Below are 55,481 nucleotides of genomic sequence, written 5' to 3' on the forward strand. Positions count from 1 at the left end.
CGCGATCGCCAGATAGTTGCCGGTGAACGACCCGACCACCACCAGCACCAGCGCCCAGAACAGGATGTCGACGCCCGCCTTCTGGAACTTCGGGTCGCGCCCGCCGTTGATCAGGGGCGCCAGGAACAGGCCCGCCGCCAGGAACCCGGTGGCGATCCAGAACAAGGCGCTCTGGATATGCCACGTGCGCACCAGCGAATACGGGAACCACTGGGACACGTCGATGCCGTAGAACTTCTGGCCTTCGACCGTGTAGTGCGCCGTGAAGCCGCCCAGCAGCACCTGGAAGCCGAACAACGCCACTACCAGGAACAGGTACTTGCCCAAGGCGCGCTGCGATGGCGTCAACGCGAACGTGGTGAGCGGATCGCGTTCAGGCGCCTGCGGCTCGTCTTCTTCTTTGCCACGCAAGAACGCCCAGGCCCAGACCAGCAGGCCGATGCCCGCCAGCAGCACCACCACGCTGATGATGGACCACATGACATTTTCGGCGCTGGGCTGGTTGCCGATCAGCGGCTCATGCGGCCAGTTGTTGGTGTAGGTGACGGTTTTCCCTTCGCGCTCGGTCGCCGCCGCCCACGCGGTCCAGAAGAAGAACCGGGTCAGCTGGGTCCGGCGCGCGGCGTCGGGCAAGGTGTTTTCCTTCATCGCGAAGCTTTCGCGGCTACCGTGCAGCGCGGGCGCATCGGAAAACAGCTGGTCGTAGTAGGCGGCGGTCTGCGCGATGGCGCGCGCCCGGCGCGGGCTGACGGTCAGCGTGTCGGTCGCGGCATCACTGCGGTTGGCGCGGTATTCGGCCTTCAGCGCTTCGCGCAGGGCCGCCTGCTCGGGCAGGGCCAACTGCGCATAGGCTTGGCCGTGCTGATCGCGCGCGGCCAGATCCAGCCAGGCCGTCAGTTCGCGATGCAGCCAATCGGCGGTCCAGTCCGGCGCCTGGTACGCGCCATGCCCCCAGACGGAACCCAGCTGCATGCCCCCCACGGATTGCCAGGCGGTCTGGCCGTCCAGGATGTCATCGCGGCCGAACAGGCGCGCGCCGTCGGCCGTGGCGACCGTGCCGGGGATGGGCGGCGCCTGCCGGTAGACCTCGCCCCCGTAGAATCCAAGCAATGCGAACGTGATCGCCACCACGGCGATCAACGTGAACCATAATTTCCGATACGGACCCATGATGGGAACGCCCTCCAGTGTTGCGGTTAGTGGGGTACGTTCCCTTATGCGAATTCCGTGCCAGGAAAAAGCAGCGTCAAATCAAACGCTTGAATTCGGGACGGTCATTTTGACCCTGACCAAAACGGGTATAAATCACTGCCAGCAGGTACTTTCCACCCTGACACGTCGAGCCCTGCCTTCTACAATCGCGGGCTGCATCCCTGCATTTCAACCAAAAGGAACCGACCGCATGGCCACGGGCAAGCCCGACGCGTGGAGCCTCTTCCTGACCGCGCATGCGCTGGTGGTAGAGGAAATCGAAAAGCGGCTGTCGGCCGCCGACCTGCCGCCGCTGGCGTGGTACGACGCGTTGTGGGCGCTGGAACGCGCACCCGATGGCACGGCGCGCATGTTTGAAATGGCCGAACGCATGGTGATCGCGCGCTACAACCTCACGCGCCTGATGGACCGCATCGAAGCCGCGGGCCTAGTGGAGCGCTTCCGGTCCGACGAAGACCGGCGCGCCACCTACGCCCGGCTCACGCCCAAGGGCCGCGCGCTGCGGCTCCAGATGTGGAAGGTGTACGGGCCCGCCATCGACGAACTGTTCCTGTCGCAACTACCCGCCTCGCAGCAGGCGGCGATGGCCGAGAGCTTCCGCCAAATCGCCCGCCACGTGCGCGCCTTGAACAAGGAGTCCTCAGAATGAACGCCACACCGCTACACATCGGCATCGTCGCCTGCTCGGCCGAGGGCGCGGCGCTGTGCTATCGCACGCTGTGCGCGGAAGGCGCGCAACGCATGGGGCCGCACGCGCACCCGGAAATCTCGCTGCACACCCATTCGCTGGCTGACTACGTGGTCTGCCTGGATCGTGGTGACCTGCCCGGCGTGGGCGCGCTGATGCTGTCGTCGGCCGACAAGCTGGCGCGCGCGGGCGCAGATTTCCTGATCTGCCCTGACAACACCATCCACCAGGCGCTGGCCCATGTGCTGCCGCAGTCTCCGCGGCCCTGGCTGCACATCGCCGAGGAAGTCGCCACCGACGCCGCGGCGCGCGGCTATCGGCGCATCGGCATCCTGGGCACGCGTTGGCTGGTCGACAGCGATGTCTATCCCGACAAGCTTGGCGTGCAAGGCCTGGACTATGTGCGGCCCGGCCAGGAAGACCGCAGCGCGCTCGCCCGCATCATCATGGATGAACTGGTCTACGGCGTGTTCAAGCCCGAATCGGTGACGCGGCTTCAAGCCATCATCGGCAATTTGCGGGATGCCGGCTGCGACGCCGTGGTGCTGGGCTGCACCGAGCTTCCGCTGGTGCTGAACGACGGCAATTCCGCGTTGCCCACGCTGGACTCCACCCGTATTCTGGCGCGCGCCGCCTTGACGCGCGCCCTGCAGCCGCCCCGCGCCCAGCCTCCCCGCTAGGCGGCTCAGATCTGATCCAGGCCGTACTGCCGCAGGCGGTCCAGGCCCAGCACCTTGATCTGGTTGTACGCCAGCGCCAGGATGCCCTGGTCGGCCAGCGCCTGCAACGCCTGGTTGACCCGCTGGCGCGACAGGCCGGTCAGATACCCCAGTTCTTCCTGCGAAATCGCCAGGGTCAGATCGGTGGACGGATACAGCTGCGGATTGAACAGTTGCGCCAGCGACTGCGCCACGCGCGCATCGGCGTCCAGCAAACGGTGGTTCTGGATGGACGCGATGAATTCGCCCATCCGGTCATTCAACTGGCCGATGACAAAGTGCGAAAACGGCAGGCTGGCCGACAGCAGCGCGTGAAACGTCGCGGCCGGCACCAGCATCACCAGCGACGGCTGGATCGCCACCACATCGTATTTGCGCAGTTCGCGCTTGATGACGCTGCCTTCGCCGAACCAACCGCCCGGCGGCACGCCCGAGAACGTGCAACTGCGTCCGGACTCGTTGTAGATCGCCAGTTTCAGCAAGCCGGCGTGCACGCCCAACCAATAGTCCGACGGCGCATTGCGCCGCGCGATCCAGGCGCCGCTGGCCACGTGTTCGGCGCGCGCGGTCGCCAGCACCAGATCCTGGTGGCGGCCGTCCAGTGCGCCGAACCAGGCGCAGGCCCGGAACAGGCGGGACAGTTCCGGGGCGGAAACAATGTTTGAAACGTCGGTCATGGGCAGAACCGTGTAAAACTGGAGTTTGCAGGGTCGACCGGCGGTCTGTCATGCAGGCGACAGACAGTATTTTCCGGCGCGCCCTAAGCTCACGCAAGCGACGGGAATCAAGGTTCCCGAAAATAGACAAGGGGCGCCTGGGCGCCCCGCTCGGAGACAACGCATGAGCAGCATGTTCGACCACGGCCTGGCGCGCCGCGACGCCAACTATGAAGCCTTGACCCCGGTGGATTTCATCGCCCGGGCGGCGGACGTCTACGGGCACCGCCTGGCGGTGGTGCACGGCAAGGTGCGCCGCACCTGGGCCCAGACATACGAGCGCGCCCAGCGGCTGGCCAACGCGCTGGCGAATGCCGGCATCCGGCGCGGCGACACCGTCGCGGTGATGCTGCCCAACATCCCCGCCATGGTCGAAGCGCACTTCGGCGTGCCCATGCTGGGCGCGGTGCTGAACACCCTGAACACCCGGCTGGACACCCCCAGCGTGCTGTTCATGCTGGGCCACGGCGAGGCCCGCGCGCTGATCGTCGACACCGAATACGGCGACGTCGCCCAGCGCGCCCGCGCGGAATTCCCGCACCTGAAAATCGTGTCCGTGCACGATCTGGACAGCGCCCCGGCCACGCTGCCCGGCGCCACCGACTACGAAGCGTTCCTGGCCGACGCCCCCGCCCACTACGACTGGAAGCCGCCCGCCGACGAATGGGACGCCATTGCGCTGAACTACACGTCCGGCACCACCGGCGACCCCAAGGGCGTGGTCTACCACTACCGCGGCGCCTACATGAACGCGGTCAGCAACATCCTGGAATGGGACATGCCCAAGCATGCGGTCTATCTGTGGACCCTGCCGATGTTTCACTGCAACGGCTGGTGCTTCCCGTGGACGGTCGCCGCGCGCGCCGGGGTGAACGTGTGCCTGCGCAAGTTCGATCCCAAGACCGTGTTCGACCTGATCCGCGACGAGGGCGTCACGCACTACTGCGGCGCACCCATCGTGCAAAGCGCGCTGGCCAATGCGCCGGCCGAGATGCGCGCCGGCATCACGCACACGGTGCGCACCATGGTGGCGGGCGCCGCGCCCGCGCCGGCGGTCATCGCCAAGATGCGCGACATCGGCTTCGAGTTGACGCACGTGTACGGCCTGACGGAAGTCTACGGACCGGCCGCCGTCTGCGCCCGTCAGGAATCGTGGGACGTGCTGGACGACGAGCGCCGCGCCCTGCTCACCGCGCGCCAAGGCGTGCGCTACCACCTGCAGGCGGGCATCTCGGTACGCAACCCCGACACGATGGAAGAAGTGCCCGCTGATGAACAGACCGTGGGCGAGATCATGTTCCGCGGCAATATCTGCATGAAGGGCTACCTGAAGAACGAGCGCGCCACCGAGGAGGCCTTCGCAGGCGGCTGGTTCCATACCGGCGACCTGGGCGTGATGACGGCCGACGGGTATGTCCGCATCAAGGACCGCAGCAAGGACATCATCATCTCGGGCGGCGAGAACATCTCCAGCATCGAAGTCGAAGACGCGCTGTACCGCCACCCTGCCGTCGCCGCCGTGGCGGTGGTGGCCATGCCCGACCCCAAGTGGGGGGAAACGCCATGCGCCTTCGTCGAGCTGAAGGCCGGCTGCACCGCCACCGCCGAAGAGATCATCGCGCACTGCAAGCTGCTGCTGCCCGGCTTCAAGGTGCCCCGCGCCGTGCGTTTCGGCGAACTGCCCAAGACCTCCACCGGCAAGATCCAGAAATTCGAACTGCGCGCCGCCGTCGGCGCAACCCGGGCCATCGACGTGGCCGACCCCGATTCCAAATCCGATTCCAAACCCGATCAGGCCGGCTGAACGCCGTCCCCGCACAACCCTGAATCCAGGAGCTCCGACGCCATGACGTACCAAGCCCCCGTGAAAGACATGCTGTTCGTGTTGAACCATCTGGCCGGATTGCAGCAAGTCGCTGCCCTGCCCGGTTTCGAGGAGGCCACGCCCGACACCGCCCAGGCGGTGCTGGAAGAATCCGCCCATTTCGCCGCCGAGGTGCTGGCGCCGCTGAATCACCCCGCCGACCGCGAGCCCAGCGCCTGGCGCGACGGCGCCGTAACCACGGCGGCCGGTTTCAAGCAGGCCTTCCGCCAATACACGGAGGCCGGCTGGCAGGGCATGTCGCATCCTGTCGAATACGGCGGCCAGGGACTGCCCGGCCTGATCGGTTCGCCTTGCTCTGAAATGCTGAACGCCGCCAATCTGTCGTTCGCGCTGTGTCCGCTGCTGACCAACGGCGCCATCGAAGCGTTGCTGACCGCCGGTTCCCCCGAGCTGAAAAAGCGCTTCATCGGCCCCATGATTTCGGGTCAATGGACCGGCACGATGAACCTGACCGAGCCGCAGGCCGGTTCCGACCTGGCGATGATCCGCACGCGCGCACAGCCGGTGGGCGACGGCACCTACCGGCTGTCAGGCACCAAGATCTTCATCACCTACGGCGACCACGACCTGACCGAGAACATCCTCCACCTGGTGTTGGCGCGGCTGCCGGACGCGCCCGAAGGCGTCAAAGGCATTTCGCTCTTCCTGGTGCCCAAGTTCCTGGTGAACGAAGACGGCTCGCTGGGCGCGCGCAATGACGTCACCTGCGTGTCCATCGAACACAAGCTGGGCATCAAGGCCAGCCCCACCGCCACCTTGCAGTTCGGCGACGCGGGCGGCGCGCTGGGGTATCTGGTCGGCCAGGAAAACCGCGGGCTGGACGCCATGTTCATCATGATGAATGCCGCCCGCTATGCCGTAGGCGTGCAGGGCATCGCCATCGCCGACCGCGCCTACCAGCATGCGCTGGCCTATGCCGCGGACCGCGTGCAGAGCCGTCCGGTGGACGGGTCCTCGCGCGAGGCCGTGGCCATCATCCAGCACCCCGATGTGCGCCGCATGCTGGGCACCATGCGCGCCCTGACCGAAGCTGGCCGCGCGCTTGCCTACGTCACCGCCGGCCATGCCGACCAGGCGCACGCCCACCCCGACGCCGACGTGCGCCGCCGCCATCTGGCCGTCCAGGAGTTTCTGGTGCCCATCGTCAAGGGCTGGTGCACCGAGATGTCCATCGACGTGGCCAGCCTGGGCGTGCAGGTGCACGGCGGCATGGGCTTCATCGAGGAAACCGGCGCCGCCCAGTACTACCGCGACGCCCGCATCCTGACCATCTATGAAGGCACGACCGCCATCCAGGCCAATGACCTCGTCGGCCGCAAGACGCTACGCGACGGCGGCGCCGTGGCCCAGGCCTTGCTGGAAGCCATCCGCCAGACCGAATCGGAGCTGGAATCGCGCAGCGAACCTGCCGCCAATCTGGTGCTGAAGCCGCTGCGGCAAGCTCGGCTGGCCCTGGCGAACGTGGTGGACTTCGTGCTGGCCAACGCCGCCAGCGCGCCGAACGCCGTGTTCGGGTCGGCCGTGCCCTACCTGCTGCTGGCGGGCACCACGCTGGCCGGCTGGCAGATGGCGCGCGCGCTGCTCGTCAGCCTGGACCATCAGCAGGAAGATCCCGAGTTCCATCAGGCCAAGATCGCCACGGTGCAGTGCTATGCGCTGCACAAGCTGACCCAGGCCCCGGGCCTGGCGGCCGTGGTCCTCGGTTCCAAGGACTACGAGATCCAGCCGTAACCGCCAGGCAGCCGCATGACTACAAGACCGCGATTTCGCGGTCTTTTTCATTGGGTTTTGATAGGTGAGTCTGCCGCTATTCCCCGTTCCCCGGCACCATTAAACATATAACCATAATGAATAAAGAATAAGAATAAACATATTTAAAATCATTAGGCGGACACCGGAAAACCCTTTGCCCGTAGGCAAAGCGCCAGCCGCATCAAGGCGCGACTCACAGGATTTCCCATGCTCCGCAAGCTCTTGGCTGTCACCGTGCTCTCTGCCGCCGCGTCCTCCCCTGTCTTGGCCGCGCCGCCCGCACTGGAAATCGGCTATCTGCCCATCCTGCCCGATGCCCAGCTGTTCATCGGCCTGGAAGAAGGCAACTTGCAGGCCAAGGGCGCCCCGGCGCCCAAGCTGGTGCAATTCCAGAGCGGCCCGGCGTTGACCCAGGCGTTGATCGCCGGCCAGTTGGACGCCGCCTACGTCGGCATCGGGCCCGCGCTGGTCGCACGTGCCAAGGGCGCGGACATCAAGGTCGTCGCCTCGAACATCGTCGAACAGGTCAATGTGGTGGCGCTGGGCCCGCTGGCCCCGTACTTCGCCTCCGGCGACCCGGCCACGGCATTCGCCCGTTTCGCCAAGGACCATGGCCGCAAGCCCGTGCTTGCCAGCTACCCGAAGGGCGCCGTGCCCGAAGCCGCGCTGCAGTATTGGCTGCGCAACCAGATCAAGGCCGATCCCGCCAGCGTGGAACTGATCTACCAGGGCGAAGCCCAGATCCAGCAATCGCTGCTGACGGGCGCCATCGACGGCGCGGCCATCCTGGAGCCCACCGTCACCACCGTCCTGACCCGCGCCCCGGAATCCCGCGTGGTGGCGCGCGGTTCGCAGCTGTTCCCGAAACAGCCTGGCGCCGTGCTGCTGGTGCGCGAGAAGCTGATCGCCGACCACCCCGATACCGTGCAGCAACTGGTGAACGCGCATCTGTCGGCCACCGCGCTGTTGAAGAACGATCCAGCCAAAGCCGCAGGCTACGTGCAGAAGTACGTGGGCGGCGGCCGGCTGGACCGCGGCCTGGTGGAAAAAGCCATCCGCAGCTCGCATGACCAGTTCGTAGCCGACCCGCACGCCATCGTCGACGCCACGGCCGAACTGCAGACGTTCCAGGCAACGCTCGGCACCGTCGAAGCGCCCCCGGTCGACGTGAAGCAGTTGTTCGACACCCGCTATTACGACAAGGCCGCCAAGCCATGAATCAGGCAATTGACCCGGGAATCAACCCGGCAATGAGCCCGGCCACGCCGCCGCTCGCCGCACCTGCTGCCGGGCGCAGCGGCCCGCCGCCGTGGATGGCCGCCGCGCGCCGGGCCGCCTACGGCATCGCCGGGCTGATCCTGTTCATCGGCATCTGGAAAGCCGCGCTGCTCTGGGAATGGGCGCCGCGCGGCACCCTGCCCGACCCCTTCGCGTTGCCCGGCACGCTGGCGCAGGAATGGCAATCGGGGCGCCTGCTGCCTGCCATCGGCTCCAGCCTGATCCACTATTTCTGGGGGCTGGCGCTGGGCACGGCGCTGGGCTTCGGCGTGGGCCTGGCCGCGGCCACGCTGCCGCGCTTCGACCTGACCCAAGCCTATCTGGCCCGCATCCTGCGCCCGATCCCGCCGCTGGCGTGGGTCGTGTTCGCCATCGCCTGGTTCAAAGTCAGCCATGCGGGCGCGGCCTTCGTCATCGCGATCGGCGTGTTCTGGGTGAACTACTTCGCCACCTACAGCGCCGTACGCAACGTGGACCCGCGCTACTACGAACTGGCCCGCGCGTTCGGCCATGGCGGTTATCTGGCCCGTGCGTTCTCGGTGACGCTGCCAGCCATCGCCCCCGGCGCCCTGTCGGGCGTGCGCACCGGCATCGGGCAAGCCTGGATGACGCTGATCGCCGCCGAACTGCTTGGCGTGCCCGGCATGGGCCAGGAGATGAACGCCGCCGCCGGCGTGGGCGCCTACGACGCCGTGGTCGTCTACATGCTGATCATCTCGCTGGTCTACACAATCTGCGACCTGGCGTTCTCCACCGTTGAAGGGAAGGTGCTGCAATGGCGTCCGTGATCGAATTCACCCAGCTGTCCTATCAGCATCCGGGGGCCGCCGCGCCGGTCATCCAGGGGCTGTCCCTGAACATCGAGGCGGGCAGCTTCGTCGCGGTGGTCGGCGGGTCGGGCGTGGGCAAGTCCACCCTGCTGCGCGCCGCCGCGGGCCTGACGGAACCCACGGCCGGTGCGGTCCGTTTCCAGGCGCAGCCGCGCCCGGGACGCCGCACGCGCGCCGTCGTGTTCCAGGACAGCCGCCTGATGCCCTGGCGCACGGTCGGCGGCAACGTCGGCTACGGCCTGGAAGGCCTGGGGCTGGATCGCGTGGAAAAGACGCAACGCATCGATGCCGCGCTGCAGCTGACAGGCATGGGGGACTACGGCCGCCGCTGGCCCCACCAGTTGTCCGGTGGGCAGGCGCAGCGGGTAGGCATTGCCCGCGCCCTGGCCGTCAAGCCGGACCTTCTGCTGATGGACGAACCCTTCAGCGCGGTCGACGCCATTACCCGCCGCAACCTGCAGCAGGAACTGATCCGCGTCTGGCAGGCGTCCGGCGCCGCCGTGCTGTTCGTCACGCACGATATCGAAGAAGCGGTGTTCCTGGCCGACAAGGTCGTCGTGCTGGGCGGGCATCCCGCCAACGTCGTGGGCAGCTACGACATCGCCCTGCCCCGCCCGCGCGACCGAGGCGCTGCGGCGTTCGCTTCTCAGGTCGCGGCCATCGCCCACACGCTGGAACACCACTGATCGGCATGCCGGCACCAACGGGTGCCGGACTCAGCACCGGGTTCAGCACCGGGCCGCGTGCGCAGCCGCCTTCCTCGGCAGCGTCGCCGCCCAGAACAGCAACGCCGCCAGGCTGATGCCGGCGCCCAGCACACAGACGCCAGACCATCCCCAGCGCGCGTACACGGCCGTTGACGCGATAGCCCCCAACCCGCTGCCCACCGCGTAGAACATCATGTACGCGCCCACCAGGCGGCTGTGCGCCTGCGCGCTGATGCTGAAGATCATCGTCTGATTGGTCACGTGCAGCGCCTGCAACGCCACATCCAGGATCAATACACCCAGTGCCAGCGCCCACAGGCCGTGCTCCAGCAAGGCGATGGGCGCCCAGGCCAGGCACAGCAGCAGCAGGCCCGCTGCGGTGGTGCGCTGCCCCAGCCCGCTGTCCGCCCACCGGCCGGCGCGCGCCGCCATCAACACGCCCAGCACGCCCACCAGCCCGAACGCGCCAATCGCCGTGTGCGACAAGGAATACGGCGGCGCCGACAGCGGCAACACCAGCGCCGTCCAGAAGGCGCTGATCGCCGCGAACATCAGCAACGCGATCATGCCGCGCACCCGCAGCACGGGTTCGCGCGCCATCAAGGCGTACAGGGAACGCAGCAATGCCCAGTACGACAGGTCGGCCACCGGCAGACGCCGGTGCGGCAAGCGGCGCGCCAGCACCCAGGCCAGCAAGGCGGCCAGCGCCGCCGACACCACATACACCGCGCGCCAGCCCCATGCATCCGCAACCAGGCCCGCCACCGTACGCGCCAGCAACAGGCCGATCACCACGCCGCCCTGCGCCGCGCCCACGACTCGGCCGCGCTCGGCCGGCGCCGCCAAGGCGGCGGACAAGGCCAGCAAGCCCTGCGTCATCGCCGTGCCCAGCAGCCCCAGCGCCACCATGCCGGCCAGCAGCCACGGCGTGTTGCCCGCCAGCGCCACAGAGCCCAAGGCCAGCACCAGCAGCCCCAGTTGCCCAATCATCAGCCGGCGCCGGTCCAGCAGATCCCCCAGGGGCACGACGAACAGCAAGGCCAGGGCGCACCCCAGCTGCGTGGCGGTGATGACAATGCCCACAGCGCTGTCGTCCAGGCCGAACTCCCGGCCGATGGCGTCCAGCAAAGGTTGGGCGTAATACACGTTGGCCACGCTCAGCGCACAGGCCACCGCCAGCAGCATGACCAGCCAGGTCGGCATGGGGCTGCCGACATCGTGGGGGGAATCGTCGGATCGGGCACGCATCGGATTTCCAATATGGTTTTATTACGAAACCAGAATGCTAGGGCTTTAGGTTTTATAATGCAACCATAAAGTCCGATCCGCTGTCCCCGTCATCCTCTTGTTAAAGGGCCCGACATGGTCAAACGCACCAGCCTTGAAGGCGCCGCCTGTCCCGTGGCGCGCTCGCTAGACGCGATCGGCGACTGGTGGTCGCTGCTGATCGTGCGCGACGCCTTCGATGGCTTGCGACGCTTCGGCGAATTCCAGAAAAGCCTGGGGGTCGCCAAGAACATCCTGAGCGACCGGCTGCGCACGCTGGTCGCGCACGGCATCCTTACTGCCGTCCCGGCGTCCGACGGCAGCGCCTATCAGGAATACGTGCTGACGGAAAAGGGCCGCGCCCTGTTCCCGGTCATCGTCGGCTTGCGGCAATGGGGCGAAGACCACTACTACGCCCCCGCCGAAGCCCATTCCACACTGATCGACCGCAAGCGCGGCCAGACGGTGCGCCGGCTGGAGATCCGCGCCCAGGACGGGCGCCTGCTGGATCCGGAAGATACCGTGGTGCAAAAGACCACGCCGGGCGCCTAGGCGGCCGCCGGCCACTGCCCCGTCGCCAGCGCCGTCGGCGAATACGCATCGAACTTCCAGCGCAGCGCCAGCGCGCCTGGCCGCCACACGGCGCGGCGAACGTCCACGCGCCACAGGCGCTCAGCGCCGGCAAACGTATCGATCTCGGGGCTGTCCAGAATCACTTCCGCCCGCCCCGACAACTGCAGGACGTCGCCCCGCGCGAAATCGATGAAGACGAGGCCCGCGCGCGGGTTCGCCATCAGATTGCCCAGCGTATTGAAGAAGCGGTTGCCCGAAAAATCGGGGATGGTGAGGACATTGCCGTCCACCCGCACGAACCCCGGCTTGCCGCCGCGATGTGACACGTCCACGGCACGGCCCGCGCCGCCCTCAACGTCCACGTAGCTGGCGACAAAGAACGTATCAGAGGCCGCGATCAAGGCGCGTGCCGCATCGTCCAGCCCATCGCGTTCGCGCGGCGTACCGGGAAAGCGCAGCGACGGCGCACGCGAAAAGTGGAAATCGCGCGACTGGATGTACTGCGGGCAGTTGCCGAAGGATTGCGCGACGGCAACGTCGAATCGCTTGCCGTCCCAGGCCGCAACCCGGCCGTTCATGCGGTTGCGGCGCCGGGTATGCAGCTCGATACCCAGCAGGCCCACCGCCCGGTCCGGGCCCAGGCCGGCCAGCAACGGATCGTCGGCATCCGGCACGGCCGCCACGCGCAGGGTGTGCGGGTCTGGCGACACGGCAAATCCCGGCAGCCCTTCCAGCACGCCCGCCCACGGGTCGCCCCGGTCGTCCACCGTGCCCATCACCAGGAAGGGCAATTGCGCGAAAAACTCCCGGTGCTGGTCCGGCATGTAGTCGCGCACGACCTTGGGGCCGATCTGCGCCATGCGCTCGGCCACGCCCGCGCGGGTTTGCAGCAGCCGTTCGCCGACGTGCCAGGGCGGCGCGACACGGATAGGATCGGAAGCGTTCATGATGCGTTCCTTGGCCGGCACGAGGCCGGCATTCAAGCCGCCAACAGGCCGGCGGCCGTGCTGGCCATCGGCACGAAGCGCGGCAGGTTTTCGATGCGAGCCAACCACGCTCGGACATGCGGATAGTCCGCCAACGACACGTTGCCCTCCGGCGCGTGCGCCACGTAGGCATAGCAAGCCACGTCTGCGATGGTCGGGGCCGCGCCCGCTAGGAAGTCGCGCTGCGCAAGCTCGCGATCCATGACGGACAGCAAGGCATGCGCGCGCGCCAACGTAGCGTCCACGTCGAACGACGCACCGAATACGGTCACCAGGCGGGCCGCCGCCGGGCCACCGGCCAAGGGGCCTGCGGCCACCGACAGCCAGCGCTGCACCTGCGCCGCCCCGGCCGCATCCTCGGGCAGCCACGCGCCGCCGCCGTAGCGCTTGGCCAGGTAGACGAGGATGGCGTTGGAATCCGCGACCACCACGCCGTTGTCGTCGATCACCGGCACTTGGCCGAACGCGTTCATTGCCAGGAATTCAGGACGCTTTTGTTCCGCCTGGCGCAGGTCCACGTCGACGCGGTGATGCGGCACCTCCAGCAGGGACAGCATCAACGCGACGCGATGCGCGTGGCCGGACAAGGGGAAGCTGTAGAAGGTCAACGGAGCGGTAGCCATGCGAAGTTCTCAAGTGGGTGGATCGTGCCTCCATCTTGGCCCCGTATGCGCCAAACGAGAACAGCCAGCGGCCGCAAGACACTCTTGCAGTCCGTGAAAGAAAGTGCGGGAAAACTCGCGTGTCAGGCGGGCAGCGTGGCCAGGTCCCGGCGCAGCGCATCCACGCAGAAATCGACGAAACTGCGCACTTTCGCCGAGCTTTTTCGGCCCTCGGGATACACCACGTGCACCGGCATGGGAGGCAGTTCGAAGTCGCGCAGCACCACCTGCAAGGCGCCGCTGGCCAAATGCCGGGCCACCTGATACGACACCACTTGCGTCAGGCCCCACCCTTCGCAAGCCGCCAGGACTGCGGCCTGGAATGACGTGACCGTCAATTGCGAATCCACGCTCAGCCGCCGGGCTTGGCCGTCCTGCTGGAAGCGCCACTGCGTGCCCCGCCCCTCCATGGCCGCGGTGATCGTGCAAAAGCGCGGCAACGCGTCCAGGTCCTTGGGTTCGCCGTGTTCCTGCAGGAAACCCGGCGCGGCGCACACCACACGGCGCACGTGCCCCACCGGCACCGCGGTCAAGGTCGAATCCGGCAAGGCGCCGATGCGTACCGCCACATCCACGCCTTCATCCAGCAGGTTCACGACGCGATCCACCAGCAAAGTGCGCACGGACACTTCACGGTGCGCGCGCAGATAGCCCAGTACCGCCGGCATCACATGCAGTTCGCCGAAGAAGGCGGGCGCCGTGATGCTGAGCGCGCCGCGCGGGGCCCCCATCACGCCCGCCGCGGCGTCGTCGGCCTGCTCCACGTCGTCCAGGATGCGGCGGCAATCGGCCGCGTAGCGTTCGCCGGCTTCGGTCAGGCGCAAGCTTCGCGTAGTGCGCACCAGCAGCAAGACGCCCAGGCGATGCTCCAGCGCCGCGACGCTGCGCGTCACCGTGGGCGCGGACATTTCCAGCCGCCGGGCGGCGGCGGCAAAGCTCCTGGCCTCGGCCACGGCCAGGAACACGGTCATTTCATGGAAGCGGTTCACGGCGGGTCTCTCCGGCCAAGGCGCGCGGGGCGCTGTCATGGATGCATTGCCGCACAATATCGCCCAACGCGGCGGCCACGGGGTCAGGCTGCGCCTGCGCCTGGTACAGCGACAGCGAAATCGACGGCAGGGCCGGCAAGCCCTGCTCGCCCGGCGCCAGCGTGCGGACCGTGGCGGGCAGGCCCAAAGGCGTGCGCACCGCCACCCCCAGACCCGCGGTAGCGGCTGCCCACAAGCCGGCCAGGCTGGGGCTGGTGAACGCGGCGCGCCAGGACAGGTTCGCCCGGTCCAGCGCCTCGGTCGCGCAATCGCGGAACAGGCACGGCGCCTCGAACGCCACCAGGGGCACATCGCCATCGTCCGTAAACACGGACGCGGCGGGCGCCGCCGGCCCGATCCAGCACATTGGAAGCTCCAGCAAACGCTCTGCATGCGGCAGGCGCGCATCATGGTCCCAGGCCAGCGCCAGATCCAGCTGCGCAAGCGCGATGCGCTCCAGCAGGTCGGCATTGCGCGCGACGCGGGCTTCGATCCTGACCTTGGGATGCGCCCGGGCGAACTGGCCCAACACCTGGGGCAGCAGCGTTTCGCCAAAGTCCTCCTGCAAGCCCAGCCGTACCCGGCCTTCCAGTTCCGCCCCGCGCACGGCACGCGACGCCTGATCGTTCAGCGCCAGCAGCCGGCGCGCGTAGGCCAGCATCGTCTCGCCCGCCTCAGTCAGCGCCAGGCCGCGGCCTTCCTTGCGAAGCAGCGGCACGCCGGCCTGCTCTTCCAGCTTCTTCAGTTGCGCACTGACGGCGGACGTGGACCGGCCAAGACGATCCGCCGCACGCCCGAAGCTGCCCAGGTCGACCCCGGCCACAAAGCTGCGCAACACATCAAGATCGAACGTGACCTGCCGCATTAATAGTCCCGATATTCAAAACTATAAAACCAAAATTTCCTGATTTTCAGAACGATAGCAGAAGCGCAGACTGACCGGGTCCTTTTCTTTTGCCCGTCGGAGCCCCGCATGTCCCCACCCTCTTGCCCCGCATTGACGATGCCTTCGGAAGCGGCACGGCCGGCCCATCGTTGGAAAGTGCTGGCGGTCGGCGTCGCCGCCAACGCCGCCTTTTCGGCCGCGGCGGCCGGCCTGCCCACGACGGCGGTGTTCATGCGTTCGGGCTACCGGCTGGACAACGACCAGTTGGGCCTGGCCTTGGGGCTGCTGGGGTTGGGCGTGGCGCTGTTCGAGTTGCCCTGGGGCTTGCTGACCGACCGCTGGGGCGACCGCCCGGTGCTCTTGAGCGGCCTGGGCGCCACGGCTGCGGCGTTGGCCTGGATGGGCATTTTTGCCGCGCCCACGGCGGCCGGGGTGCCCAGCCTGTGGCTGCTGGCGCTGGGGCTAGTGCTGGTCGGCAGCCTGGGCGGCAGCGTCAACGGCGCCAGCGGGCGGGCCGTGATGGCCTGGTTCGACGAAGGCGAGCGCGGCCTGGCGATGAGCATCCGCCAAACCGCGGTGCCGTTGGGCGGCGGCCTGGGCGCGCTCCTGCTGCCGTGGCTGGCGGCGCACGCGGGCTTTGGCGCGGTGTTCGGCGCGCTGAGCCTGATGTGCGGCGTGGCCGCCGCGCTTGCCGCAGGCTGGTTGCGGGAACCGGGACGCGCCGGCCCTGCCTCGACCCGCTCGACCGCCCCGGCGCGCCCGGCCGCCTCGCCGCTGCGCGATGGCCGCGTCTGGCGGGCCGCCGTCGCGATCGGCGTCATGTGCAGCCCGCAATTCGCGGTGTTGACGTTCGCCACCGTGTTCCTGCACGACTTCAGCCAGGCGGGCATCGGCACGGTGACGGGCGTGATGGTCGCCGTGCAACTGGGCGCCATGGTGGCGCGTATCGCGGCCGGGCGCTGGACGGATCGCCATGGCGACCGGCGCGCCTTCCTGCGCCGCTGCACCTGGCTGAGCTGCCTGCTGTTCGCGGCGCTGGGCGCCGTGGCCTGGGCAGTCGACGGCGCCCCGGGCCGCCCGGGCGCCATGTTGACGACCGCCAGCCTGCTGGCGGCGGCAGGCATCTGCGCGTCGGCCTGGCACGGCGTGGCCTATACGGAATTGGCCACCTTGGCAGGCGCCTCGCGCGCTGGCACCGCGCTGGGCATGGCCAACAGCTGCGTCTACCTGGGCCTGTTCCTGACGCCGCTGGCCATTCCGCACGTGGTCGCGGCCAGCTCGTGGCCGGTGACCTGGGTGATCGCCGGGCTTTGCATGTTGGCGGCACTGCCGCTGCTTCCCCGGCCCGTGCCTCGGTCCGCGCTCACCCCCAAGGCGCTGGAACCGGCGCCGCGCGCTACCCCAGAAACTCCTGGCTCAACCAACCCAGGAACGCCTTGACCGGGGGGTGCCGTTCGCGGCCCGGCGCGCACAGCGCGGTGTAGGCGGACCCAGCCACGCGCACGTCAGGCCGATACGCCGCCAGCGTGCCGGCGGCCACGCTGTCCGACACCATGACGGAACTGGCCAGCACCAGGCCCTGCCCGGCAATCGCCGCCTGCAGGGCGTAATGCTCTTCCGTGTACGCATGCACCGCCGCCGGCTTGCGCCACGACGGCAAGCGCGCCGCGTCGCACCACGCCTGCCAGCCCAGGTCATACAGCTGGGAATCGCGCCAGTGCACCGTTACTAGCGCTGGCGCGCGTTTTCCTGCCTGCGCCACCATCGAAGGCGCGCCGTATACGCCAAACGACTCCGGCAGCCGGCACGCGGCGTGCAAGGCCGGATAGGCATGCGGGCTGTAGCGGATCGCGACATCCACGCTGGCGTCCTGCAGCAAGTCCACGGGATCAGCGTTGGCGTTCAGGCGCAACTGGTATTGCGGATAGGCGTCGTAGAAGCGCCCCAGCCTGGGCACCAGCCACAGCGCCGCGAAGGAATGCGTAGTGGACACCGTCAACGCGCCCGAGGCCGGCGCCGGCCGCAAGGCGTCCAGCGTTTGCGCCACATCCAGCAAGGCGCCGTGCACGCTGACGAAAAGGCGCGCGCCCTTGTCGGTCAGCCGCACGCCGCGCGGCACGCGGTCGAACAGCGCGAACCCCGCCTGCCGTTCCAACACCTTGATCTGGTGCGACACCGCGGTGGGCGTCACCGCAAGTTCGGCAGCAGCCAGCTTGAAACTGCGCAGCCTGGCCGCCGCTTCAAACGTACGCAGCGCCGTGACCGGAAGGTTGGCAAACATGAAGGGGCCCTATACATGAAATGAATTCATCATAACCAAGGAATCGTCATTTGTCGCGGCGTCTTGTCCTCCCTACATTGACGGTCAAGCATGAACCACGCATGCCGAATCCAAGGATCCCAACATGAATTCAAATCATCAAGAAAAAAAGCTGCTCATTCTGGTGGGCAGCCCCCGGCGCGACGGCAACAGCGCAGCCCTGGCCGCGGCCGCGCAACGCGGCGCCGACGCGGCCGGCACCGCCACTACCCTGCTATTCCTGGACGATTACATCCAGGGCTTCCTGCCCGACCTGCGCCACGGTTCCGCCCCGGCCGACCGCTACGGCGAACTGTTCGGCGAGTATTTCCTGCCTGCCGACGGCGTCCTGATCTGCACGCCTGTGTATTGGTACGGGATGTCCGCGCAGGCCAAGGCGTTCTTCGACCGTTCCTTCACCCATTACGCGGGTTCGGGCCCGGAGCCGGAACGGGTCAAAGCCGCCATGACCGGCAAGCGCCTGGGCCTGACGGTCGTGTCCGAGGAAACCTATGCCGGCGCGGCGCTGGGCATCGTGCATCAGGTGCAGGAATACGCGCGCTACACGCATTCGGACTTTGTCGGCTATGTGCACGGCGCAGGCAACAAGCGCGGAGAAGTCGCTGCGGACCCGCGCCAACCGCTGCTGGCAGCCGAACAACTGGGCGCCGCCTTTTTCACGCGCAAATACTCCGACTACCGGATGGAGACGCCCCGCGCTCACAACGTGTGGGACGCGCCAGCCCGTTGCAGCACGCCGGGGGTGCTGCCGTAGACCTGCTTGAAGACACGGGTCAGGTGCGCTTGATCCGCAAACCCCACCGCATGGGCCGCCTGCGCCAGCGGCAAGCCATCGCGCAACAGCACCCGCGCCCGCGCCACCCGCCAATTGCGCAGCCAGGCCTGCGGCGGCAGGCCATAGCGGCGGGCAAACTGCTTGACGAGCGTCGTGCGATGGCGGTCCTGCGCCTGCGCCAGCGCTTCCAGATCCGGCGCGCAGGACGGATCGGCGGCCATGCGTTCGCGCAGCAAGGCGCAGACGTCGGGTGCATCGGTCAAGGCCGGGTCGCCGGCGCCGGCGTGCGCAGCCAGCAGCCCGAATAAGGCGGCGGACAGGCGTTCGCGGCGCGCCGGGTCGGGAATCGGGTCCGGCGTCAGCGCGGCCAGCCATTGCGTGCACAGGCCTGGCGCCGTGATGACGGGCCCCGGCAAACGCGCGCCGTCGGCGAACAAGGCGCGCGCGTGGTCGTCGAACCACTGGGCGTCGATGTACGCCATGCGATACGTCAACGGCGCGGCCGAGGTGCCGCCGGTATGGACCTGGCCAGGCGCGATCACCACCAGGTCGCCCTCGCTGGCGGCATGAGCCTGGCCATGTACCGTGAAGGTGCAACGGCCGTGCTCGATGGCGCCGATGGACCAGGCGTCGTGGAAATGTGGCGCATAGCGATAGGCGCGCAAATCCGCGATCAGCACGTCGCCGGGCAGGCCGGCGCCGCAATGCCAGATGTGTCGAGAAACCGCCATGATGCCTTCAGGCTGTGGCTAGCTGAAATAGTGCCCGTCCGAGGTCAGGGAACGGGCCAGCAGCCACGCGTTACGAGGATTCTCCCCCACCCGGCGGATGGCGTACGGCCACCAGTCGCCGCCGAACGGAAGATAGACCCTGACGTTATAGCCCAAGCCGCGCAGCGCCAGTTGCCAGTCGGGGCGCACGCCATAGAGCATTTCGAATTCGAAGCCATCGGGCGGCCACCCGCGCTCGCGCGCCAGCGTCATGATCGCGCCGGCCAGGCGGTCGTCATGCGTGCCGAAGACGGGATGGAAACCCGCGTCGCGCGCCTCGCGCGACAGCATGATGGACGCCGCGTCCAGATACGCCTGATCGATGCCCGCGCGACCCGCGTGATCCAGCGCGCGCTCAGGAAACGCGCCTTTCACCAGGCGCAGCGAAGTCCGTTGCCGGATCGCCCACGTCAGGTCTTCCGGCGTGCGCCGGCGCCGCGCCTGCAAGGTCAGGCCGACAGGCAGGCCAGTTTCCTGCAAGCTGCGGTGCAGTGCGCAGGTGCGGTCGCGGATGGCGGCGTCTTCCATGTCCAGCACCATCCAGTCCTGCCCGCCGCGCGCGGCCCGCGACACCGCCGCGGCGATGCGCCGGGCGTTGTCTTCGCCGCGCGCATCGCTGTCCATATAGCCGATGGCGGTGGGATCCACGGAAACGTGCACGTCCAGGCCCGCCCTGCCCAGCGCGTCGCAGGCGTCGATGGCCTGCGCCACGTTGTGTTCGATGGCGGCCGGGTCCGCCACGTATTCGCCCAGATAGAAGAGCGACGCCCGGATGCCGTGCGCGTCGCGCAAGCGCAAGGCGGTCTGGACGGCGGCCTCCACATCCGCGCCGCCGACGAAACGGCGCGCCAGTGACGACCGGGCGGCCATCGCCCGCATCGCGCGGCCCATCATGGGGCTGCGCGCCAGCGCGATGGTGGTTCTTTGGAAAAGGCTCATGGGCGCTCCCGCTAAAGCACCGCACTATCGCGCGACGGGAAGCGCCTGTATTGAACGCCCGTGAATCAGCGGTCGGGGGCCGGTTGACCCTGCAAGCAGCCCCGCACTGACCCTAGACCTTGCCAGCCGCCAAGGCCCGGGTGGGCGCCCGGCCGAACAGTGGACGCTGCACCGTCTGCGCCAGGAGCACGCCCGCCAGCGTCACCGCCCCGCCCAGCAGGTGGTATCCGTGCAACTGCTCGCGCAGCATCACAAATGCCGCCAGCGCCGTGAACAAGGGCAGCAGGTTGATGAAAATGCTGCAGCGGGTGGGGCCCAGCCGGTGCACGCCCTCGATCCACAGGTACGACAGCAACACCGACGAAAAGATGCCGGCATAAAGGATCAGCGGAATGGTGTTCACGTCCAACGCAGCCTGCGCCGCCGGCACGCGCAGATAGAGCGGCAGCATGTAGAGCAGCGCGAAGATCGACTGCACGAACGTGGATTGCCAGGCGGGAACCGGCACCTTCCAGTGGCGCAGCAGCACCCCGTACAGCGCATAGGACATGGCGGCCAGCAGCATCAGCCCGTCGCCCACATGGATGCCGTGCTGGAACACGCTGAGCATGTCGCCCTGCCCCACCAGGTACAGCAGCCCCAGAAACGACAGCACCCCGCCCGCGGCCATGCCCAGCGTCAGGGGATCGCGCAGGATGACGACGCTAAGCAGCATGCTCAGCAACGGAATCAGCGCCGTCAGGATGGCCATGTTGGTGGCGGTGGTGGTTTCAGCCGCGCGGTAGGACAGGGCCTGGAACACCGCCGACGACAAGGCGCCGTACAACGCCAGCTTGGGCCAATGCCGCAGGATGACCTTGCGGTTGCGCCAGGCCGGACGGGCCGTGAACAGGCCCATCAGTACCAAGGCCAGCACCAGGCGGTAGAACGTGATTGCCGTGGGCGAGATGGCGCTGGCGGCCATCTTGGACACGATGACATTGCCCGCCCAGAACAGGATGGCGAACAAGGGGAACAAATAGGACATGATGAATGCGCTCGCAGGAGGGGGATCGGATCCCGCTGGAACCTGCCGGCAAGCCGGCGGGCGCTGCGGGATGACCGCTATCCTATTGAGCGTGCGCGGGTCCGTCTGCCGATGAAAAGGCAGCTGCTATCGCGAAATGGACATGCCGACCTCGCCGGCCGACGCATTCACGGCCGGAACGGCGCGGGGTCCAGCGGCAGTTCCAATCCCGCCATCTGGGCCGTCAGCAAGGCCGCGCTGCCGCAGGCCAAGGTAAAGCCCAGCGCCCCTTGGCCGATGTTCAGCCACAGATTGTCGGCAGCTGCAGCGCGCCCGATCAGCGGCTTGCCGGTAGGCGTGGCGGGGCGCAGGCCTGCCCAGGGAATGGCCTGGCGCAAGTCGAGGGAAGGAAAGGCCTCATGCACCTGGCGCTTCAACAAGTCCACGCGCGCCGAATCGATGTCCGCATTGGCGCTGCCGATATCGACCATGGCTGCGATCCGCAGCACGCCACCCACGCGGGCATAGACGATGCGCCGCTCATAGTCCGTCACGCTGATGCGCGGCGCGACGGCGTCGTCATCCGACAGCGGCACGCTCAGGCTGTATCCCTTAAGCGGATACAAAGGCACATCCTGCCCCAGCGGCTTGAGCAGGGCGCGCGTGCCGATGCCGGTGGCAAGCACCACGGCGTCGGCGCCGATGTCGCCCTCGCGGGTGTTCACCGCCACGATGCGACGGCCTTCGCGCTGCAGGCCGGCCACCGGATTGGACATGACGCATTCCACATTGCCCAGCGCCTGCAGGCGGTCGAACAAGGCTTCGGTGAACTGGCGGCAATCGCCCGCCTCTTCGCTGGGGGTGTAGATGGCGCCGGCCAGCTTGTCGCCCATGGCGGCCAGCGCGGGTTCCATCGCCAGCGTCTGCGCGGCGTCCAGCACCTGCTGCTCCGCGCCATGCCCGGCCTGATACGCCACCAGCGCGCGCGCCTTGTCCAGCAGGGCCGCGCTGCGGTAGGCAATCAGCTTGCCGTTTTTCAAATGGCCAAAATCCAGGTCCTCCTGCGCCAGCAAGGTATGCATGACGTCGCGGCTCAGGTAGGACAGCCCCAGCAGCTGCGCGGTCGAGGCCTTCGCGACCGACGCCCGGCAGGCCAGGGCGAACTGCAGGCACCACCGCCATTGATGGGGGTCCAGCCGGGGCCGGAAACGCAGCGGGGAATCCTCGCGCAGCAACCAGCCGGGCACGCTGGGCAGCACGCCCGGCCCTGCCAGCGGCGCGACATAGCTATAGCTGAGCTGGCCGCCGTTGGCGTAGCTGGACACCTCGGCCGGCCGCGCCTGGCTGTCGACCAGCACCACATCGTGACCCTGGCGCGCCAGGAAATAGGCGGACGTCACACCGACAACGCCCGCACCGATTACGCAAACGCGCATACCTGAATCCTGAAAGAAGTCTGCCTACTACCCCTACCCGGGGCACTTTTGCATTGGGAAGCCCCAAGACAAAAGACGGGGAACAGCCTCTATTCTGGAACGCCTGCCGGGAACGCGGCAAATGCCAAAGCCGGCAGCATCCATAACAAAACGTCATGGCCCGCCTAGGCGGCGCGGTGCAGCTTGATGATGGCCGCCGCCGTGGGGTCGCGCACCAGGTCGGCCAGCGTATAGCCGTTCAGCGCGTCGTAGAAGGCATTGAGCGTTTGCGCCAGCACGCCTGCCAGGCGGCAGGAACCGTCCAGCGCACAGGGCGGCTCGCGGCAATCGATCAGCGGGCCCTGCTGTTCCAATTCGCGGATCAGGTCGCCCACGCGGTACGCCGACGCAGGGCGCGCCAGGCTCAGGCCGCCGCCCTTGCCGCGCGACGTGCTGACCCATTCCCGCTGCGCCATGAAGTGCACCACCTTCACCAAGTGATTGCGGGACACGTCGAAACGCCCCGCGATCTCCGGGATGGTGACGGCGGCAGGCCGGTCGCGGCATTGCGTCAGATACATCAGCACGCGCAAGCCGAAGTCGGTGAATCGGGTCAGTTGCATAGGATGGAAGACAGGTTGCCTGGCGGCCCAGGCAGATCAGGCCGCCAGGATACACCGGTCAGGCCGGCGCGCCGCCACTGCCGAAGGCCTCGGCGTGGATGCGGTCAGGACCCACGCCCAGCGCCAGCAACGCTTCGCGCTGCGCCAGCATGAACGGGGCCGGACCACACAGGTAGTAGTCCGCGCCGGGCACGATGACCTCGTCGCGGATGGCCCGCAAGTCCAGCCGGCCGGCGTGGTCGTAATCGCGTCCCGGCTCGTCGTCGTGGCCGACCTCTTCGTAGAACACGGCCTTGCGCACATTGCCCCGTTCGGCGGCGATGCGGTTGACGTGGTCCTTCATGGCATGCACCGACCGGTTGCGGCAGCCGTGCACGAAGCGGATCTGGCGCTCATCGTTGTTGCGCACCAGATGATTCAGGATCGACACCATCGGCGTCAGCCCCACCCCGCCGCTCAGCAGCACGACGGGCGCATCGCTGTCCGCTTTCAGATGGAAATCCCCCTGCGGCGGCGCCACGTCCAGCACGCCGCCCTCTTCCAGGCGATCGTGCAAAGCATTGGACACGCGTCCCGCGGGCGTCTGCGCACCGGCCGGTTCGCGCTTGACCGAAATGCGCAGGCGATCCTGCCCGGGCGCATCCGACAAGCTGTATTGGCGGGGCTGCATCAAGCCCAGTTCAGGCACGTAGATGCGCACCGACACGTATTGCCCCGGCTGATAGGCAGGCACCGCGCCGCCGTCGGAAGGCGCCAGGTAGAAAGAGGTGATTTCAGCGCTTTCGACCTGCTTGCCCACCACGCGGAACGCCCGCCAGCCCGTCCAGCCGCCGGGCTTACCGGCCGATTCGGCGTACAGGCGCGCCTCTTCGGCGATCAGCAGATCCGCCAATTGGCCATAGGCGGCGCCCCAGGCGTCGACCAGTTCGTCGGTCGCGGCCTCGCCCAGCACCTCGCGGATGGACGCCAGCAGGTGCTTGCCGACGATGGCGTAGTGCTCGGGCCGGATGCCCAGGCTGACGTGCTTGTGCACGATGCGGGTCACCACCGGCATCAGTACGGAGGGGTCGTCGATGTGTTCGGCGTAGGCCGTCACCGCGCCCGCCAGCGCGTGCTGCTGCTGGCCGCCGGCCTGGTGGGCCTGGTTGAAGACGTGCTTCAACTCGGGATTGTGGTCGAACATGCGTGCATAGAAATGGCGCGTCAGCGCCACGCCATGCGTCTTGAGGACGGGGGCCGTGGCTTTGACCAGTGCACGGATTTGGGGGCTCAACATCAGGTGCTCCTTGGGTTGCGAGCGAACTCGCTTTTAAACATGCATTTATAATACATCTTTAAAAGCGGGCGGCAAAACGCTACCCATCCCGCGCCGGCCTGCCCGGTTTACACTGGCGGATTGCCGCAACACCACACAAAAGGTTCACCCATGAGCACTGCTACGCTCAAAGCCCGCCTCTCTGATTCCGTCAAGGACGCGATGCGCGCCAAGGCCGCCGAGCGCCTGACGACGCTGCGTTTCCTGCTGGCAGCCGTCAAGCAGAAGGAAGTGGACGAACGCCGCGACCTGACCGACGCCGAGATCACCGCCATCATCGAAAAGCAGGTCAAGCAGCGCCGCGAGTCGATCGCCGCGTTCGAACAGGCCGGCCGCACGGAAACGGCGGATCAGGAAAAGGCCGAAATGGCCGTGCTGCAGGAATTCCTGCCGCAGGCCGCATCGCCTGAAGAAGTGGCTGCCGCCATCGACGCCGCCCTCGCCGGAGTGGCCGCGCAAGGCGTGACCGGTGCGCCCGCGATGGGCAAGGTCATGGCGCTGCTCAAGCAAGCCCTGGCCGGCCGTGCCGACATGACCGCCCTGTCCCAGCAAGTGAAGGCCCGCCTGGCCTGATCCGAAGCGGGCAGTTAGAACGCGCCGCCGAACAGATCCGGCTGGCGCGCCTGCTCGGCGGGATCGGCAAAATTGCTCATCCCCACTCCTGCCAGCCGGTACAGGGTTTCCGGCGGCAATTCCACGCGTTCGCACAGCAGCTTGGCCACGGCGGCAAGTTCCGCCGCCGATCCCGGCGGATTCGGGCTGGTCTGGCTGCGCGTCAGGATGCGGAAACGGTCGGTCTTCAACTTGAGCACCACCGTCCGCCCCAGCGCGCCCTTCTTCAGCGCCTGGTCCCACACCCGGTCGGCCATGCGGTCGATGGCGTCGCCCAGCGCGTCCAGCCGGATGTCTTCCGAAAACGTCGTCTCCGCGGACACCTGCTGCAACGGCTGGTCGGTCTGCACCTCGCGCTCGTCGATGCCGCGCGCCAATTCGTACAGGCGCCTGCCGTAACGGCCGAAGTAGTGTTCAAGCTCTTCCGCGCTGTGCGTGGCCAGGTCGCCCACGGTGTGGATGCCCAGTTGCTCCAGACGGGCCTGCGTCACCTTGCCCACGCCGGGCACCTTGCGCACCGGCAAGGGCTGCAAGAAGTCCAGCACCTTGCCCGGCCGGACCACGAACTGGCCATCGGGCTTGTTCCAATCAGACGCGATCTTGGCCAGGAACTTGTTGGGCGCAATGCCCGCTGAGGCGGTCAGCCCGGTCTCTTCCCGGATCTGGTGGCGGATGACCTGCGCCACTTCCGTGGCCGACGGCAGCCCGCATTTGTTGATCGTCACGTCCAGGTAGGCCTCGTCCAGCGACAGCGGTTCGATCAGGTCGGTATGGCGGGCGAATATCTGGCGGATCTGGCGCGACACCTCGCGATAGCGGTTGAAATCCGGCGGTACATAGATAGCCTGCGGGCAAAGCCGTTCCGCGCGGACCGCGGACATGGCCGAATGGATGCCGAAGCGCCGGGCTTCGTACGACGCGGCGCACACGACCGAACGCGGGCCGGTCCAGGCCACGACCACCGGCTTGCCACGCAGTTCAGGGTTGTCGCGCTGCTCCACGGACGCGTAGAACGCATCCATGTCCACATGCACGATCTTGCGCATAAGTTCAGACATTCCGCTTGGGGACAAGAGGCCGGCCCGGCGATGCGCTGGCGGCCACTGCAAAAAAATATATTATGACCGGCTGATCCCGCTTTCCCATTCCGCCCACAACCGATCCATGACCGCAACTGCCCAAACCGATTACTTTGGCCTGACGATACCCTTCATGACCTTTATCGGCCTGGTGCCCGAGAGCATCGCGCCGGCTTACGCCCGCACCTCGCTGCCCTGGCGCGAAGACCTGACCAACAGCCGCGGCGACGTGCATGGCGGCACGCTGATGAGCGTGCTGGACTTCACGCTCAGCGCCGCCGCCCGCGGCTCGGCCGACGCCACCGAAGGCATGGCCACCATCGACATGAACACCACGTTCCTGTCGCCCGGCACGGGCAACCTGGTCATCGAGGCGCGCTGCCTGCGCCGCGGCGCGTCCATCGCCTTCTGTGAAGGCGACATCCGCCGCGCCGATGGCGAACTGGTCGCGCGCGCGACCGCCACCTTCAAGATCATCCGCCGCCGTCCGGGCGGCGATTGATCCGGGCGCCTCGCTGCGGCCCGCCTACTTCGGCAAGTCGCGCGACGGCTTGACCGGCGGCCGCGGATCCAGCGGCATATAGGTGCTGCACGAGGTGATGCTGTAGTAGATGGCGTCCTGCATCGCGCGCATCGCCGCCGCGTCCCAGGTGCCCTTGCCCCACATCACGATGCGCACGTCGGTGCTTTTCTCACCGGCGGCCTTCAGGTCGACGCGCGTCATTTCATTGTCGGTATACGGCGCCAGCACGCGCACGATGGCCGACTGCGCGCCTTCATTCAGGTCAGAGACCACGCGGTAGGCGTTGTCCGTGCTGCGCAGGCAGTTGTTCGACTGCCGGATCACTGCGGCGTAGGCATCATTGAAGGCGACCGGCGCCTTGAACTCGCTGTGCGGCGACGTGCCGTCCTGCGAAATGCCCAGCGAGCACCCCGCCAGGCCCAGCGCCAGCGCCGATGCCGCGACCAGATTCCTGTACATGTAATTCTCCAGATGAATTGCCGCGATTATCCCGCAAACCGCCAGGCGGCATAAGTGGGGCCGGTTCGACACTGCCCGCGCGACTATGGCATTATCGACGAGCCGTCGGCGCCCGGCGCCGGCAGGCACCGTAGTCCGCCAATGCCCAAGACGTAAGGCATTGAAATCACGGAGGTCTCCCCTTGTTTTCATTCATGACGCGCACCGTTCTCGCCGCCAGCATCGTCGGCACCACACTGGGCGGCTGCGCCACCCCGCCGCCCCCTCGCGCCTATCCCCTGAAAGATTTCTTCCGCAATCCGGAACGCGGCTTCTTCCGCCTGGCCGAAGACGGCCAGACCCTGGCCTTCATGCAGCCCACCAGCGTGGATGGCAACCCGGCCCGCATGAACATCTATGTGCAGCCTCTGGAAGGCAGCAAGCTGGTGGGCGAGCCCCGCCAACTGACCAGCGAAACCGCCCGCGACATCAGCAATTATTTCTGGAAGGGCGGCGACGTCGTCCTCTACCAGAAGGACTTCGGCGGCGACGAGAACTACCACGTGCTCGCCGTCAACGCCAAGACCGGCAAGATCACCGACCTGACCCCGTATGAAGGCGCCCGCGCCAGCATCGAAGACGACCTGGAAGACGATCCCGACCACGTCCTGATCAGCCACAACCAGCGCAACCCCGAAGTCTTCGACGTCTACCGCGTCAACGTGCACACCGGCGCCGCCGTGCTGGTCGCGCAGAACCCGGGCAACATCGTCGGCTGGCAGACGGACCACGCAGGCAAGGTGCGCGCCGCCGTCACCAGCGACGGCCTGAACACCACCCTGCTCTACCGCGACGACGAAGCATCGGAATTCCGCCCGCTGATCACGACCGACTACCGCACCAGCGTCAGCCCGTCGTTCTTCACCTTCGACGACAAGAAGCTTTACGCACTGAGCAACCGCGGCCGCGACAAGTTGTCGCTGGTGGTCATCGATCCCGCCAAGCCCGACGCTGAAGAAGAAGTCTTCACCCCCGACACCGTCGACCTGGACGGCGCGGGCTACTCGCGCAAGAGGCGCGTGCTGACCTTGGCCGCCTACCAGACCGACAAGCCGCAATTCAAGTTCTTCGACGCCCAGTCCGAAGCGCTGTTCAAGACGCTGTCGGCAAAGCTCTCGGGCTACGAGATCGCGCTGCAAGGCTCCAACCGCGACGAAAACAAGTTCATCGTCGCCGCCTACAACGACCGCACGCCGGGCTCGCGCTACATCTATGACGCCACCACCGACACGCTGACCAAGCTGGCCGACATCAACCCGGCCATCCCGGAAGCGGACATGGCGCACGTGCGCCCGATCAGCTATCAAAGCCGCGACGGCCTGACCATCCACGGCTACCTGACGCTGCCCGCCGGGCGCGATCCCAAGAACCTGCCTTGCATCGTGAACCCGCACGGCGGCCCGTGGGCACGCGACGGCTGGGGCTACAACCCCGAAACGCAGTTCCTGGCCAACCGCGGCTTCTGCGTGCTGCAGATGAACTTCCGCGGTTCGACCGGCTACGGCCGCGCCTTTTGGGAAGCCAGCTTCGGGCAATGGGGCCTGAAAATGCAGGACGACATCACTGACGGCGTCCAATGGCTGATCAAGGAAGGCATCGCCGACCCCAAGCGCATCGGCATCTACGGCGCCAGCTACGGCGGCTACGCCACCCTGGCCGGCGTGACCTACACGCCAGACCTCTATGCCGCCGCAGTGGACTACGTGGGCGTGTCGAACCTGTTCACGTTCATGAAGTCCATTCCGCCGTACTGGAAGCCCATGCTGGACAAGATGCAGGACATGGTGGGCCATCCGGAGCGCGACCACGACCGTCTGGCGGCCACCTCGCCGGCGCTGCATGCGGACAAGATCAAGACGCCGCTGTTCATCGCGCAGGGCGCCAAAGACCCCCGCGTGAACAAGGATGAAAGCGACCAGATGGTCAAGGCGCTGAAGGCCCGCGGCATCGAAGTGGAATACATGGTCAAGGACAACGAAGGCCACGGATTCCACAATGACGAGAACAAGTTCGAGTTCTACGAAGCGATGGAGAAGTTCCTGACGGAACACCTCAAGCCCTAGCCTGCTGTTGAAAGGAACCTCGGACCGGCCCTAGTCGCCCGAGGCTTCCTGAGCGGCCAACGGCGCGTTGGCCGCCACACCCCCCACCTGCACCCGGCCCGTGCCGCGCCCGGAAAATGCCATTTCCACGCGGTCGCGGCCTTGCTCCTTGGCGCGGTACAACGCCACATCGGCGCGCGCCAGGATCCCGTCGGCGCTGTCGCCCGGCTGGTAGGACGCCAGGCCGCCGCTGGTGGTCATCTGCACTTCGCCTCCCTGCAAATACAGCGGCGTATCCCGCAAGGCATCGCACACCCGCTGCGCGTGGATCAATGCCCGCGCCGGATCACAGTCGTACATCAGCAGCACGAACTCTTCGCCCCCCAGCCGGCCAAAGCGGTCAGAGCTGCGCACCGCGTTTTGCACGACCTGCGCATAATGCCGCAGCGCCGTGTCCCCGGCCGCGTGGCCGTAGCGGTCGTTGATGGACTTGAAATGGTCGATGTCCAGCACCAGCACCGCCAACTGGCCGCCCATGCGGCTGCACCGCTGCAATTCGTGGTCCAGTTCATCCAGGATGCTGCGCCGGGAATACGCGCGGGTCAGGCTGTCGAACGTCAGCGCGGCCTGCATCTGTTCCGACAGGCGGGTCTGGATCAGCAGCAGCAAGGCCAGGAACAACGCGGGCACGGTGACCGATCCGCAGACAATGAAGAACAGCCCCCAGGATGACGGTTGCAGCAGCGAGACAGGCGGCGCCAGGCCAGCGCCGTAGAGCACCGCGCGCACTGCATGCAGGCCGGCCAGGCCGAAGGTCGCCAACATCAGGTAAAGCGTCACGCCGCGCGTCTGGATCTCGGTGCGCTGCTGGTAAATCACCCAGCCCGCCATTGCCATGTACGCGCACGTGTAGACCGAAAACAGCACCATGCGTCCGACCAGGTTGTCCTCGCCGTACAGCATTACGGCAAACGCCAGCAGACACATCGCACTGATACCCAGGGTGCGCACGATGTGCGGGGGCAGGCCGAAGAACTGGCGCAGGCCCACATAGACCAGGCCCACCGCGCACACCCACGCCGCGTTCGACGCCATCACATAGACGCCTGCGGCAACGAACTCGGCCGACGCATACGACAGCAGGGACACCACGGCCAGCGCGTTGGCTGCGATGAACGCCTGGACGCCGCCCACGCCGCGCGCCTGGAACGGCAGCAGCAGCGGCAAGGCCAACGCCGTGGCCAGCCCCCACATCAGGAAGAACAAGGAAGTCGTCATGGTTTTTGCCGGGTCGCGCCTTCAGGCGTTTGCCGTCGCTTGGAATTGCCGTTGCACTGGGTTCGTAAGTGGAGACGCGTTACACGTCAGCATTTTTGATGCTTTTTGTTACCAGAAGGACAAATAGACGCACAGCACGCAAGACGGCCAAGAGCCGTCGCGAGACGAATGCGATTTATCCAGAACCTTTACCAGCCGCGCCAGGACGATTGCACGGTATGCGACGAAGAATACGCCAAGGGCAACGCGTCAGGATCATCCTTTGCAGTAATTGACAGTTGAATTTGCGGAAAACCCCTACAGTCCCATCTGTCGCAGGAGCCGCAAGAAGCCCCTCGACCACGCCCTACGGGCGTGGCGCGTACTAGCCATGCACCGCCTCAGCGCGCGTGCGAAGGTCCCCGTAGCGGGCGCCGCGCAGTCCAAACCACATGTTCGCTTCCCTTCCCGAGGGCGCCCCGCGCGCCGCTCGAGTCGCTGCCGGTTCTGCCGCCAGCGCGCCCCCAGGGCGGCGGAGCCATGAACATCCCTAGTCGCAACTGCGGAAGTACAACAGATGCAAGATAGAGGACCCAAGCAACCCCGGGTTGCCCGAACGACATTGCGCCGACTGGCCGCCTGCGCCGCCCTGGCGCCCGCCCTGGCTCTGGCAGGACCGGCGGAGGACTACGACGCCCTGATCATCCGCGCCCGTGCCGGCGACTACGAGCCCGCGCTGGCCATGCTGCGACAGCAAGGGCCGGCCGCTGGCGCCCGCGCCGTCCACGATCACATCATCATCGCCAGCTGGGCGGGCAAGCCGGCCGAGGCCATCGCGTCCTACGAATCTCTGCCCTCCGGCACGGCGCTGCCCGGCGACGTCCAGTTGGCGGTGGGCCGCGCCTATCGCGATGAACGGCGCTGGCCCGAAGCCCTGGCCGCCTTCCGCGAAGGATTGCGCCGCTACCCCGGACAACCTGCTTTCACCGCCGGCGAAATCATGACCCTGGCTGACGCCGGCCAATTCGACCCGGCCCTGACCGCGGGCCGCAAATGGGTGGCGCGCCAATCCAAGAGCCCTGATGCGCGCCTGGCGCTGGCCTATGTCCACGCCCGCCAGGGCCAGCCCTTTGAAGCGCTGCATCAGACGGATCTGGCGCAAGGCCTTGCCCCCGATTCCCCTGCGGTGCAACGCGAGTACATCTACGCGCTGCAGCGCGCCCGCATGGCAGACACCGCGCTGGAACGCGCGCGCCAGCATGCGGACCTGTTCAATGCCGCCCAGATGCGCGGCTTCGAGGCCGATGCGCTGGCCCAGCAGGTGCGCCTGGCGGCGATGCCGACGCGCAGCGAGGCCGAACGCTTCGTGATCGCCGACCGCGCGCTGGCCCGCTACGACGTGCTGATTCCCGCCTGGCGGCAATTGGGCGACGCGGCGCGCGACGATTTGACGCGTGCCCGCATCGACCGCCTGCACGCCCTGCATGCGCGCGTGCGCATGGCCGACCTGACGCACGAGTACGAAGCCCTGGTCTCCGAAGGCGTCCGCGTGCCGCGCTATGCCTTGAACGATGTGGCGTCGGCTTATCTGTACCTGCGCCAGCCTGAACGTGCCCGCGACCTCTACCAGCAAGTCGCCGTCGACGACGCCTTCAACAATGACGATCCCGAGCAGCGGCTGGCCAACCAGACGGGGCGCTACTACGCGCTGGCCGAAGGCGAGCAATACGACGAGACGGGTGCGGTGACCGAAGCCGTGCAGTCGGGCTATGCCCCCTGGCTTTACTACAAGGGCCAGGCCACCCGCATGCCGAATGATCTGAACCTGGAAAGCAGCCAGACGCTTGCCGCCGCGCGCCTGCAAGCCGACGACACCGTTGCCGCGCAAACGAGCCTGCAAGACATGGTCGCCAACGCGCCCAACAACTCCGGCCTGCGCAGCGACCTGGCCGGCCTGTACCGCGCACGGTCGTTGCCGCGCGCCGCAGAGGCCGAACTGAAAATGGCCGAGACCCTGGCGCCTCGCAGCCTGGGCGTGGAAAACGGCCAGGGTTTCACCGCGCTGGACCTGCAGGAATGGAGGCAGGCGGAAGCGCTGTCCGCCGATACGCTGGCGCGCGCTCCCGAGAACCTGACCAGCCGCCGTCTGGCGCGCGAATGGGAAGTCCACAACAAGGCCGAATTGCGTATCAGCGGCTATCGCGGGCTGGCCTCGGACAGCCCCGTCAACGGCAACGGTGACTTCGGCATCGACGCCGTGCTCTATTCCTCGCCCATCAATTACAACTGGCGCGTGTTCGGCGGCGGCGGGTATGCGGCCGGCGACTTCGAGGAAGGCCGCGGCAACTACCGCTGGCTGCGCACCGGCGTGGAATGGCGCGGCCGCGACCTGACCGTCGAAGGCGAAGTCTCCACCAATGATTACGGCCATGGCGTGAGACCGGGCGTGCGCCTGTCGGCCGCCTACGACCTGGACGACCACTGGCAGATCGGCGGCTCGGGCGAAATCATGTCGCGCGAGACGCCGCTGCGCGCCTTGACCAACGACATCTCGTCCAACCGCCTGACGGGATTTGTGCGCTGGCGCGCCAACGAACGGCGCGAATGGACGCTGGCGGTCGCCCCGTCGCGCTTCAGCGACGGCAACCGCCGCTGGGAACTGGGCGTGAACGGCCGCGAACGCGTCTACACCGCCCCGCACCTGAAGGCGGACCTGGAACTGGACCTGTCGTCCCAGCACAACACGCGCGACGACGCGCCTTACTTCAACCCGAACGCCGACTTCATGGCGGTACCGGGCGTACGCCTGACGCATACGCTTTATCGCCGCTACGAAACCGCTTGGGAACAGATCGGCACGCTGGGCGCCGGCACCTACAGCCAGCAGGGCTACGGCACCGGCGGCGTCCTGGCGCTGGGCTACGGCCAGCGCTACCGCGCCAACGACGTGCTGGACATGGGTGCGATGGTCACTGGCATCAGCCGCCCTTACGACGGCGTGCGTGAACGCGAACTGCGCATCGTGTTCGACCTTGCCTATCGCTTCTGAACCTCCATCCGAACCTGGACCCAGAACCCGTCATGCCGCTTAACACCCCTACCCGCTTGATCCTGGCAGGCTTGCTGCTGCTGGTCATCCTGGCCCTGACCGCCTGCGCCAAGGACATCCCCGTCTTCACGCCGCCGGCCGAGCGCCCCGTGGCTCCTGCCGAGCAGGCCTGGAAGCCGGATCAATTCCTGGCGCTGGCCTATCACGACGTCGAAGACGATGATCCTGACCAGGGCTTCCTCAGCGTGCGCACCGACCGGCTGGTCGACCAGCTGGCCTGGCTGCGCGCCAACGGCTACCAGGCCGTGTCCGTCGACCAGATCCTGGCGGCGCGCCAGGGCGGCCAGCCACTGCCCGAACGCGCCGTGCTGCTGTCGTTCGACGACGGCTACCGCAGCTTCTATACCCGGGTGCTGCCTATCCTGAAAGCCTATGGCTGGCCCGCGCTGCTGGCTCCCGTTGGCGTCTGGATGGATACGCCGGCCGACAAGCCGGTGGACTTCGGCGGCAGCCCAGAGGCGCGCGATCGCTTTTTGACCTGGGACCAGATCCGCGAAATCTCGCGGTCCGGCCTGGTGGAAATCGCTGCGCACACCGACGCGTCCCACTACGGCGCCCTGGCCAATCCTCAGGGCAACACCGAACCGGCTGCGGCCATTCGCGCCTACAACGCACAGACCCACCAATACGAAACCGAAGCCCAGTTCAATGCCCGCATGGGCCGCGACGTAGCCGCCATCACCGAGAAGATCCGCCGCGTCACCGGCCACGCGCCCCGCGTCTGGGTCTGGCCATATGGCGCGGAAGGCGGCTCCACGTTGCGCATCGCGGGCGAGCACGGCTATCAGTTGGCCCTGACGCTGGAAGACGGCGCCGGGCGGTTGGGCCGCCTGATGTCCACGCCCCGGCTGCTGCTGTCCAGCGACCCGGCGTTGAAACCCTTCGCCAACAGCGTCGTCGGCATGGAAGCGAACCCCTTCATGCGGGTGGCGCACGTCGATCTGGACTACGTCTACGACCCCGATCCCGCGCAGACCGACCGCAACCTGGGTGAACTGGTGCAGCGCATCCTGGACATGCAGATCAACACCGTGTTCCTGCAGGCGTATGCGGATCCCGAAGGCGACGGCCTGGTGAAGTCGGTGTACTTCCCCAACCGCTGGCTGCCCATGCGCGCCGACCTGTTCAACCGCGCAGCCTGGCAATTGCACAACCGCGCCAACGTGATGGTTTATGCCTGGATGCCAGTGCTGGCCTTTGACCTGGACCCGTCGCTGCCACGCGTCACCCGGTGGGACCCCGAGGCGGCAGGCGCGCCGCAAGCCGACCCCGACCAATACCGCCGCCTGTCGCCCTTCGACGCCACCGTGCGCGCCCGCATCGGCGACTTGTACGAAGACCTGGCGCGCTACGCGATCTTCGACGGCCTGCTGTTCCACGACGACGCCCTGTTGTCCGATTTCGAAGACGCCAGCCCCGCAGCACTGGCCGCCTACCGCGCGGCCGGCCTGCCCGGCAGCATCGCCGAACTGCGTGCGGATCCGGACACCCTGCAACGCTGGACCCGCTTCAAAAGCCGCGCCCTGATCGATTTCACCGCCAGCCTCACGCAGCGCGTGCGGGCCGTGCGCGGGCCGCAGATCAAGACCGCGCGCAACATCTATGCGCAGCCCGTCCTGAATCCCGAATCCGAAACCTGGTTCGCGCAGAACCTGGACGACTTCCTGGGCGCTTACGACTGGACGGCCCCCATGGCGATGCCCCTGATGGAAAACGTGCCGAAGGGCAAGGAGAACGCCTGGCTGGATGCAATGGTCGACGCCGTCGCCCGCCGTCCGGGCGCGCTCGGCAAGACCGTGTTCGAACTGCAAAGCCGCGATTGGCGCGCGGGCCCCGGCCAGCCCGAAGGCGCGCCCGTGGACACCGCCGTATTGGCCGGGTGGATGCAGCGCCTGCAACGGCGCGGCGCGCCCAGTTTCGGCTACTACCCCGATGACTTCTCGCAGGACCAGCCCCGGTTGCAAGGCATCCGGCCCGCCCTCTCCGAAGCGTGGTATCCCATCCGATGATCGACCGTCTGCTCGCCCTGATAATCCTTTGCGCGGTGCTCGGCGCGCCGTTCGGCTTCACCTTGATGCTGACCGGCGAAGCGCTGCTGGGCTTCGTCTTCTTCTACCCCCTCTTCATGTCCGGCATGTGGATGGCCGGCGGCATCTATTTCTGGTGGCATTGGGAACGGCACTGGGCCTGGGGCAAGGACCGCCAGCCGCCCTCGCTTGCCGGCGATCCGCTGGTGTCCATCCTGGTGCCCTGCTTCAACGAAGCCGGCAATGGCGAAGAAACGTTGTTGGCCGCGCTGAACCAGAACTATCCGCACATCGAAGTCATCGCCATCAATGACGGCTCCAGCGACGGCACCGCCGCCATGCTGGACCGGCTGGCGGCATCGCAGCCGAAACTGCGAGTGGTGCACTTGGCTCAGAACCAGGGCAAGGCGATGGCGCTGCGCATGGGCGCCCTGGCCGCGCGCAGCGAATACCTGGTCTGCATCGACGGCGACGCGGTGCTGGACCCAGACGCGGCCGCGTATCTGGTGGCGCCGCTGATCGACAATCCGCGCGTCGGCGCCGTCACCGGCAACCCGCGCATCCGCACGCGCTCGACGCTGATCGGCCGCATCCAGGTGGGCGAGTTCTCGTCGATCATCGGCCTGATCAAGCGCACGCAGCGCGTCTACGGACAGGTGTTCACCGTCTCCGGCGTGGTGGCCGCGTTCCGTCGCGCGGCGCTGGATCGCGTGGGCTACTGGAGCCTGGACATGATTACCGAAGACATCGACATCAGCTGGAAGCTGCAACGCGACCACTGGTCGATTTTCTACGAGCCGCGCGGACTGTGCTGGATCCTGATGCCCGAGACCCTGCGCGGATTGTGGAAGCAGCGCCTGCGCTGGGCTCAGGGCGGCGCCGAGGTTTTCTTGAAGAACCTGCGCTCGATCTGGAGCTGGCGCCATCGCCGGCTGTGGCCGCTGGTGGCGGAATTCTGCCTGTCCACCGCCTGGGCGTTCGCGTTCGCGATTTCGGTGCTGCTGTGGGTCATCAGCCAGTTCGTCGCCCTGCCCAACCAGATGCAGATCGCCAGCCTGATGCCGCCCGCCTTCACCGGCATGATGCTGGCGATGGTGTGCCTGCTGCAATTCGCGGTCAGCATCCTGATCGACCGCCGCTATGAACCCGGCCTGACCCGCGCGCTGTACTGGGTCATCTGGTATCCGCTGGCCTATTGGATGGTCAGCCTGTTCACCACGCTGGTCAGCTTTCCCAAAGTCATGCTTCGCAAGCAGGCCCGGCGCGCGCGCTGGACCAGCCCGGACCGGGGCATCAAATCACCGGACGCATCATGATCATCACCACGCAACGCTCGCGCGCGGGCTATCTGTTCGACCTTCTGCTGACTGCCGTCGGCTGGTTCGACTTCGTCTATCTGTTCGGTTCCGGCATCGTGGCCATCCTGCGCGCTGCGGCCGGCGGGCCCGACGTAGCCCTGTGGCCCGTCTTCCTGCCCACCGTGCGCACGCTCTGGGGATATGGGCTGCTGGCGCTGGCGAATGCCGCCTTGCTGGTGGGCTGGGCGATCTACAACCACCGGCGCTTCGGCGGCAAAGACCGCCGCAAGCCTATCAAGCCGCTCTCGGACCATCGGCTGGCCAAGAGCTTCGCCGTCACGCCCGCCCAGCTTGCGCAACTGCGCGCGGCCCGGGTGTCGGTCATCCATCACGGCGCCGAAGGCGAGATCCTGGACATCGAAAAAAGCCAGCCCCGCCTGCGCTCGGTCCAGGCGGGCTGAAGGCAAGCGGGCCCCGCGCCTTACCCCCGGGCCGTGCCCGCCCGGGGCTTCTCCACATTCGGCAGCAGGATCGCCACCACGCCCAGCAGCGGCAAGTACGCGCACACCTGGTACACGTATTCCAGGCTGGTCGCGTCCGCCAGCTTGCCCAGCGCCGCGGCGCCCACACCGCCCATACCGAACGCGAAACCGAAGAACAGGCCGGCGATCATCCCCACCTTGCCCGGCACCAGTTCCTGCGCGTAGACCACGATGGCGGAAAACGCCGACGCCAGCACCATGCCGATCACCACCACCAGCGCGCCGGTCCAGAACAGGTTCGCGTAGGGCAACATCAGCGTGAACGGCGCCACGCCCAGGATGGACACCCAGATCACGATCTTGCGGCCGACGCGGTCGCCAATGGGCCCGCCCACCACCGTCCCCACCGCGACCGCGGCCAGGAACAGGAACAAGTACAACTGCGCCTCGCGCACCGACAAGCCGAACTTGCCGATCAGGTAGAAGGTGAAATAGCTGTTCAGGCTGGCCAGGTAGAAGTACTTGGAAAACACCAGCACGCCCAGTACCGTCAAGGCACCCAGCACCTGGTTGCGCGACAGCCCGTTGCCCGCCCCGTCGCGCCGCGCACGCGGCTTGAGCCGTACGCGGTTGGCGCTGTACCAGCGTCCGATCCCCGTCAGCACGACGATGCCGAACAACGCCGCCAGCGAAAACCACGCCACGCTGCCCTGCCCGTGCGGAATGATGAAGAGCGCCGCCAGCAGCGGCCCCAGCGCCGAGCCCACGTTGCCACCCACCTGGAAGAGCGACTGTGCCAGACCGTGGCGGCCGCCCGAGGCCATGCGCGCCACCCGCGACGATTCCGGATGAAACACCGAGGACCCCGTTCCCACCAGCACGGCCGCCACCAACAGCCAGCCGAACGACGGCGCCACCGACAGCAGCAGCAAGCCCACCAGCGTGAAGCCCATGCCCACCGGCAAGGAATACGGCTTCGGATGGCGGTCGGTGTAGAAGCCAATGAACGGTTGCAGCAGCGATGCAGCCAGCTGATAGACCAGCGTGATCATCCCGATCTGCGCGAACGACAGACTGAACGACTCTTTGAGCATGGGATAGATGGCCAACAGGATCGACTGGATCATGTCATTCATCAGATGCGCCACGCTGATGGCGCCCAGCACCTTGAAGGCGGTGGACGGGTCGGACGCCGCCGGGGTGGCGGCCTGCGCGGAAGCGGGAGCGGGGATGGAAGCGTCCGTGACGCCGGCAACGGGGTTCTGGGCGGAATTCATGGTGCGCATGCAAAGGGGCAGGACCACCCGGCGCCATGCCGGGACCAGAGGACAGTGTAGGAATCCGGCGCGGCTAAGATCTGCCAATTTTCGTCGCTTAAGTGACAAAATACGGCTACGGCGCTTTCACGGACCGCCTTATCCTTTTGTCGGAAGTGACACTCATGCCCGCTCGCCTGCCCTTGCCCGACCCCGCCCGCAGCATCAACGCCCAGGACTATCAGCACCTGCCCCGCACGGTGACGGCCATGGCCAAGGAATTCCCGGCCGGCGCGCAGACCGGCGCCCACTCCCACCCCCGCGCCCAACTGATCTACGCGGTCGAAGGCGTGATGCGCGTCACCACGCCCAGCGGCTTCTGGGCGCTGCCGCCGCTGCGCGCGCTATGGGTGCCGGCGGGCGTGCCGCACGGCGTGGACATGGTGGGCGCGGTATCCATGCGATCGCTCTACATCCAGGCCGAGGCCGCGGCGGGGTATTGGCAGCAATGCCAGGTGATCGAGGTCAGCGGGCTGCTGCGCGAACTGATCCTGGCGCTGACGGCGGCGCCCGTCGATTACCCGCTGGGCGGCCGCGAAGAACAGGTCGCCGCGCTGATCCTGTCCGAACTGGCCGCCGCCCGCGTGGTGCCGATCCAGATCCCGTGGCCCCGCGACCGCCGGCTGCAGACCATCTGCATGGCCATCCTGGACCAGCCGGGGCTGCAGCGCGGCATCGAAGACTGGGGCAGCGAAGTCGGCGCCAGCGCCCGCACCCTGATCCGGCTGTTTCAGGCCGAACTGGGCCTGAATTACCGGCAGTGGGTGCAGCAGGTGCGCCTGGCGGACGCGGTGTGCCGCCTGTCCCTGGGGGTGCCCGTCGCGCGCATCGCGGCCGACCTGGGCTACCGCAGCCCCAGCGCGTTCAGTGCCATGTTCCATCGGGCGCTGGGCGCGCCCCCGCAGCGCTACCTGCAGGACGCCGACGCGCTGAACCGACGCTGAATTTCGACAAAAGCGTGCAACCGGCCTTGCTGTTTGTCACGGCGCGCAATACATTTCACAGCGCATTCCTGTGCGCACGCGCGCGAAAGCCGCGCCCCGCGTATGCTAGACCCCGTCCCTATATTTACGTGGCACACGCCCCCCACCTCGCCCCGGCAAGTTTGGTTACTGAAACCTTATTGCGCCATGGCCGGTCTATAGCGTTCTGCCCTAGAATCGCCTGCAATGAGCACCCCCCAGCAATCCTCCGCCACCCCGGGCGGCAAATCGGGCCTTCCCTGGAAACGACTCCTGGTCAAAGCGGGCATCGCCGTGGCCGGCGCCGGCGTGTGCGGAGCCGTCCTGTTGGGGCTGGCCCTGGCGCTGGCCTGGCCCAGCCTGCCCGACCTGCATGCCATGACGGACTACCGTCCGCGGGTGCCACTGCGCATCTATACGGCCGACAAGGTGCTGATCGGCGAATACGGCGAAGAGCACCGCAACGTGCTGCGCTTTGACGAGATCCCGCCCGTGATGCGCCAGGCGGTGCTGGCGGCCGAGGACGACCGCTTCTACAGCCACGGCGGCGTCGACTGGATGGGCGTGGCGCGCGCCGTGCTGACCAACGTCGTCAAGGGCTCGAAGTCGCAGGGCGGCAGCACGATCACCATGCAGGTGGCGCGCAACTTCTACCTGTCGTCGGAAAAGACCTACTCGCGCAAGTTCTACGAACTGCTGCTGACCTTCAAGATCGAGAACGAGCTCACCAAGGACCAGATCCTTGAGCTCTACATGAACCAGATCTACCTGGGCCACCGCGCCTACGGTTTCGCCGCTGCGTCGCGCACCTACCTGGGCAAGCCGCTGTCGGAAGTGACGCCGGCCGAAGCCGCCATGCTGGCCGGCATCCCCAAGGCCCCGTCGCGCTTCAACCCCATCACCAATTTCCCGCGCGCGGAAATCCGCCAGCACTACGTGCTGGGCCGCATGAAGACGCTGGGCTACCTGACGCCCGAGCAGGCCGATGAAGCCTTGAAGCAGCACCTGACGATCCGCGGCGCGGACGGCACCAGCGCGCGCGGCTTCGCCGTGCATGGCGACTACCCGGCCGAACTGGCGCGCCAGCTGATGTACGGCGTGTTCCAGGAAGAGACCTACTCCAAGGGCATCGACGTCTACACGACGATCGATTCCAAGGCCCAGGAAGCCGCCTATCGCGCCGTGCGCGACGGCGTGCTGGACTACACGCGCCGCGCCGTCTATCCCGGCCCGGAAGACCAGCTCGACCTGCCCGACGGCGTCGAGAACGATCCGCAAGCGTTGGACGAAGTCCTGGATGGCGTGCAGGACAAGGCGCCCGACAGCGAAGACCTGCTGGCCGCCGTCGTGCTGTCGGCCAGCCCCACGGAAGTGAAGCTGGCGCGCAGCGGACGCGACCTCATCACCATTTCGGACAAGAAGGCGCTGGCCGTCGTCGCCCGCGCCCTGAACCCGAAGGCGAGCGATAGCCAGCGCATCCGCCGCGGTTCCGTTGTCTACATCCACAAGACTGGCGACAAGGACACGGACAGCTGGGAAATCATCAACATGCCGGCGCTGCAAGCCGCGCTGGTGTCCATGACGCCCGAAGACGGCGCCATCCGCGCCATGATCGGCGGCTTCGACTACAACCGCGGCACCTTCAACCGCGTGACCCAGGCCTGGCGCCAGCCCGGCTCCAACATCAAGCCGTTCGTCTACGCCGCAGCGCTTGAGCGCGGCTTCACGCCCGCCACCCAGATCTCGGACCAGCCCTTCATGCTGACGGCGGCGCAGACGGGCTCGAAAGATTGGCAGCCCAAGAACGACGGCAACAAGTACGAGCCCATGCTGACCCTGCGCCAGGGCCTGTACCGCTCCAAGAACATGGTGTCGATCCGCATCCTGCAGGCCATCTCGCCGCAGTATGCGCAGGACTACCTGACCCGCTTCGGCTTCGACAAGTCCCGCTGGCCGGCGGTGCTGCCGCTGGCACTCGGCGCGGGCGGCGCCACCCCCTTGCAGGTGGTCAACGGCTACAGCGTCTTCGCCAATGGCGGCTATCGCGTCACGCCCTATCTAGTCGACCACGTGACCGACCGTTCCGGCAAAGTGCTGATGCAGGCGCAACCCGTCAAGGCCGGCGACGAAGCGGCGCGCGCGATCGACCCGCGCACCGCCTGGGTCATGGACGACATCCTGCGCGGCGTCGCCACCAGCGGCACCGCGGCGCGCGCGCACCAGGTGCTCAAGCGCAACGATGTCGGCGGCAAGACCGGCACTACCAACGAAGCCGTGGACGTCTGGTTCTCGGGCTTCACGCCCGCGCTGGCGACCACGGTGTGGATGGGTTTTGACCAGCCCAAGTCGCTAGGCACGAACGAGTTCGGCAGCGGCCTGGCCCTGTCGACCTGGCTGGACTACATGCAACCCGTGCTCAAGGGCGTGCCGGACGCCAAGCAGGCGCCGCGTCCGGACGGCCTGCTGGTGGAAAACGGCGAATACTACTTCTCGGAATTCCCGCCGGGTCAGGCCGTGGCCTCGCTGGACCTGTCCTCGGGCGATGCCCTGACCGACTTCCTGAACAACAACCGCTCCACCGACGGGGTCGATACCTCGGTCAAGCCGCTGCCGACCCCCGGCGCGGCCTTGGCGCCGTCGAACCCGACGAGCGCCGTCCAGGCCCCCTTGATGCCGATCCCGGCGCCCCGCGCGGACAATGCGCCTGCCACGGGTTCGCCCGTCGGGGGGGCACCTACCGCAGGTTCGCCTGCCTCCAATCTGGACAGCAACGGTGTCAGTGCCAGCGCGGTCACCACCTCCGCCCCCGTGATGGCCCGGCCCCTCTGATCCCGGCTGTCCACAGACACGAAGGGCGCCTGCAAGGCGCCCTTTGCTATTTCCGCGTACCGACTTTGCGGCCCGGCGGACCTATTCCTCGGTCGCCAGCTCAGTCACCACCTCGCGTGGCCAGGCCAGCAGCGACTCCAGGTCCAGGAACGTGAAATAGCCCTCCCGCCAGCCCTCGGTGTCGATGTGATAGACGTTGCCCAGCAACAGCGGCGCCGCCACCGGCGTATGCCCCGCCACCACCGCCCGCACGCCCTTGATGACCGTCCTGTCCATTTGGCGCAGCCGTTCCCGCGACCACTGGCAAGCCGCGCTGGTGCGCTTGTAGCGGTCTTGCAGCGCGGATTCCAGCCGCGGCCAGAACAGCACCGGGCAATCCGCATGCAGCAAGCCGACCGCGCCGTCGGCCGTCTCAACCTCAATGGCGATGGGCAGTTGCGCGAAGGCTTCGGCAAAGACTTTTTGCCGGTCGGGCGGCAAGTCGAGGAACCAGCCGCCGCCGTAGCCGCGCCAGTTCATGACGTCTACCTCCCCGGTGCGTACGTGGCGGATCGCGTAGTCCTCGTGGTTGCCCTGGACCGCATGGAACCAGGGCTGGGCCAGCCACTCCAGGGCGGCCTCGTTTTCCGGCCCCCGGTCGACAAGATCGCCCACGGAAAACAGCCGGTCGCGCGCCGGGTCGAAACCCAGGCGGTCCAGGCTTTCCTGTAGACGGGAAAAATGCCCATGCACGTCGCCCACCGCAAAATCGCGGCCGCGTTCATTGCGCGGGACTTTCAGAAATCGCTGCTCCATGATGATCCGGCAGCCACGGGTTGCGGGCGGATGGATCCGTCCCCATCACCCGACTGTGGCTGTTCTTGCCTGTTGAAACCTGACCCCTCTTTTTAACCCGGTTTCCGGCCGGACACGGTTGCGCCCCCCATGGCTACGGGGTCAAAATATTGCGTTACGAGAATCGCTATTGTTCGTGATAATGTTCCGACTTTCCCAACTGATACCTTAAAGGGGGCCGCGCAGGCCGCCTCCTGCCGTCGCCATGACAGCCGCCTCCACCATCAAGACCTGGTACTGGATCCACAAGTGGACCAGCCTCGTCTGCACCATCTTCCTGCTCATCATCTGTCTTACCGGTTTGCCGTTGGTGTTCCACCACGAAATCGAACACTGGCTCGATGATGCCAAGCCCCTGTCGGATGTACCGGCCAACACGCCCCCCGCCAACCTGGACAAGCTCGTGGCGAGCGCCAAATCCATGTACCCGGGCGAAGTCATCGACTATCTGTTCTTCGACCCCGACGAACCCCAGGTCTACGTGGGCATGGCCAAGAAGCCGGGCGACGGCCAGGTCTCCGGGCACGCGGTGCGCATGGACGGCCGCACGGGCGACGTGCTGCTGGACGGCCCGCCCTATACCGAAGACAAGTTTTCTTTCATGGGCATCATGCTGGCGCTGCACGTGGACCTGTTCGCGGGGCTGCCCGGCGAACTGTTCCTGGGCTTCATGGGCCTGCTGTTCTGCGTGGCCATCGTGTCCGGCGTCGTGCTCTACGGCCCCTTCATGAAGAAGCTGGAATTCGGCACGGTGCGCGCCGCGCGCTCCACCCGCCTGAAATGGCTGGACCTTCACAACCTGCTGGGCATCGTCACGCTGGTCTGGGCGTTCGTGGTGGGCGTGACGGGCGTCATCAACGAGTTGTCGACGCCGCTGTTCCGCCTGTGGCAATCGACCGAACTGGTCCGCATCCTGGAACCCTACAAGGGCCAGACGGTCCCCACCGAACTGGCGTCGGCCCAACTGGCCGCCGACACCGCGAAAAAAGCGCTGCCGGGCAATGAAGTGTCGTTCATCGCCTTCCCCGGCAACGCCTTCGGCAGCCCGCACCATTACATCGCCTGGATGCGCGGTGATACGCCGCTGACCTCGAAGCTGAACACCCCGGTGCTGGTGGACGGCAAGACCGGCGCGCTGACGACCGTGGCCAAGATGCCCTGGTACCTGACCGCGCTGGAAGTGTCCCGCCCGCTGCATTTCGGCGATTACGCCGGCCTGCCCCTGAAGATCATCTGGGCGCTGCTGGACCTGATCACCATCGTGGTCCTGGTCAGCGGCCTCTACCTGTGGCTGGCGCGCCGCCGCGCCACCGAAGCACGCATCAACGAACTCGTGAAAAAGCATCAGGCCGCCGCCGCCCCGCAAAGGACTCCCGCATGACCGCCCGTAAAAGCAGCAAAGGGGGCCGCGGTTTCATGTTCGTGTGGGGCGTGCCGATCCTGCTGGGCGCGCTGAGCGTGTTCGGCCTGCTGGCCGCCCTGCTCGGCACCGGCGCCTGGCACTGGGCGTCCTGGATCACGCTGACCATCCTGCTCGTGGTCATCGTGCGCTACTGGTGCTTCCCGCTGAAGCACTAGGCCCGCAAAAAGTACCGCCACGGGGGATTGGGGTCCCGCCTCCCCATCGGGGGCCCGCTACCCCCTGCCCCGCCGACGGCCGCGCTGGCCGGCCTTACTTGCCGAAGCGCTCGGGGTCCGGCCCCAGGCGGGCGCCTTCCTTGATGCCGTCGATCGCCGCCATCTCGTCGCCCGACAGTTCAAAATCGAAAACGTCGATGTTCTCGCGGATGCGGGCGGGCGTGACCGATTTCGGGATCACGATCAGGTCACTCTGCAAATGCCACCGCAGCGTCACCTGCGCGGGTGATTTGCCGTGCTTCTTCGCCAGCTCCAGGATGACCTTTTCCTTGGTGATGCCGCCTTGGGCCAAGGGGCTCCAGGACTCGGTCGCGATCCCGTGCTTGGCATGGAACGCGCGCAGTTCACGCTGGGCGAACCCGGGATGCAGCTCGATCTGGTTCACCGCCGGCACCACGTTGGACAACTCCATCAGCCGCTCAAGATTGGCCTGCGTGAAATTGGACACGCCGATCGAACGGGCGCGACCGTCTTCCTTCATCTCGACCATGGCGCGCCAGGCGTCCAGGAACTTCGCGCTGCCCGCCACGGGCCAATGGATCAGATAGAGGTCCACATACGCCAGGCCCAGCTTTTCCAGGCTTTCGTCCATCGCCTTGTGCGCGTCGTCGTAGCCGTGCCGGTCATTCCAGAGCTTGGTGGTCACGAACAGGTCCTTGCGCGCCACGCCGGCCGCGCGCAGCCCGGCGCCCACGCCCGCCTCGTTGCCATAGATGGCCGCGGTGTCCACCGAGCGGTAACCGGCCGCCAGCGCCTCCTTCACGCTGGAGGAGGCTTGCTCGTCCGGCACCTGCCAGACGCCCAACCCCAGTTGCGGGATCTTGTTGCCGTCGTTCAATTTCACTGCGGGTACTTTCGCCATAAGACCCTCCGAAGCTTGCACCGCGACACCCGCGCGGCGAATACGCGCCAGGTCGCGCAATCCTGGGCACAGCCCGGCTTACCCCAGGATTGAAGAGACAAAAGAGCGGGCTTGCCGAGCTGCGCCCGCATCGCGATACCGGATCAACATCCCCCAGCAATGGTCCGTAGATACCAGGGGTTATCAGCCAAATAATAGCGCCCGTGTCCGATAATGGCCGTTACACGCCCCTGCGCCCCCGTGGCCGCCCCCCGCATCCGCCCCCTTGCCCAGCCATGAATCCCTCTGACGCGCCCCCCAAGAATCGGGGCGGTTTTTCCACCCTGCGCACCCTTTTCCCCTACCTGTGGCCCCCCGGGATGACGGGGTTGAAAGTGCGCGTCGTCGCCGCCCTGCTCTGTCTGTTCGCCGCCAAGGCGGCGACCGTCTATGTGCCGCTGATCTACAAGCACGCCATCGACGAACTGGGCAAAGGCGCACCCGGCGCCGTGACGGTGCCGCTAGGGCTGATCCTGGCTTACGGCACGGCCCGCGTGCTATCGCTGCTGTTCTCGGAATTGCGCGACGCCATCTTCGCCCGGGTCGGCCAGCACGCCATCCGCGCCGTCGGCCTGCAGATCTTCCGTCACCTGCACGCCCTGGCGTTGCGCTTTCACCTGTCGCGCCAGACCGGCGGGCTGACCCGCGCCATCGAACGCGGCACCAAGGGCATCCAGACGCTACTGTCGTTCCTGCTGTTCAACATCCTGCCGACATTCTTTGAAATCGGCCTGGTCTGCATCGTGCTGTGGAAGATGTTCGACGTCTGGCTGGCGCTGGCCACCGGCGCGACGGTGATCCTGTACATGGCCTATACGCTTGTCGTCACCGAGTGGCGCGCCAAGTTCCGGCGCCAGATGAACGAGACCGACTCCGAGGCCAACACCAAAGCCATCGAAAGCCTGCTGAACTACGAAACCGTCAAATACTTCGGCAACGAAGAGCACGAGGCACGCCGCTACGACGCCTCGCTGACCCGCTACGAACGCGCCGCGGTGCGCAGCCAGGTCAGCCTGTCGATCCTGAACGTGGGCCAGGCCGCCATCATCTCGGTCGGCCTCACTCTGGTCATGTGGATGGCCGCCACCGGCATCGCCGAAGGCCGCTACACGCTGGGCGACTTCGTCCTAGTCAACACCTACCTGCTGCAGCTGTACCAGCCGCTCAGTTTCTTCGGCTTCATCTACCGCGAAATCAAGCAGGCGATCATCGACATGGAGCGCATGTTCGAACTGCTGGGCCAGGACCGCGAGGTGGCCGACCGCCCGGATGCCCACCCCCTGCAGATCGCGGGCGGCCAGGTCGAATTCCGCGACGTACATTTCGGCTATGACGCACGCCGCCCCATCCTGAAAGGCGTCAGCTTCACCATTCCCGCCGGCAAGACTGTGGCGGTAGTGGGTACGTCGGGCGCCGGCAAATCCACCATCGCCCGCCTGCTATTCCGCTTCTACGACACCGATAGCGGCGCGATCGTCGTCGACGGCCAGGACGTGCGCGATGTCACCCAAGCCAGCCTGCGGGCGGCGATCGGCGTGGTGCCGCAAGACACGGTGCTGTTCAACGACACCATCCACTACAACATCGGCTACGGCCGGCCCGGCGCCACCGACGCCGACATCGAGGCTGCCGCACGGCTGGCGCACATCCATGACCTGATCATGACCATGCCCGACGGCTACCAGACCATGGTGGGCGAACGGGGCCTGAAGCTGTCGGGCGGGGAAAAGCAGCGCGTGGCCATTGCGCGCACGATCCTGAAGAACCCGGCCATCTTCCTGTTCGACGAGGCCACCAGCGCGCTGGACACCCACACCGAACGCGAAATCCAGGCGAACCTGCGGGAAGTCAGCCAGGGCCGCAGCACGCTGATCATCGCCCACCGCCTGTCCACCGTGGCGGACGCGGACGAGATCATCGTGCTGTCCGACGGCCGCGTCATCGAACGCGGCCGCCATCCGCAGCTGCTGGCCCAGGGCGGCGTCTATGCGGGCATGTGGGCCCGCCAGCAGGACAGCGCTCCCGTCATCCCCACCGCCCCGGCCGATTGACAAGCCCGGCCCCCTGTCCGAAGATCGCACCCTTTTCCTGGAAGGCCCGCCATGCACGATTCCCCCGCCGCCCCTGAAGTCCGAGTCTGTGCCGCCGCCGAGCTCGTCAACGGCGGGCTGGGCGTGAAAGTACCGGTGACGGACAGCGCAGGCCAGACCACCGCATTCTTCGTGCGCTACCAGGACCGCGTGCATGGCTACCTGAACCGCTGCGCCCACGTGGGCGTCGAACTCGACTGGGAAGGCAGCTTTTTCACGCGTGCGGGCGACCTGCTCATGTGTGCGCGCCACGGCGCCACCTACCAACCCGACACGGGCCTGTGCGTAGGCGGCCCCTGCAAGAACGGCCGCCTGGCCGTCTTGACCGTCACTGAGCGCGACGGCGACGTCTTCTGGCAACCCAGCGGCAAGATCCAGCCGCGGGACGAGGCCGCCTGACGGGGGCTGCCAGGCTCCTGCGTTCCTAGGCGCCGGCCACCGCCACCTGCGCCGGTTCCTGGCGCTCTGCGTACCGGCGCGCCAGCACCGCGCACACCATCAGTTGCATCTGGTGGAAGATCATCAGCGGCAGGACCACCACGCCCATTTGCGAGGTGCCGAACAGCACGGTCGCCAGCGGAATGCCCGAGGCCAGCGACTTCTTCGATCCGCAGAAAACCAGCGTGATCTCGTTTTCCTTGGACAGGCCCAGCTTGCGGCTGCCCCACGTCGTGATCAGCAACACGGCCCCCAGCAGCAAGGCATTGACCAGCACCATCGTAGCCAGGTCGATCGCGGGGAACGCATGCCAGATGCCCTGGGCAACGGCCTCGCTGAACGCGGTGTAGACCGCCAGCAGGATCGAACTGCGGTCCACCTTGGACAGGGCACGGTTGTTGCGTTGCGCCCAGGCGCCGATCCACGGCCGCAGCAGGCTACCCACAGCGAACGGCAGCAACAGCTGCAGCAGGATGCGGCCGGCATCGGCCAGCCCGTGCCCGCCGCCCTGGCGATGCAGCAGCACCGCCACCAGCAGCGGCGTCAGCACAGTGCCCAGCAGATTGGATGCCGTCGCCGCGCATATGGCGCCGGGCACGTTGCCACGCGCCATGGAGGTGAACGCGATGGACGATTGCACCGTGGACGACAAGGTGCAGACAAACAGCACGCCCAGCCACAGCGACGGCGTCAGCAAACCGGGGAACAGCGCCCGCAGCCCCAAGCCCAACGCCGGAAACAGGATGAAGGTGCACGCAAGGATCAGCGCGTGCAGGCGCACATCCTTCACACCCGCCACGATGGCGTCTGTGGACAGGCGCGCGCCATGCAGGAAGAACAGCAGCGAAATGGCCACATTGCTGGCCACCATCATGAAGGACGCGCCCTTGCCCACCGCGGGAAAGAAGCTGGCGAACACCACCGTGGCGATCAGGATGAGCGTGAATTGGTCGGGCAGGAAGCGGCGCATGGCGGTCGGATGGTCGAAAAGTTACGGGAACTATAGGCGCGCCCCTTGCCATCGTGAAGCCCACTGATTACTTTAACTGTCATCGGAAATTCCTATGACCAAACCGCGCCATGCTCAATCCCTTGTGGCTCAAGACCTTTGCCGCCGCCGCGGCCGCGCCCAGCTTCACCGAGGCCGCCCGGCGGCTGGGGCTGACCCAGCCCACGGTAAGCGAACACGTCCGGCAACTGGAGCAGGCGGTCAACCGCCGCCTGTTCCTGCGCGACACGCATTCGCTCACGCTGACCAGCGACGGCCGCAGCCTGCTGGTGCACGCGGAAATCATCCTGGATGCCCATGAACGGGCTGAAAGGCTGTTCGACGCGCCTCGGCTGCGCGGCCGCGTCCGCCTGGGTACGTCCGATGACCTGGCGATGGGGCCGCTGCCCGACGTGCTGGCGGCTTTCCGCCTGGCCCACCCCGAAGTGGAGCTGGACCTGACCATCGGCGTCACCAGCGAGCTCTACAAGCTGCTGGACGACAACGGCCTGGACGTGATGATCGGCAAGCGTCGCCGCGGCGACCGCCGGGGACAGACCCTGCACAAGGAAGCCCTGCTATGGCGGGCCAAGGAGGGCTTGCGCATCGCCCCCGACGAGCCCCTGCCGCTAATCCTCTTGCGCGAACCCAGCGTGACCCGCACGCTGACGCTGGATGCGCTGGCGCGCGCCGGCCGCAGCTGGCAGATCGTCTGCACCAGCACCAGCTACGCCGGCTGCCAGGCTGCCGCCCGCGCCGGGCTGGGCATCACGGTGCAGCCCTCGCACCTGTCCACCACGGGCCTGGCCGCCCCCGCGGGCGCAGGCCACTTGCCCGCCCTGCCGCAGGTGGAATTCATCGTCATCTCGGCGCCCGCGCCCAATAAGCCCACCCGCGCGCTCACCGAGATCCTGATGCGCAGCACGCTGACCTGAGCCGCCGCGATTGCCCGCCGCTTATTGCGGCGCCGGGCGCGTGTGCCGCACGCTGCCTTCCAGCGGCTGCGGCTGCTTGAGCAGGTTCAGGATGGGGCACCACTGCTCCACCGCCTCGTGCACGGCGCGCACTGCCTGCTCGTCGGCGGGCGACACGATGTGCGCCGTGTAGCGGATATTGTGCGGAAAGAACGGCACCTTCTCGTAGCCCGGCTTGCCGCCGCGCGGGTCCAGGTCGCCTTCAATCTCGACTTCCAGCGATTCCAGCGACAGTTCCAGCTCAGCCGCCTTGATCAGGAAGATGTGCGTAAGACAACTGCCCAGGGAGCCCAGCAGCAGCTCAGGCGAACTGGGCCCCAGGTCGTAACCGGCGAAGTCGGCCGGACTGTCGCTGACCACCTGATGGTCCCGGATGCGAATGCGGCGCACGCCGCTACGGCCCTCAGCGCTGACGTGCGCGCGCAGCTTCACGGGCTCCACGGTCTGCGGATCACGCCCGTTGCGAACCAGGACGGCCGCGCGTTTCTGGCCCAGATATTCGTTCAACGTACTCATCTTGAAGACCTCATCATGAAGAAAGGGTGCAAAGAAACCTGTCCACGATGATGGGTCGCAGGGCCGCCAAGGGGAACTATCTTGTCGGAATATCCGGATTCCGTGCGCTTATATGTCCCTCACTTATCGCGTCCGATTTTTCCCCTGCCGCGCCTATACTCGACGCAATAGCGGAGGTTTGCATGTGCAGCCACTACCAGACCTTGAAGGATGCCGAACTGCTGCTCAAGAAGTTCGGGGTGCGCGACAAGCCCGCGGCGCTCGGCATGTATGACGTGTGGCCCAAGCTTCAGGGGCTGTTCGTGCGCCGCCCGGTGGCGCATGACGCCGGCGATGACGCGGTGCCGGATCGCGAGGCGGTTCTAGGGCGGTGGGGGCTGATCAGCGCATCGACCCGGTCCAACGGACTGAACGATGCCGGCAAGCTGTCGACATTCAATGCGCGCGATGATCAAGTCGCCCGCGCCTTCACGTTCCGCGGCGCATGGCAGAAGGGGCAACGCTGCATCATCCCGGCCGAGGCGATCTTCGAACCGGATTGGCGGCCCGTTGACGAAGGCCTCAGCATGAAGTCCGTTGCAACGCGATTCACCCGCGCCGACGGCGCGCCCCTGGGCATCGCCGGCCTGTGGGACCAATGGCACGACGCCACGGGCCAGCGCCAGGAAAGCTACACCATGCTGACGGTCAATGCGGATGATCACCCGCTGTTCAAGCACTACCACCAGTCGGGTAAGGAAAAGCGCATGATCGTCATCCTGCCCGAAGGCGCCTATGGCGACTGGCTGACGGCGCCGGCCGAGGCGGCACGCGGTTTGCTCGTGCCCTTCCCCGCCGACAAGCTCGTCGCGACGCCGATGCCGACGCCAACGCCGTAACCGGCTCGCGCGCCGCTACCTATTCCCAGCTGGCCGGACGCTCCATCCCGGCCACGCATGGGAGGGGCACTTATGACTCCCGCTGGTTGGATGCGGGCGTGCCTACCGGCTCTTCAGGTTCCAGTTCAGCCAGTTCTTCCGGCTGTGCTTCGTCTTCGGGAAGGTCGGAGTCGTCGTCCGCATCGTCTGGAAGATCCAGCTTTTCCTGTGAATCGGGATGCTCGGGCTCAATGGGCGGATTGGGTAGGGATGTGTTCATGTCGCTTCACCTTGATCGGCCGAATGGCCGCGCCCTTTCCCCGCAAGAAGCGCTCCCAACCTGGTGACCGGTTTCGCGGGATTCAAGGAGACCTCTGCGGCAAGGCTATCGGTGCCCGATCCATCGCCAGCAATAGGTCACCCAATCCGCCCTTGGCCCCGCCCTCCATCCGCCCGCCCGGCCCGCAGACGTTGTCCGCGCTGGTCCAGGCGGGCGCCGCGCCAGGCAGGCGGCGCGCACGCAACCAGCCTCGCCGGTCCACCATGAACTGCGCGCCCGACAGCGCCTCGGGGGGCACACCTGCCGCCAGGGCATAGGCATCCCAGGCGCCGCGATCCGCCGCCACGCAGTCGGCATTGACCTCGCCTGGCGCGCCGCGCGTCAGGGCAATCATCAATATGCGCGGGTCCTGCGGTTCGTCCGGCGCGTCGGGTGCATGCGCCACCACACGCAACGGCAGGCCGCGCAATCCGCTCAGGCTGTCCGCGCGCCCATCGCGGCAGGCCAGATGCACGACCGGCGCCGGGATGGCCGGCATGCCTGTGCCACCGCTTGTTCCATAGGCGCGCAGTCGCAGGTAGTCCAGCACGCGCCAGATGTCATCAGCGCTCAACACCGCTTTAAAGCCATGCATGGCGGACGCGGCCGGCGTCTTGCCGCCTTGAGCCACGTGCCAATGCAATTCGCCTTCCAGGCGGTTGTCGAAAAGCGGCGCGCCCAACACGCTGGGCCAAGTGGGCAAGCTGGCCGCGCGCGGCCCACGGCCATCGGCCGCCGCGCCATGGCAGCTTGCGCACTGCGCCTGATACAGCCGCCCGCCCTGCAGCACGTTGGCGTCCGAAAACGCCAACGGTGAACGCTGATACGACGTGCTGTGCGCCTCGGTCAGCAGCATCTGCGGACGCGGCCACTGCGTGCTGAAAGCCAGCACGACGGCCACGGCCAGCAGGCCGTAGCGCCAGCGCCTGGAAAACAAGGCGCACACCAGCAACACCAGCGCGGCGCCGCTCTGCGCCAATGCCAGCCATAGCTGCCGCCAGGTGTGGGGGCTGACGGGCAGGTCGGGGTCATATCGCCAGGCGAAAGGCCAGTGGGAAATCGCCAGCGCCGCTTGCGGTTGCCGCCAAACCGCCACGGCAACCGCAACCCCCAGCAAGCCCAGCACGGCCAGCGCCAGCCCCAGTTTCCTCACCACGTCGCATCCAGCCCCAGCAAGGACAGTGCGCGATGGCGCAATTGCGCCAGCTTCGGATCGCCCCGGTGCCGCGGGTAAGGCAGGTCGTTGATGATCTCGTCCTTGATCCGCGCAGGCCGTTCGCTCAGCACCACGATGCGCGACGCCATGAACAGGGCTTCCTCCACGTCGTGCGTCACCAGCAGGGCCGTAAACCCCGCACGTTGCCACAACTCCACCAGTTCGGATTGCATGGCGATGCGAGTCAGCGAATCCAGCTTGCCCAAGGGCTCGTCCAGGATCAGGATGCGCGGGTCGTTGACCAGCGCGCGGGCCAACGCCGCACGCTGCGCCATGCCTCCCGACAGCTGATGCGGATACGCCTTGCTGAAGGAAGCCAGGCCCACACGCTGCAAGGCGTCATCGACGCGATGGCGCTCGGTCTTCAACAGGCCACGCGCCTGCAGGCCCAACGCCACGTTGTTCCAGACGGTGCGCCAGGGGTACAAGGTGGGATCCTGGAACACGACGATGCGCGAAGGCGACGGCCCGTCGATCGGCTCGCCATCCGCCAGCAAGTCGCCTTGCGCGGGTGGCTCCAGACCCGCCACCAGCCGCAACAGCGTCGATTTGCCGCAACCGCTGGGCCCCAGCAGCGCCACGAACTCGCCCGGCTTGACCTCCAGGTCGATGCTGTCGAGCACCGGCAAAGCGGTGCCGTCCAGATCGAAATGATGATTCACGCCCTGCACGGCCAACGCCGCGCCGCGGTGGATGGGCGCTTGCGCCACGGCTGTCGCTACCATTTCACCACTCCTTTCTGCCAGGCCAGGAGGCGGTCCCGCCCCAGGAACAACAAAGTGATCAGCCCCGAGAACACCAGCGCCATGACAAAGAGCGCGCCGTACATGTTGGCGTAGGACGCCCAGCCTTGCGCCCAGGACAGGTACCAGCCCAGCCCTGATTTCACGCCCATCATTTCCGCGGCCACCAGCACCGAGAACGACGCGCCCAGCCCCATGAACAGGCCTACGAAGACCTGCGGCAAGGCGGCCGGAATCGCCACGCGCAACACCAGGAACCATTCGTTGGCGCCCATCGTGCGCGCCACGTCGTAGTAGGCGCGGTTCACGCCCGCCACGCCCGACCAGGTCAGCACCGTCACCGGAAACCACGTCGCCAGCGCGATCAGGAACACCGCCGCCGACCAGCTGGAGGGAAAGAAAAAGAACGCCATCGGCAGCAAGGCGGTGGACGGCACCGGCCCCAGAAAGCGCAGCACCGGATGCACCCAGTAGCCCAACCCGCGCGACCACCCGATCGCCACGCCCGTCAGGAAGCCGGCCGCCGCTCCCAACACGAAACCATTGGCCAGCAGCCACAGCGAATTCACGAGGCTGTCGCCCAAGCGCTTGTAGTCGGTGACGTAGACCTCGATCAGCGACTGCGGCGGGGCGAAGAACGGGCTGGGCAGCAGCGCCAGTTTCGCCGTCGCGATTTCCCACGCGCCCACCGCAACCGCCAGCGCCAGCAGCCATGGCCCGGCGCGGCGCAAGGCGCGCACCGGCCGCGCCTGCTCTGCGCCCGACACCGCCACCAGCAGAAGCAGCGCCGCCAGCGCCAGGGTCGCCACGCCGAACTCCTGCGTGTAGCCCCATGACGAGAAACCCACCTCCACGTTCGGCCAGCCCAGCGTCACGCCGCCCACGCCCGCCCACACGGCGGCGGCGGCCACGCCCGTCTTCCACAAGCGCCAGCCCGGCGCCAGCGCCGCGCCGCCCGCGCGGGCCGGCAATGCATCAGCCGAGGACATTGGGCACCACCACTTGCGCGTATTTGTTGATGTCCAGATTCGCGCTCAGCACCTTGATGGTCTTCAAGTCCTTGGCGTAGCCCACGATCTCCTCGCGCAGCGCGGACCCCGTGGAGGCATGCCCGTGGCTGTGGCTGCGCAAGATCGCGGCCACGCGCTCGGCCGGTACCTTGCCCGGCACATAGGGTGCGAAAATGCGCGCCGTCTCATCGGGGTTGGACGCGGTCCAGCGTTGCGCGTCGATCACCGCGCGCGTGATGGCCGCGGCCGCCTCGGGATCCTTGCGCACCAGGTCGCCGCGCAGGCCCAGCACGCAGCAGGTGCGGTTCTCGTAGTCGCCTTCGATGTTGGTTGCGATCTCGCGCAGCTTGTTGTCTTCGCGCAGCGTGTAGATCAGCGGATCGTCGCCGGCGATGGCATCCACCTCGCCTTTTCTCAGCACCTCGCCGAACAGATCCTGCGGATACTGGCGCCAGTCCACGGACTCGGGGTCGATGCCCAGTTGGGCCACGCGGATCGCAAAGAAATTCTTCACCGGGCTGGCCTGATCCGACACGGCCACGCGACGGCCCTTCAAATCGTTCACGCTCTTG

52 protein-coding genes (2 of these 52 only partly in view) are annotated in these 55,481 nt (G+C 67.0%); 25 read left to right on the top strand and 27 right to left on the bottom strand.

Annotated elements, in window-relative coordinates:
• Positions 1-1,170: the 5' portion of a nitric-oxide reductase large subunit gene (locus AC3WMU_RS10755; protein WP_492282312.1), read on the bottom strand. The gene continues 1,116 nt to the left of window position 1, outside the view; the window shows 1,170 of its 2,286 coding nt (coding positions 1-1,170); the start codon lies at positions 1,168-1,170; its stop codon lies off the left edge, out of view.
• A 232-nt stretch (positions 1,171-1,402) separates the two neighbouring features.
• On the opposite strand from AC3WMU_RS10755, the gene AC3WMU_RS10760 reads away from it, so the two are divergent.
• Both AC3WMU_RS10760 and AC3WMU_RS10765 read left to right on the top strand, forming a co-directional pair.
• Positions 1,403-1,861, top strand: coding sequence for a MarR family winged helix-turn-helix transcriptional regulator (locus AC3WMU_RS10760; protein ID WP_006226879.1), 459 nt, complete (start codon positions 1,403-1,405; stop codon positions 1,859-1,861).
• Entirely contained in the window at positions 1,858-2,580 is a 723-nt protein-coding gene (locus AC3WMU_RS10765) for an aspartate/glutamate racemase family protein (RefSeq protein ID WP_492282313.1), read from the top strand. The genes AC3WMU_RS10760 and AC3WMU_RS10765 overlap by 4 nt, the downstream gene beginning before the upstream one ends.
• 5 nt (positions 2,581-2,585) lie before the next feature.
• Here the strand turns inward: AC3WMU_RS10765 and AC3WMU_RS10770 are convergent, their stop codons facing one another.
• Entirely contained in the window at positions 2,586-3,296 is a 711-nt protein-coding gene (locus AC3WMU_RS10770) for a Crp/Fnr family transcriptional regulator (RefSeq protein ID WP_006226881.1), read from the bottom strand.
• Positions 3,297-3,459: 163 nt separating this feature from the next.
• Here AC3WMU_RS10770 and AC3WMU_RS10775 point away from each other — a divergent pair, with 163 nt between their 5' ends.
• The 5 genes from AC3WMU_RS10775 to AC3WMU_RS10795 all read left to right on the top strand — a co-directional run bounded on the left by AC3WMU_RS10775 (position 3,460) and on the right by AC3WMU_RS10795 (position 9,766).
• Positions 3,460-5,139, top strand: coding sequence for an acyl-CoA synthetase (locus AC3WMU_RS10775; protein ID WP_492282314.1), 1,680 nt, complete (start codon positions 3,460-3,462; stop codon positions 5,137-5,139).
• A gap of 42 nt (positions 5,140-5,181) precedes the next feature.
• Entirely contained in the window at positions 5,182-6,951 is a 1,770-nt protein-coding gene (locus tag AC3WMU_RS10780; protein ID WP_088590445.1) for an acyl-CoA dehydrogenase, read from the top strand.
• 228 nt (positions 6,952-7,179) lie between these two features.
• Positions 7,180-8,190: an ABC transporter substrate-binding protein gene (locus tag AC3WMU_RS10785; RefSeq protein WP_454676560.1), complete on the top strand. Its 1,011-nt coding sequence runs from the start codon at positions 7,180-7,182 to the stop codon at positions 8,188-8,190.
• 95 nt (positions 8,191-8,285) lie between these two features.
• Positions 8,286-9,038 (top strand): ABC transporter permease, encoded by a 753-nt coding sequence (locus AC3WMU_RS10790; protein WP_280027959.1) that lies wholly within the window; start codon positions 8,286-8,288, stop codon positions 9,036-9,038.
• Positions 9,026-9,766, top strand: a complete 741-nt coding sequence (locus AC3WMU_RS10795; protein WP_280027774.1) for an ABC transporter ATP-binding protein — start codon at positions 9,026-9,028, stop codon at positions 9,764-9,766. Before AC3WMU_RS10790 ends, AC3WMU_RS10795 begins: the two co-directional genes overlap by 13 nt.
• 42 nt (positions 9,767-9,808) lie before the next feature.
• Here the strand turns inward: AC3WMU_RS10795 and AC3WMU_RS10800 are convergent, their stop codons facing one another.
• Positions 9,809-11,035, bottom strand: coding sequence for an MFS transporter (locus tag AC3WMU_RS10800; RefSeq protein ID WP_492282315.1), 1,227 nt, complete (start codon positions 11,033-11,035; stop codon positions 9,809-9,811).
• A gap of 114 nt (positions 11,036-11,149) precedes the next feature.
• On the opposite strand from AC3WMU_RS10800, the gene AC3WMU_RS10805 reads away from it, so the two are divergent.
• Positions 11,150-11,605 carry a winged helix-turn-helix transcriptional regulator gene (locus tag AC3WMU_RS10805; protein ID WP_088590441.1) on the top strand — a complete coding sequence of 152 codons (456 nt, stop codon included), beginning with the start codon at positions 11,150-11,152 and terminating at the stop codon, positions 11,603-11,605.
• Here the strand turns inward: AC3WMU_RS10805 and AC3WMU_RS10810 are convergent.
• The 4 genes from AC3WMU_RS10810 to AC3WMU_RS10825 all read right to left on the bottom strand — a co-directional run bounded on the left by AC3WMU_RS10810 (position 11,602) and on the right by AC3WMU_RS10825 (position 15,167).
• A complete protein-coding gene (locus AC3WMU_RS10810; RefSeq protein WP_454676558.1) occupies positions 11,602-12,573 on the bottom strand; it encodes a pyridoxamine 5'-phosphate oxidase family protein in 972 nt (323 codons plus the stop codon). The two genes, AC3WMU_RS10805 and AC3WMU_RS10810, sit on opposite strands and share 4 nt — an antisense overlap.
• A 32-nt stretch (positions 12,574-12,605) precedes the next feature.
• A complete protein-coding gene (locus tag AC3WMU_RS10815) occupies positions 12,606-13,235 on the bottom strand; it encodes a glutathione S-transferase family protein (protein ID WP_280027780.1) in 630 nt (209 codons plus the stop codon).
• 122 nt (positions 13,236-13,357) lie between these two features.
• Positions 13,358-14,263: a LysR family transcriptional regulator gene (locus tag AC3WMU_RS10820; RefSeq protein ID WP_492282316.1), complete on the bottom strand. Its 906-nt coding sequence runs from the start codon at positions 14,261-14,263 to the stop codon at positions 13,358-13,360.
• The gene (locus tag AC3WMU_RS10825) at positions 14,247-15,167 is read right to left on the bottom strand and encodes a LysR substrate-binding domain-containing protein (RefSeq protein WP_006226892.1); all 921 of its coding nucleotides are present in this window, start codon (positions 15,165-15,167) and stop codon (positions 14,247-14,249) included. The genes AC3WMU_RS10820 and AC3WMU_RS10825 overlap by 17 nt, the downstream gene beginning before the upstream one ends.
• A gap of 108 nt (positions 15,168-15,275) precedes the next feature.
• Here AC3WMU_RS10825 and AC3WMU_RS10830 point away from each other — a divergent pair, with 108 nt between their 5' ends.
• Positions 15,276-16,628: an MFS transporter gene (locus AC3WMU_RS10830; protein ID WP_492282317.1), complete on the top strand. Its 1,353-nt coding sequence runs from the start codon at positions 15,276-15,278 to the stop codon at positions 16,626-16,628.
• Here AC3WMU_RS10830 and AC3WMU_RS10835 read toward each other — a convergent pair.
• Positions 16,585-17,469, bottom strand: a complete 885-nt coding sequence (locus AC3WMU_RS10835) for a LysR substrate-binding domain-containing protein (protein WP_492282318.1) — start codon at positions 17,467-17,469, stop codon at positions 16,585-16,587. The genes AC3WMU_RS10830 and AC3WMU_RS10835 overlap by 44 nt on opposite strands.
• 124 nt (positions 17,470-17,593) lie before the next feature.
• Between AC3WMU_RS10835 and AC3WMU_RS10840 the strand changes: the two genes are divergently transcribed.
• Positions 17,594-18,262, top strand: a complete 669-nt coding sequence (locus AC3WMU_RS10840; protein WP_427957567.1) for a flavodoxin family protein — start codon at positions 17,594-17,596, stop codon at positions 18,260-18,262.
• On the opposite strand, the gene AC3WMU_RS10845 is transcribed toward AC3WMU_RS10840, so the two are convergent.
• The 6 genes from AC3WMU_RS10845 to hmpA form a co-directional block, all read right to left on the bottom strand.
• Positions 18,208-19,014 carry a helix-turn-helix transcriptional regulator gene (locus AC3WMU_RS10845; protein WP_492282319.1) on the bottom strand — a complete coding sequence of 269 codons (807 nt, stop codon included), beginning with the start codon at positions 19,012-19,014 and terminating at the stop codon, positions 18,208-18,210. The two genes, AC3WMU_RS10840 and AC3WMU_RS10845, sit on opposite strands and share 55 nt — an antisense overlap.
• A gap of 18 nt (positions 19,015-19,032) precedes the next feature.
• A complete protein-coding gene (locus tag AC3WMU_RS10850; protein ID WP_427957569.1) occupies positions 19,033-19,992 on the bottom strand; it encodes a proline dehydrogenase family protein in 960 nt (319 codons plus the stop codon).
• 112 nt (positions 19,993-20,104) lie between these two features.
• A complete protein-coding gene (locus AC3WMU_RS10855) occupies positions 20,105-21,019 on the bottom strand; it encodes a DMT family transporter (protein WP_454676552.1) in 915 nt (304 codons plus the stop codon).
• 167 nt (positions 21,020-21,186) lie between these two features.
• Entirely contained in the window at positions 21,187-22,434 is a 1,248-nt protein-coding gene (locus AC3WMU_RS10860) for a D-amino acid dehydrogenase (RefSeq protein ID WP_006226899.1), read from the bottom strand.
• Positions 22,435-22,598: 164 nt separating this feature from the next.
• Positions 22,599-23,036: an Rrf2 family transcriptional regulator gene (locus tag AC3WMU_RS10865; RefSeq protein WP_006226900.1), complete on the bottom strand. Its 438-nt coding sequence runs from the start codon at positions 23,034-23,036 to the stop codon at positions 22,599-22,601.
• Positions 23,037-23,094: 58 nt separating this feature from the next.
• Positions 23,095-24,312: an NO-inducible flavohemoprotein gene (gene hmpA / locus AC3WMU_RS10870; RefSeq protein ID WP_006226901.1), complete on the bottom strand. Its 1,218-nt coding sequence runs from the start codon at positions 24,310-24,312 to the stop codon at positions 23,095-23,097.
• A 150-nt stretch (positions 24,313-24,462) separates the two neighbouring features.
• Here hmpA and AC3WMU_RS10875 point away from each other — a divergent pair, with 150 nt between their 5' ends.
• Positions 24,463-24,924 carry a GatB/YqeY domain-containing protein gene (locus AC3WMU_RS10875; protein WP_492282320.1) on the top strand — a complete coding sequence of 154 codons (462 nt, stop codon included), beginning with the start codon at positions 24,463-24,465 and terminating at the stop codon, positions 24,922-24,924.
• Positions 24,925-24,938: 14 nt separating this feature from the next.
• On the opposite strand, the gene dinB is transcribed toward AC3WMU_RS10875, so the two are convergent.
• Positions 24,939-26,021: a DNA polymerase IV gene (gene dinB, locus AC3WMU_RS10880; RefSeq protein WP_035213961.1), complete on the bottom strand. Its 1,083-nt coding sequence runs from the start codon at positions 26,019-26,021 to the stop codon at positions 24,939-24,941.
• A gap of 106 nt (positions 26,022-26,127) precedes the next feature.
• Between dinB and AC3WMU_RS10885 the strand changes: the two genes are divergently transcribed.
• Positions 26,128-26,544, top strand: a complete 417-nt coding sequence (locus tag AC3WMU_RS10885; protein WP_006226904.1) for a PaaI family thioesterase — start codon at positions 26,128-26,130, stop codon at positions 26,542-26,544.
• Between the two features lie 24 nt (positions 26,545-26,568).
• On the opposite strand, the gene AC3WMU_RS10890 is transcribed toward AC3WMU_RS10885, so the two are convergent.
• Positions 26,569-27,024: a BPTD_2524 family lipoprotein gene (locus AC3WMU_RS10890; protein WP_006226905.1), complete on the bottom strand. Its 456-nt coding sequence runs from the start codon at positions 27,022-27,024 to the stop codon at positions 26,569-26,571.
• Between the two features lie 194 nt (positions 27,025-27,218).
• Here AC3WMU_RS10890 and AC3WMU_RS10895 point away from each other — a divergent pair, with 194 nt between their 5' ends.
• A complete protein-coding gene (locus AC3WMU_RS10895; RefSeq protein WP_377785540.1) occupies positions 27,219-29,126 on the top strand; it encodes a S9 family peptidase in 1,908 nt (635 codons plus the stop codon).
• 30 nt (positions 29,127-29,156) lie between these two features.
• Here AC3WMU_RS10895 and AC3WMU_RS10900 read toward each other — a convergent pair whose 3' ends face one another.
• The gene (locus AC3WMU_RS10900; RefSeq protein ID WP_006226907.1) at positions 29,157-30,383 is read right to left on the bottom strand and encodes a GGDEF domain-containing protein; all 1,227 of its coding nucleotides are present in this window, start codon (positions 30,381-30,383) and stop codon (positions 29,157-29,159) included.
• Between the two features lie 556 nt (positions 30,384-30,939).
• On the opposite strand from AC3WMU_RS10900, the gene pgaA reads away from it, so the two are divergent.
• From pgaA to pgaD, 4 genes are read left to right on the top strand one after another with little or no spacing between them, the layout of a single operon-like run.
• Positions 30,940-33,411 (top strand): poly-beta-1,6 N-acetyl-D-glucosamine export porin PgaA, encoded by a 2,472-nt coding sequence (pgaA, locus tag AC3WMU_RS10905; protein WP_492282321.1) that lies wholly within the window; start codon positions 30,940-30,942, stop codon positions 33,409-33,411.
• Positions 33,412-33,443: 32 nt separating this feature from the next.
• Entirely contained in the window at positions 33,444-35,480 is a 2,037-nt protein-coding gene (pgaB, locus tag AC3WMU_RS10910; protein WP_454676546.1) for a poly-beta-1,6-N-acetyl-D-glucosamine N-deacetylase PgaB, read from the top strand.
• Positions 35,477-36,814 (top strand): poly-beta-1,6-N-acetyl-D-glucosamine synthase, encoded by a 1,338-nt coding sequence (pgaC, locus tag AC3WMU_RS10915; RefSeq protein WP_454676545.1) that lies wholly within the window; start codon positions 35,477-35,479, stop codon positions 36,812-36,814. Before pgaB ends, pgaC begins: the two co-directional genes overlap by 4 nt.
• The gene (pgaD, locus tag AC3WMU_RS10920) at positions 36,811-37,257 is read left to right on the top strand and encodes a poly-beta-1,6-N-acetyl-D-glucosamine biosynthesis protein PgaD (RefSeq protein ID WP_492282322.1); all 447 of its coding nucleotides are present in this window, start codon (positions 36,811-36,813) and stop codon (positions 37,255-37,257) included. The genes pgaC and pgaD overlap by 4 nt, the downstream gene beginning before the upstream one ends.
• 20 nt (positions 37,258-37,277) lie before the next feature.
• Here pgaD and AC3WMU_RS10925 read toward each other — a convergent pair whose 3' ends face one another.
• On the bottom strand, positions 37,278-38,555 hold the full coding sequence (locus AC3WMU_RS10925; protein ID WP_088590476.1) for an MFS transporter: 1,278 nt from the start codon (positions 38,553-38,555) through the stop codon (positions 37,278-37,280).
• A 164-nt stretch (positions 38,556-38,719) separates the two neighbouring features.
• On the opposite strand from AC3WMU_RS10925, the gene AC3WMU_RS10930 reads away from it, so the two are divergent.
• Complete coding sequence (locus AC3WMU_RS10930) at positions 38,720-39,538, top strand: AraC family transcriptional regulator (protein WP_492282323.1); 819 nt, start codon at positions 38,720-38,722, stop codon at positions 39,536-39,538.
• Positions 39,539-39,763: 225 nt separating this feature from the next.
• A complete protein-coding gene (locus AC3WMU_RS10935; RefSeq protein WP_492282324.1) occupies positions 39,764-42,385 on the top strand; it encodes a penicillin-binding protein 1A in 2,622 nt (873 codons plus the stop codon).
• An 81-nt stretch (positions 42,386-42,466) separates the two neighbouring features.
• Here the strand turns inward: AC3WMU_RS10935 and AC3WMU_RS10940 are convergent, their stop codons facing one another.
• A complete protein-coding gene (locus tag AC3WMU_RS10940; RefSeq protein WP_492282325.1) occupies positions 42,467-43,180 on the bottom strand; it encodes a metallophosphoesterase in 714 nt (237 codons plus the stop codon).
• Positions 43,181-43,424: 244 nt separating this feature from the next.
• Here AC3WMU_RS10940 and AC3WMU_RS10945 point away from each other — a divergent pair, with 244 nt between their 5' ends.
• Together AC3WMU_RS10945 and AC3WMU_RS10950 are read left to right on the top strand one after the other, a co-directional pair.
• On the top strand, positions 43,425-44,600 hold the full coding sequence (locus AC3WMU_RS10945) for a PepSY-associated TM helix domain-containing protein (protein WP_006226916.1): 1,176 nt from the start codon (positions 43,425-43,427) through the stop codon (positions 44,598-44,600).
• The gene (locus AC3WMU_RS10950; protein WP_006226917.1) at positions 44,597-44,797 is read left to right on the top strand and encodes a hypothetical protein; all 201 of its coding nucleotides are present in this window, start codon (positions 44,597-44,599) and stop codon (positions 44,795-44,797) included. The genes AC3WMU_RS10945 and AC3WMU_RS10950 overlap by 4 nt, the downstream gene beginning before the upstream one ends.
• A 94-nt stretch (positions 44,798-44,891) precedes the next feature.
• Here AC3WMU_RS10950 and AC3WMU_RS10955 read toward each other — a convergent pair whose 3' ends face one another.
• Complete coding sequence (locus tag AC3WMU_RS10955; protein ID WP_492282326.1) at positions 44,892-45,719, bottom strand: aldo/keto reductase; 828 nt, start codon at positions 45,717-45,719, stop codon at positions 44,892-44,894.
• Positions 45,720-45,994: 275 nt separating this feature from the next.
• On the opposite strand from AC3WMU_RS10955, the gene AC3WMU_RS10960 reads away from it, so the two are divergent.
• Together AC3WMU_RS10960 and AC3WMU_RS10965 are read left to right on the top strand one after the other, a co-directional pair.
• Positions 45,995-47,809 (top strand): ABCB family ABC transporter ATP-binding protein/permease, encoded by a 1,815-nt coding sequence (locus tag AC3WMU_RS10960; protein ID WP_035213962.1) that lies wholly within the window; start codon positions 45,995-45,997, stop codon positions 47,807-47,809.
• A gap of 51 nt (positions 47,810-47,860) precedes the next feature.
• Complete coding sequence (locus AC3WMU_RS10965) at positions 47,861-48,247, top strand: Rieske (2Fe-2S) protein (RefSeq protein ID WP_006226920.1); 387 nt, start codon at positions 47,861-47,863, stop codon at positions 48,245-48,247.
• Positions 48,248-48,272: 25 nt separating this feature from the next.
• Here the strand turns inward: AC3WMU_RS10965 and AC3WMU_RS10970 are convergent, their stop codons facing one another.
• Positions 48,273-49,256 (bottom strand): bile acid:sodium symporter family protein, encoded by a 984-nt coding sequence (locus AC3WMU_RS10970; protein ID WP_424625801.1) that lies wholly within the window; start codon positions 49,254-49,256, stop codon positions 48,273-48,275.
• A 110-nt stretch (positions 49,257-49,366) separates the two neighbouring features.
• On the opposite strand from AC3WMU_RS10970, the gene AC3WMU_RS10975 reads away from it, so the two are divergent.
• Entirely contained in the window at positions 49,367-50,209 is an 843-nt protein-coding gene (locus tag AC3WMU_RS10975; RefSeq protein WP_006226922.1) for a LysR family transcriptional regulator, read from the top strand.
• A gap of 21 nt (positions 50,210-50,230) precedes the next feature.
• Here the strand turns inward: AC3WMU_RS10975 and AC3WMU_RS10980 are convergent, their stop codons facing one another.
• Positions 50,231-50,764: an OsmC family protein gene (locus tag AC3WMU_RS10980; protein ID WP_454676541.1), complete on the bottom strand. Its 534-nt coding sequence runs from the start codon at positions 50,762-50,764 to the stop codon at positions 50,231-50,233.
• Between the two features lie 182 nt (positions 50,765-50,946).
• Here AC3WMU_RS10980 and AC3WMU_RS10985 point away from each other — a divergent pair, with 182 nt between their 5' ends.
• Positions 50,947-51,642, top strand: a complete 696-nt coding sequence (locus AC3WMU_RS10985) for an SOS response-associated peptidase (protein WP_492282327.1) — start codon at positions 50,947-50,949, stop codon at positions 51,640-51,642.
• Positions 51,643-51,712: 70 nt separating this feature from the next.
• On the opposite strand, the gene AC3WMU_RS10990 is transcribed toward AC3WMU_RS10985, so the two are convergent.
• From AC3WMU_RS10990 to AC3WMU_RS11010, 5 genes are all read right to left on the bottom strand, one after another.
• Entirely contained in the window at positions 51,713-51,901 is a 189-nt protein-coding gene (locus AC3WMU_RS10990) for a hypothetical protein (RefSeq protein WP_006226925.1), read from the bottom strand.
• A gap of 82 nt (positions 51,902-51,983) precedes the next feature.
• Positions 51,984-53,096 carry a c-type cytochrome gene (locus tag AC3WMU_RS10995; protein ID WP_492282328.1) on the bottom strand — a complete coding sequence of 371 codons (1,113 nt, stop codon included), beginning with the start codon at positions 53,094-53,096 and terminating at the stop codon, positions 51,984-51,986.
• Positions 53,090-53,881, bottom strand: coding sequence for an ABC transporter ATP-binding protein (locus tag AC3WMU_RS11000; protein ID WP_006226927.1), 792 nt, complete (start codon positions 53,879-53,881; stop codon positions 53,090-53,092). Before AC3WMU_RS11000 ends, AC3WMU_RS10995 begins: the two co-directional genes overlap by 7 nt.
• Positions 53,875-54,888 carry an ABC transporter permease gene (locus AC3WMU_RS11005; RefSeq protein WP_006226928.1) on the bottom strand — a complete coding sequence of 338 codons (1,014 nt, stop codon included), beginning with the start codon at positions 54,886-54,888 and terminating at the stop codon, positions 53,875-53,877. The genes AC3WMU_RS11000 and AC3WMU_RS11005 overlap by 7 nt, the downstream gene beginning before the upstream one ends.
• Positions 54,875-55,481, bottom strand: partial view of an ABC transporter substrate-binding protein gene (locus tag AC3WMU_RS11010; RefSeq protein WP_035213963.1) — the 3' portion only. The gene runs 425 nt beyond the window's last position; only the last 607 of its 1,032 coding nucleotides appear in the window; the start codon falls outside the window, past its right edge; its stop codon occupies positions 54,875-54,877. Before AC3WMU_RS11010 ends, AC3WMU_RS11005 begins: the two co-directional genes overlap by 14 nt.

The sequence above is a fragment of the Achromobacter sp. FW305-C-13 genome (assembly GCF_058783475.1).

Bases quoted from the DNA above. Each gene is read 5' to 3' on its own strand.
- AC3WMU_RS10950 (WP_006226917.1), top strand. From the start codon at position 44,597: ATGACCGCCCGTAAAAGCAGCAAAGGGGGCCGCGGTTTCATGTTCGTG.
- hmpA (WP_006226901.1), bottom strand. From the start codon at position 24,312: ATGTTGAGCCCCCAAATCCGTGCACTGGTCAAAGCCACGGCCCCCGTC.
- AC3WMU_RS10895 (WP_377785540.1), top strand. From the start codon at position 27,219: ATGACGCGCACCGTTCTCGCCGCCAGCATCGTCGGCACCACACTGGGC.
- AC3WMU_RS10955 (WP_492282326.1), bottom strand. From the start codon at position 45,719: ATGGCGAAAGTACCCGCAGTGAAATTGAACGACGGCAACAAGATCCCG.
- AC3WMU_RS11005 (WP_006226928.1), bottom strand. From the start codon at position 54,888: ATGTCCTCGGCTGATGCATTGCCGGCCCGCGCGGGCGGCGCGGCGCTG.
- AC3WMU_RS10940 (WP_492282325.1), bottom strand. From the start codon at position 43,180: ATGGAGCAGCGATTTCTGAAAGTCCCGCGCAATGAACGCGGCCGCGAT.
- AC3WMU_RS10810 (WP_454676558.1), bottom strand. From the start codon at position 12,573: ATGAACGCTTCCGATCCTATCCGTGTCGCGCCGCCCTGGCACGTCGGC.
- AC3WMU_RS10790 (WP_280027959.1), top strand. From the start codon at position 8,286: ATGGCCGCCGCGCGCCGGGCCGCCTACGGCATCGCCGGGCTGATCCTG.
- AC3WMU_RS10860 (WP_006226899.1), bottom strand. From the start codon at position 22,434: ATGCGCGTTTGCGTAATCGGTGCGGGCGTTGTCGGTGTGACGTCCGCC.
- AC3WMU_RS11000 (WP_006226927.1), bottom strand. From the start codon at position 53,881: ATGGTAGCGACAGCCGTGGCGCAAGCGCCCATCCACCGCGGCGCGGCG.
- AC3WMU_RS10795 (WP_280027774.1), top strand. From the start codon at position 9,026: ATGGCGTCCGTGATCGAATTCACCCAGCTGTCCTATCAGCATCCGGGG.
- AC3WMU_RS10800 (WP_492282315.1), bottom strand. From the start codon at position 11,035: ATGCGTGCCCGATCCGACGATTCCCCCCACGATGTCGGCAGCCCCATG.
- AC3WMU_RS10875 (WP_492282320.1), top strand. From the start codon at position 24,463: ATGAGCACTGCTACGCTCAAAGCCCGCCTCTCTGATTCCGTCAAGGAC.
- AC3WMU_RS10975 (WP_006226922.1), top strand. From the start codon at position 49,367: ATGCTCAATCCCTTGTGGCTCAAGACCTTTGCCGCCGCCGCGGCCGCG.
- AC3WMU_RS10855 (WP_454676552.1), bottom strand. From the start codon at position 21,019: ATGTCCTATTTGTTCCCCTTGTTCGCCATCCTGTTCTGGGCGGGCAAT.
- AC3WMU_RS10775 (WP_492282314.1), top strand. From the start codon at position 3,460: ATGAGCAGCATGTTCGACCACGGCCTGGCGCGCCGCGACGCCAACTAT.
- AC3WMU_RS10945 (WP_006226916.1), top strand. From the start codon at position 43,425: ATGACAGCCGCCTCCACCATCAAGACCTGGTACTGGATCCACAAGTGG.
- AC3WMU_RS10760 (WP_006226879.1), top strand. From the start codon at position 1,403: ATGGCCACGGGCAAGCCCGACGCGTGGAGCCTCTTCCTGACCGCGCAT.
- AC3WMU_RS10865 (WP_006226900.1), bottom strand. From the start codon at position 23,036: ATGCAACTGACCCGATTCACCGACTTCGGCTTGCGCGTGCTGATGTAT.
- AC3WMU_RS10770 (WP_006226881.1), bottom strand. From the start codon at position 3,296: ATGACCGACGTTTCAAACATTGTTTCCGCCCCGGAACTGTCCCGCCTG.
- AC3WMU_RS10780 (WP_088590445.1), top strand. From the start codon at position 5,182: ATGACGTACCAAGCCCCCGTGAAAGACATGCTGTTCGTGTTGAACCAT.
- pgaD (WP_492282322.1), top strand. From the start codon at position 36,811: ATGATCATCACCACGCAACGCTCGCGCGCGGGCTATCTGTTCGACCTT.
- pgaC (WP_454676545.1), top strand. From the start codon at position 35,477: ATGATCGACCGTCTGCTCGCCCTGATAATCCTTTGCGCGGTGCTCGGC.
- pgaA (WP_492282321.1), top strand. From the start codon at position 30,940: ATGCAAGATAGAGGACCCAAGCAACCCCGGGTTGCCCGAACGACATTG.
- AC3WMU_RS10815 (WP_280027780.1), bottom strand. From the start codon at position 13,235: ATGGCTACCGCTCCGTTGACCTTCTACAGCTTCCCCTTGTCCGGCCAC.
- AC3WMU_RS10785 (WP_454676560.1), top strand. From the start codon at position 7,180: ATGCTCCGCAAGCTCTTGGCTGTCACCGTGCTCTCTGCCGCCGCGTCC.
- AC3WMU_RS10885 (WP_006226904.1), top strand. From the start codon at position 26,128: ATGACCGCAACTGCCCAAACCGATTACTTTGGCCTGACGATACCCTTC.
- AC3WMU_RS10925 (WP_088590476.1), bottom strand. From the start codon at position 38,555: ATGAATTCCGCCCAGAACCCCGTTGCCGGCGTCACGGACGCTTCCATC.
- AC3WMU_RS10900 (WP_006226907.1), bottom strand. From the start codon at position 30,383: ATGACGACTTCCTTGTTCTTCCTGATGTGGGGGCTGGCCACGGCGTTG.
- AC3WMU_RS10845 (WP_492282319.1), bottom strand. From the start codon at position 19,014: ATGGCGGTTTCTCGACACATCTGGCATTGCGGCGCCGGCCTGCCCGGC.
- AC3WMU_RS10935 (WP_492282324.1), top strand. From the start codon at position 39,764: ATGAGCACCCCCCAGCAATCCTCCGCCACCCCGGGCGGCAAATCGGGC.
- AC3WMU_RS10825 (WP_006226892.1), bottom strand. From the start codon at position 15,167: ATGCGGCAGGTCACGTTCGATCTTGATGTGTTGCGCAGCTTTGTGGCC.
- AC3WMU_RS10960 (WP_035213962.1), top strand. From the start codon at position 45,995: ATGAATCCCTCTGACGCGCCCCCCAAGAATCGGGGCGGTTTTTCCACC.
- AC3WMU_RS10990 (WP_006226925.1), bottom strand. From the start codon at position 51,901: ATGAACACATCCCTACCCAATCCGCCCATTGAGCCCGAGCATCCCGAT.
- AC3WMU_RS10840 (WP_427957567.1), top strand. From the start codon at position 17,594: ATGAATTCAAATCATCAAGAAAAAAAGCTGCTCATTCTGGTGGGCAGC.
- AC3WMU_RS10985 (WP_492282327.1), top strand. From the start codon at position 50,947: ATGTGCAGCCACTACCAGACCTTGAAGGATGCCGAACTGCTGCTCAAG.
- AC3WMU_RS10765 (WP_492282313.1), top strand. From the start codon at position 1,858: ATGAACGCCACACCGCTACACATCGGCATCGTCGCCTGCTCGGCCGAG.
- AC3WMU_RS10805 (WP_088590441.1), top strand. From the start codon at position 11,150: ATGGTCAAACGCACCAGCCTTGAAGGCGCCGCCTGTCCCGTGGCGCGC.
- AC3WMU_RS10830 (WP_492282317.1), top strand. From the start codon at position 15,276: ATGTCCCCACCCTCTTGCCCCGCATTGACGATGCCTTCGGAAGCGGCA.
- AC3WMU_RS10930 (WP_492282323.1), top strand. From the start codon at position 38,720: ATGCCCGCTCGCCTGCCCTTGCCCGACCCCGCCCGCAGCATCAACGCC.
- dinB (WP_035213961.1), bottom strand. From the start codon at position 26,021: ATGTCTGAACTTATGCGCAAGATCGTGCATGTGGACATGGATGCGTTC.
- AC3WMU_RS10835 (WP_492282318.1), bottom strand. From the start codon at position 17,469: ATGTTTGCCAACCTTCCGGTCACGGCGCTGCGTACGTTTGAAGCGGCG.
- AC3WMU_RS10890 (WP_006226905.1), bottom strand. From the start codon at position 27,024: ATGTACAGGAATCTGGTCGCGGCATCGGCGCTGGCGCTGGGCCTGGCG.
- AC3WMU_RS10965 (WP_006226920.1), top strand. From the start codon at position 47,861: ATGCACGATTCCCCCGCCGCCCCTGAAGTCCGAGTCTGTGCCGCCGCC.
- AC3WMU_RS10850 (WP_427957569.1), bottom strand. From the start codon at position 19,992: ATGAGCCTTTTCCAAAGAACCACCATCGCGCTGGCGCGCAGCCCCATG.
- AC3WMU_RS10970 (WP_424625801.1), bottom strand. From the start codon at position 49,256: ATGCGCCGCTTCCTGCCCGACCAATTCACGCTCATCCTGATCGCCACG.
- AC3WMU_RS10980 (WP_454676541.1), bottom strand. From the start codon at position 50,764: ATGAGTACGTTGAACGAATATCTGGGCCAGAAACGCGCGGCCGTCCTG.
- pgaB (WP_454676546.1), top strand. From the start codon at position 33,444: ATGCCGCTTAACACCCCTACCCGCTTGATCCTGGCAGGCTTGCTGCTG.